The organism is Sphingomonas arvum, from assembly GCF_026013565.1.
GTDB classification, from domain to species: Bacteria; Pseudomonadota; Alphaproteobacteria; order Sphingomonadales; family Sphingomonadaceae; genus Sphingomicrobium; species Sphingomicrobium arvum.
Map to the genome: position 1 here is coordinate 1,136,574 of NZ_JAPDOB010000001.1, position 55,037 is coordinate 1,191,610.

The window sequence follows — 55,037 nt, forward strand, 5'->3', positions numbered from 1 at the left end:
CATGGAATCGATCAAGGCCTGGATGCGGGCTCAGCCCGATGGCGGCCGCTCGTTGATGCGCGAGAATCCCAGCTACATCTTCTTCAAGGAGCTGACCGGACCGGGGCCGCTCGGCGCGCTCAATGTCGCGGTGACACCACGGACGACCGTCGCTGCCGACCCTGCCTTCACGCCGCTTGGGGCGCCCGTGTGGCTGGACGTCGACCGGCCGGAAGCAGACGGCCTTTGGGTGGCGCAGGACACCGGAGGCGCGATCAAGGGCGCCAACCGCTTTGATACGTTCTGGGGCGCCGGCGATTACGCCCAGGTGACGGCGGGCGGCATGGCGGCAAAGGGTGACGCGCTGCTGTTGCTGCCCAGGGGTACGGTCGAGCGGGCGCGGGCTGCCCAGGCTGCCGCGACGCTGGCGGCGAATGCGCAAGCTCAACCCTGACGAGGAGATGCTGTGGGCGCGGGTGACCGCAACCATTCGCCCGCTCAGCCGTAATCCGCTGCCGCACCCGGTTTCCGCCCACCCCGAACCTCTCCCGGACAAGGCGCAGCCCATTGTTCTCGTGCCCAGTGCACCGAAGGGCAGGGTGCCGCCCGGGCGATCAGCGCCAAGCCTGGCCAAGCCGCGTCCGACCATTCACGGGAGCCTCGACAGCCACTGGGATCGCCGCCTGCGCAGTGGCACCATCGCGGTTGACCGCACGCTCGACCTCCACGGCCACAGCCTGGAACGGGCCTGGGAAGCGCTCGACCGGGCGCTGGAACAAGCGGTCGCGGCCGGGGATCGCGTGCTGCTCCTGGTCACCGGCCACCACCGGCCTGGCGAGCCGCCGGTGCAGCGCGGCAAGATCCGCGCGGCGGTGCACGACTGGCTGGCCGTGTCCCGGCATGCCGACCGGATCGCCGCCGTCCGCAGCGCTCACAAGCGCCATGGCGGCGGCGGGAGCCTGTACCTGATCCTGCGCCGCTGACGGGAAAATCCGTGGCAAGCCTCACTTTTTCTTAACGCTGCCGCTCTAGCCCATGTGCTGGAGCACCATGCAAGACGGCACCGCACAGAAACTGAGCAACGTCCTCCTGTCGGCAGCGGCAGGCGTCGCCTCGTTCGTGTTCAGCATGGCCGCTTTCCTGACGCTGTCGCACCTCAACGACCAGATCGTGGCCAGCCTCGTCGCCGGCGCCTTCTGCCTACTGGTCAGCTACATTGCGGCCGAGCGCCCCAACAGCGAAAGCGCGCGAGCCCTTGGTGCATTGCGCGACCGCCTGCTGGCGGTGGAGGACGGCGACCTGACCAGTGCGGCGCCGCCGATCGTCGGCCGTGTCCATCCCAAGCTTGCCGCTGCGGTAGATCGCCTGTTTGCCGAGGTCCGCTCATCCATCGAGAACGCCCATGCGCTCGGCATGTACGATCCGGTGACCTCGCTGCCGAACCGGCTGAACTTCCGCAACGACGCCGAACGGATGCTCGGCTCATCCGCTGCGGGTCAGCTCGGCGCGTTGCTGTTCGTTGACCTCGACCGGTTCAAGACCGTCAACGACAGTCTGGGCCACGCCCGCGGCGACCAGCTGCTGGTCATGGTGGCCAATCGCCTCCGGGTGGTGGTCAACACCGAAGCCATTGCAGACGCCGAGCGGCCGCTCGTAGCCCGGCTGGCTGGCGACGAATTTACCCTGCTTTTCCCCGATGTCGGCGGGATCGAGAAGGCGCAGCACCTTGCGCGCCGCGTCGTGCTGGCGATCGGCGAACCATTCGAGCTTCATGGCCACAGCCTCGACATCGGCGCGTCGGTCGGCGTCGCCCTGACACCCGCGCACGGCACCAGCATCGAGGCGCTGATGCGCGCGGCCGACATCGCCATGTACCGGGCCAAGAACCGGGGCGGGGGCCAGCACTGCCTGTTCAGCGAAGAACTTGCGCTGGAGTATAGCCGCAAGGTCGAAACTGAGACGGCGCTTACGGATGCCGTTCAGCGCGGCGAGTTCCTGCTCGCTCTGCAGCCGCAACTGAGCCTGCTGACGGGCGAGATCACCGGCGCCGAGGCGCTTATCCGGTGGAATCATCCTCGCGACGGCGTGCGCGCCCCCGCCACCTTCATCCCGATCGCCGAGCAGACCGGCATCATCGGCGACATCGGCGACTGGGTGATGGCGGAAGTGGCGGCCCTGATCGCCTCGTGGAACGAAACCGGCAAGCGCCGCAAGCGGCTGGCCTTCAACGTCAGCCCGCGCCAGCTCGACCGCGCCGACTTCTTCGGCCGGCTGCGGCAATGCTTCGGCGCCGCTGGGGTGCCGCTCAGCCAGATCGAGCTGGAATTCACTGAGAGTGCCGCCATGGAATGCTCGGCTGCGACGCTGGCGGAGATTGCCGCGCTGCGGGCGGATGGCGCCACCATCGCGCTGGATGACTTCGGCACCGGCTACTCGAACATCGCCCGGCTGCGCACCCTGCCGATCGACCGGGTGAAGCTCGACCCGTCGTTGATCAAGGACATCGAGAGCTGCGACAAGGCGCGGGTGATCGTGCAGGCCGTCATCCACCTCGTGAAGGGCGTCGGCTGCGAAGTGGTGGCCGAGGCCGTCGAGACGGTCTCCCAAGCGGACATCCTGCGCGCCATGGGCTGCGACACCGTGCAGGGTTTCGTCTTCGCACAGCCGATGTTCGAAACCGAATTCGTCGCTTGGACCAACGGCGCCGATCGCGGGCTGAAGGGCGCGGCCTAACCTACGACCTTGTCGACGATCCGCCGGTAAATTCGAGCAAGGGCGCGAATGTCCTCCACGCCGGCGCTCTCGTCGAGCTTGTGCATGGTCGCATTAGGCAGACCGAAATCCACAACCGGGCAGAGCTGAACCAGGAAGCGGCCGTCGGACGTGCCCCCGCTGGTCGATAATGCGGGAGCCTCGCCGGTCTCCTCGCGAATGGCACCCACGACCAGGTCGTAGAGCTCCCCTGGCGGCGTCAGGAAGGCCTCGCCGGAGATGCGCGCCCGCACGTTGGCGCGCGAGTCGATCGCCTGTGCGATGGCGGTGACCCGCTCGACCAATTCGGACCCGCGCTGGAGATTGTTGAAGCGGATATTCAGCTGGGCGGTCGCCTCGCCCGGGATGACGTTGCTCGCGTGGGTTGGCGTCCCAAGCCCGGTGAACTCAAGGTTCGATGGGGGGAACACGTCCGTGCCGTCGTCAAGGTGCAGCGCGTCAAGTTCGGCGATGATGCGGGCAAGGGCGCCCACCGGATTGTCTGCCTTGTGCGGATAGGCGACATGACCCTGCGTGCCCGGCACGGACAGCCACATGTTGACCGATCCGCGCCGGCCGATCTTCACCGTGTCGCCCAGCCGAAGTTCGCTGGTCGGCTCGCCGATCAGGATCATGTCCGGCCGAATGCCGCGTTCGTTCAGCCAGTCGATGATTCGCGGCGTCCCGTAGGTTGCATAGCCTTCCTCATCACCGGTGATCAGGAAGGAAAGGGTACCCCGCCGCTGCTCGATGGAGGCCACGGCCGCCACCATGGATGCGATGGCGCTCTTCATGTCGTTGGCGCCGCGTCCGATCAGCCGTCCGTCCTCGATGCGCGCGCTGAACGGGTCGCCGCTCCAGCCCTCGCCCGCCGGGACCACGTCGAGGTGTCCCGCGAAGCCGAAATGCGGCCCAGGTCCAGCCTCGCGAATGGCGACCATGTTCTCCGTCGGCCCGTCCGGCGCCGCGCCAAGGGTGAAGCGATGAACGGTGAAGCCCAGCGCTGACAATGCCTCGTCCACTACGTCGAACACGGCTCCCCTCGCGGGGGTTACGGAGGGCACGGAAATCAGCTTGGTGGCGAGGTCGACCGGGTCGATGATAGACATGGGCGCGGAGCTAGCACGGGAGGCGTGGATGCCGAAACTGGACCTGGGAGCAATCGAGCCGACCAACGCGACCGGCTATCCAGAACCGCATGACAAGGCGGTGGCTGGACGCTGGTACCGGAGGCTCGCGCCAGTTGCAGGCCTCACCGACTTCGGGGCGAGCCATGTCGTGCTGAAGCCCGGCGCATGGTCCAGCCAGCGGCACTGGCACGACGGCGAGGACGAGTTCCTGGTGATGATCGCGGGCGAGGCGACGCTGGTCGAGGACGATGGGCCGACCACCCTGCGCGCCGGCGACTGCGCGGCGTTCCCCAAGGGTGTCCGCAACGGCCACCATCTTCGCAACGACAGCGCCGAAGATTGTGTGTTCCTGGTGGTCGGCGGCGGCGAGCGCACTGGTGGAGGCTACAGCGACATCGACATGCTGTTCACCGCGGACAATCGCTATACTCGCAAGGACGGAACGCCGTACGGCAGCGACCGGGTCTAGGCGCCGGAAATCATGTTCAGCAGGCCGATGGTCGTGCCGGGGATTAGGCCGCAATTCGCCGCCGCCTTGCCGACTTCCAGCGGCACGCGGACGTCATGGACCCCGCTAGCGACCCGAATCAGGTCGGTCGGGGTGAGCGCCTGCGGATTTGGATCGTTCTCGCGATAGGTGCGCGCCAGTCCTGCCAACTCCTGCAGCTGCCCGACCGACAGGCGAGACTGGAGCCGGTCGCCGACGCATCGCGCCTGTTGCGGCGCCAGGCCATAGCCTTCCAGCGCATCGGTGATCCGGTCGGACGGGGTTGCGCAAGCCGCGAGGCTGAGCAGCGGGGTAAGATAAAGCAAGCGCATCAGGCGCTTAACGGACACACCCGAAGCTTAGTTGCAGTGGTGGCTCAGCTATTTGCCGGCTGCTCGTACTGCTCGATCACCCACGGTTCGTCCTGTGCCTGCCCGATCCACTCGGCCACGTGCGGGTGCTCCAGCACGGTTTCCATGTAGCGGCCCGCGAAGGGTGGGACGGGCACGGAGTAGGTGACAAACCGGGTCACGACGGGCGCGAACATCATGTCGGCCGCGCACCACCCGCCGAACAGGAAGTCGCCGGTGCCGCCGTGCCGTGCCCGGGCCTGCGCCCATAAAGTCAGGATGCGGTTGATCTCCGCCTTCACGGCATCGGCAAGCGGCCGCGGGCCAAGGTGGCGGCGGACGTTCATCGGCAGGTCGCGGCGCAGGTTGGCGAAGCTGGAATGCATTTCCGCGGCCATTGATCGAGCCATGCCGCGGGCGCTGTCGTCCTCCGGCCAATATCGGTCGCGGCTGGTGAGGTCGGCGCAATATTCGATGATGGCCAGGCTATCCCATACCACGGTGTCGTCGTGCCACAGCAGCGGCACCTTGCCCGACGAAGGCGCGAATTCGCCACCGTCGCGCCGCTGGTTCCAGGCCTCGTCATAGAGCGGCACGACCAGTTCCTCGAACTCAAGCCCGGACGCCTTGAGGGCGAGCCAGCCACGCATGGACCAGCTCGAATACGCCCGGTTGCCGATGATGAGCTTCAACCGTGCCTCTCCCGTTCAGGCCAGCGCGGCCGCCAGCATCGCCGTCCTCAACTCCGGAATGCCACGGCCCGTTTCACTGCTGGTCGCGATCAAGCCCGGGTGCGCTGCCGGGCGCTTCATCGCCTCCTCAAGCGTCGCCGCGACCGTCGCATCAAGGGCACTGGCCTTGATCTTGTCGATCTTGGTCAGAACCAGCTGATAGCTGACCGCCGCTCCGTCGAGCATGTCCATGATCTCGCGATCGACCGGCTTGATGCCATGCCGGCTGTCAATCAGCACGATTGCCCGCTTCAGCACCTGCCGCCCGCGCAGGTAATCGTTCACCAGGAAGCGCCAGCGCTTGACCATGTCCTTGGGTGCCTCGGCGAAGCCGTAGCCGGGCATGTCGCACAGTCGGACGGCGAGTGGTTCACCCACGTCGAAGAAGTTGAGTTCCTGCGTCCGTCCCGGCGTGTTGGACGTCCGGGCCAACGCCTTGCGGTTGGTGACGGCGTTGATCAGCGACGACTTGCCCACGTTAGACCGGCCGGCCAGCGCGATCTCCGGCACCGTCGGACCGGGCAGGAACTGGAGGCCTGGCGCAGACTTGAGGAAGTCGACGCGGCCGGCGAACAGCTTGCGGGCCTGTTCGGCTATCTCGGCATCTTCATCCATCAGCCCGACGCCGCCGCCTTCGCCACCAGCCGCTCGGTATCGTACTTGCGATACAGATACTTCTGCTGCGCGATGCCGAGCAGGTTGGAGAAGATCCAGTAGAGCTGCAGACCGGTGGCGAACGGCGCCATCACGAACATCATGACCCACGGCATGAAGCCGAACACCTGCTTCTGCACCGGGTCCATCGGCGCTGGATTCAAGCGGAACTGCAGCCACATGGTGATGCCCAGGATGATCGGCAGCACGCCCAGGTGCAGCAGGCCCGGCGGGTCGAACGGCAGCAGGCCGAACAGGTTGACCGGCGTCAGCGGGTCCGGCGCGGACAGGTCCTTGATCCAGCCGAAGAACGGCTGGTGCCGCATCTCCACGCTGACCGTCAGCACCTTGTAGAGCGCATAGAACACGGGGATCTGCAGGAACATCGGCAGGCAGCCGGCGGCGGGATTGATCTTCTCCCGCTTGTACAGGTCCATCGTCTCCTGCTGCAGGCGCAGGCGGTCGTCCTTGTGCCGCTCCTGCAGCTCCTTCATCAGCGGCTGCAACCGGCGCATGGAGGCCATGGAGCGGAACTGCTTGTCGAACACCGGGTACATCAGCCCGCGGACGATCAGCACCAGGGCGATGATCGCCAGGCCGAAGTTGCCCAGCGTGTGGAATAGCCACAGCAGCAGGCTGAAGAGCGGCCGCATGAACCATTCGAACCAGCCCCAGTCGATCGACTTGGAAAGCTTCGGCACGCCCGCCGCCTCGTAGCGGTCGAGCATCTCCTTTTCCTTGGCACCGGCGAACAGGCGAGTGTCGGTCCCGAGCGCCTGGCCGGGCTGCACCACCTGCTGCGGGTGGGCGAAGTCGGTCTGGTAGGCGCCGGTCGGAGCCTTGCGGAAGCTGGCGGCGAACGAGCCGTTGCCGGGCACCAGCGCCGTCAGCCAGTATTTGTCGGTGAAGCCCACCCAGCCGGCGTTCGAGTTGAACGTCTCGCCCTTGGCCCCGGCCTCGTCCAGGTCCTTGTAGTTGATTCCGTAATTGGCCGCGCCGTTCAGCACACCCATTGGACCGACATGGTGCGTCCAGGCATCCGGATCGGGCGACTTCTCCGCCCGGCTGATCAGGCCGTAGGGCCGCACGGCGATCGGTGCGGACCCCCCATTTGCGACGCGCTGCCGGACGGTGAACAGGTAGCCGTCGTCCACCGCGATCACCTGCTCGAACCGTTGTCCGGTCGGGTTGGTCCAGCTCAGAGTCACGGGCTTGCCGGGGGTCAGTACCGGCGCGCTCGCCTGCCATACGGTGTTAGCGTCCGGCAGCTGCACGCCCTGGCCCGCCCAGCCGAAGCTGGCGAAGTAAGCGCCCCGCGCGCCGGCGGGGGAGAGCAGGCGGGTCGCCTCCGCATCGCGGGTCTGGAGGCCGGAGTGGCGCACCATCTTAAGGTCGTCGATCCGCGCACCGGCCAGATTGATCGAGCCCTGCAGCGACGGCGTGTCGATCCGCAGTCGCGGGCCGTTGCGCAGCGCCTGGGCCGCGGACACCACCGGAGCGGCGGCTGCCGTGGAGGTCGCCGGTGCCTGCGCCACGGGCTTGCGTGCCGTCTGCGTCGCGGCCGGCTTGGGCGCCGGGAAGAACCGGTCGCTGAGCACGGTCCAGCCGATCAGCACCAGCGCCGACAGCGCCAGCGCGAGGATCATGTTCTTGGTTTCGGTCACTTGTCGGTCGATCCTCTACTCACGGCACCGGGTCGTGGCCCTGGCCACCCCAGGGATGGCAGCGGAAGATGCGCTTCAATGCCAGCCAGCTGCCCTTGCCGGCGCCATAGCGCGTCCAGGCGGTGATCGCATAGGCCGAGCAACTGGGCTGGAAGCGGCAGGATGGCGGCAGGATGGCGGACGGGCCCTTCTGCCACCCGCGCGCAATCAGGATGAGGGCGCGAACGATCACCGCGAAACCTTCTTCAGCGCGCGGGTGAGGTCGTCGCGAAGCTCGGCAAATGGCCGCTCGATCCCGCTCGGCCGGCCGATCAGCACGTGATCGGAACCAGGAAGCCCACCGTCGACCAGCAGCTCGCGGGCGAGCGCGCGGAAGCGGCGCTTCATGCGGTTGCGCACCACGGCGCCGCCGACCTTCTTGCTAACTGTATAGCCGACCCGCTTGCCGGGCGTGCCGTCACGGCGATCGCGGACCAGCAGAACGAAGCCAGGCATCGCCGCGCGCCGTCCGGCGTTCGCAGCGAGGAAGTCCGACCGCTTGCGAAGCTGGACTAGGCGCTCAGCTTCTTGCGACCGCGGGCGCGACGGGCCGCCAGCACCTTGCGGCCGCCGACAGTCGCCGACCGGGTCCGGAAACCGTGACGCCGCTTGCGAACCAGGTTGCTCGGCTGAAAGGTGCGCTTCATCGCTCATTGCCTCTGAACTGAAATGAAAAGGGCTGCCGTCAGGGGCAGCCGCTTGCTCGAGCGGGCCGTTACGGGAGTGACCGGTCAAAGTCAACGCCTGAGCGGCGCGATTGCGGGGCTGGCAGGCGCCACTTCGGCGGGCGTCGGGTCGATCGGCGCCACCTCCATGCCAGCCGATGCAAGCACGTCATCAGTCCGCTCAACGCAATGCGCGGGCGGCGCCTCCTGCCGCTCGCGATCCTTGCGCAGCGCTTCCCGACGCTGGTGCGAGCCCCGGCGCAGCCCCCAGTCGGCCCAGCGCCCGGCGCGCGGCTGCCAGCGTTTGAAATGAACGTAGCGGCGCTTGGCCCAGTCGCTGTTCCGCAGCGCCAGCGCAAGTCCTGCCGCGAAGACGAAGATGCCACCGGGACCCGGCAGGATGGCGACCGCCGGGGTGGCGATCATCAGCAGCAGCCCGAGGGCGAACAGGATGAGGCGCACCGGCCGCAGCGCAAAGAAGACGCGAACTTTGTTACGGGTTAGCATGGCGCAGGTGATGTGGGGAAGTAAGACAGTGCCCGCAAGAGGAGGCTTGAGCCTGCCGTTGCGGCAGCGTAATCGTGGGGAGCCGAGCTAGGGGGAGCGTTGCGTTTCAAGTATTTGGGCCGGGGAGGCCGCGGCTGATGGTCGCGGTGGTATCCACGGTCGCTTACCTCGGGCTGGAGGCGCGCGCCGTCGAGGTGCAGGTCCAGCTTTCCACCAACGTGCCGGCATTCGTCATTGTCGGCTTGCCGGACAAGGCGGTGGCGGAAAGCCGTGAGCGGGTGCGGGCGGCGCTGTCCGCCATCGGCCTCGCGCTTCCGCCCAAGCGGATCACGGTGAACCTGTCGCCGGCCGACCTGCCCAAGGAAGGCAGCCACTTCGACCTGCCGATCGCGCTCGGCCTGCTGGCGGCGATCGGCGCTACCGACGCGGAAAGCCTGTCGCACTATGTCGCAGTGGGTGAGCTCGGGCTCGACGGCCGGATCGCCGCGAGCCCCGGCGTGCTCTTGGCTGCCCTTCATGCGAGCGAACAGGGGAAGGGCCTGATCTGCCCAGCGGTGCAAGGCGCGGAAGCCGCCTGGGCGGGGCAGGTGGAGGTGCTGGCGGCGCCCGACCTGCTGGCATTGCTGGCGCACCTCAAGGGCACGACCCTGCTGCCCACGCCCGTGCCGGGCGAAGCCGCGGTAACCGCGCGCGGTCCAGACCTCAAGCAGGTCAAGGGTCAGGAGACCGCCAAGCGCGCGCTGGAGATCGCGGCGGCGGGCGGCCACAACCTGTTGATGAGCGGACCACCGGGCGCCGGCAAGTCGCTGCTCGCCGCCTGCCTGCCGGGCATCCTGCCATCGCTCACCCCGACGGAGGCGCTGGAAGTGTCGATGGTCCAGTCGGTCGCGGGTGAACTGGACGGCGGGCGGATGACCCGCTCGCGCCCATTCCGAGCCCCTCACCATAGCGCCTCCATGCCCGCGCTGGTCGGCGGCGGGCTGAAGGTGCGCCCGGGGGAGATCAGCCTCGCGCACCTCGGCGTGCTGTTCTTGGACGAACTTCCCGAGTTCCAGCGCGCGGTGCTCGACAGTCTCCGTCAGCCGCTCGAAACCGGCAACGTCAGCGTGGCGCGCGCCAACACCCACGTCACGTTTCCGGCGCGCGTGCAGCTGGTCGCGGCGATGAACCCGTGCCGCTGCGGGCATTTGGGCGACGCGTCGCTGGCCTGCGCCCGCGCGCCGCGCTGCGCCGCGGACTACCAGGCCCGTGTCTCTGGGCCGCTGCTCGACCGCATCGACCTCCATGTCGAGGTGCAGGCGGTCAGCGCCGCCGACCTGACCCTGCCTCCGCCATGCGAAGGCAGCGCGGAGGTGGCGGAACGCGTGGCGCGCGCGCGCGCGGCGCAAACGGTACGCTTCAATGGCCACGGCCCACGCACCAACGCGGAGGCTGATGGCGAGTTGCTGGACGAGGTAGCGACACCGGACGAGCCTGGCCGCAAGCTGCTGGCCGATGCGGCGGCCGCGATGCGGCTGTCTGCCCGTGGGTACCACCGGGTCCTGCGGGTCGCGCGCACCATCGCCGACCTCGCCGGTGCGGATACGGTGGGTCGCATCCACATCGCCGAGGCGCTCAGCTACCGCCGCCGTGCGCCCGTGAACTGACGGTTGCGCCGTTTCGGCGTTTAGATAGGCTGTGAAGCCGAAGTAAACGGGGGAGAGATTATGACGCCTATGGATTACGCGCTGGCTCCGCTGCGCCGTTATGCGCAGTTCAGCGGCCGAGCCCGTCGGGCGGAGTATTGGTGGTACACGCTCGCACTAGTGATTGCGTCCGTGGTGACTTCGGTCCTCGACAATCTGTTGGGGTGGGGCGGGGTCGTTGGTGGGGCTTACGGGCCGCTGACTGGGCTATTGGTTTTGAGCACGCTCATTCCCTCTCTCGCCGTGTCGGTCAGGCGTCTTCACGACACGAATAGAAGTGGGTTCTGGTTGCTTCTGTTTATGGCGCCGTACCTTGTCATGGCTGTAATGGCGGGCATGGCCTTGGCGCAGGGCAACGCTGCGGGTGCGCTCGCGTCAGTGGGCCTCCTTGGTCTCGTGGTCCTGATCTTAGGTGTGGTCATCTTTGTGTTCCTGGTTCTTGACGGTACCAAGGGAGACAACCGCTTCGGCCCGGACCCGAAGGCTGCTGAGCGCACTGGCGCTTATCACGCATAGCACGCTTGTCCCCAGGGGTCCGGAGCGCTAGCAAGCGGCCGGGCCCCCGTGGCGGAATGGTAGACGCGATCGACTCAAAATCGATTGCCGAGAGGCGTGTCCGTTCGAGTCGGACCGGGGGCACCATTTCCAGATAGAAAGATGTCCCCGGCGCCGCAGAACGTTCAGAAACTGTTCAGTTTCGGGACGAAGCGAGCTTGTGGCGCGATCGGACGCTTCTTGTCGACTGCGCAAGCGCGTCGGCTAAGCTATTGATGCCCGGTGACTTTTAACCAAGACAATGAGCTTGCACGAATTCGCGGACGAGGACGTGCGCTGCCGGCCGTGTTCATCGCATCGCTACTGCTTTGGGCGGCGCTGCTGACGCTGCTCAGCCAAGCCTATGGGGCGTTACACGTGGCGAACTGACCGCCGGCTCGTCCCTGCGATCCCGCCCGCCTGCATTCCGCGTTCGCCCCGCCAGGCCGTTCCATAGGAGCAGCGGCGCAAGCGCAAGGGCCGGCAATAGCCAGATCAGCAAGGCAATCCACCAATAGCTCATGATCGCGCCTTCCTGTTCGCGGAACAGTGCGCCCTTTGGCAGGCCCGGCCTGACGTTGCGCGGAACAGCATGTTCACGGCAGCTTCACGGGCGGCGCTCACGCCGACCTTAGAACTTCGGTTGAGTTGTCTGCCGCTAATTGATTCTAAACCTACCGGGACCTAGCCTCGGCGCTCCAGGACAGGGGAGCAGGTCCATGCGTTTCTTCGAGTCGGTGTCGCACACCATTCGCAACTATGTTGAATTCTCGGGACGCGCCTCGCGTTCGGAGTTCTGGAACTTCTTCTTCTTCGTCCTGGTGGCGCAGTTCGTGGCGCGCTTCGTGGACGCCATGCTGTTTCGCTGGAGCCCGTTTGCCGGTCCGGTGGCGGGGCTGGTCTCGTTGCTACTGTTCGTGCCGCAGATCGCGGTTGCGGTGCGCCGTCTGCACGACGTGAACCGCAGCGGGCGTGAGTTGCTGGCGCCATGCGTCCTGTTGTTGGCGACCCCGCTGGTGATCGGCTTCGGACGCGGCTTCCTGCCCAGGATCGTTGCGCTTGGCTTGGCAGGCGTCACGCTGCTGATGTTCGCCAACCTGCTGCTGCAGCTGACCCGCAAGGGCAGCACCGTGCCTAACCGCTACGGGGCCAGCCCGGCCGCCTTTTCCTTTGCCCGGCAGGGCTGAGGTGCCGCTGGCGGGCGCGCCGCGCTTGTTCTAACCATCTGCGCATGGATGTCCCTGCGCCCGCCGTCGAGCCCGTCGAACCCCCGCCGCGGCCAGCTCCGACAGTCTCTCGGGACCCCGATCCAGTAGAATTCGTCGAGGGCATGACGATCAAGCGCGACCGGCTGCTCGCGTCGCTGACCCTGATCGCCGGCATCGGCCTGCTCGTGGCCCTGCCGTTCGCGCTGCGCGCCGGCGCCGAGTTCTTCCTTCCCGTCACCGCCGCGCTGGTGATCGCCATTGCCCTGGTTCCCCTGCTGGAGTGGTTCGAGCGGCGCGGCGTGCCGTCCCCGGCCGCGTCGCTGCTGTGCGTGCTGATCTTTCTAGCGGTGATGGCTTTCGCAATCCTGTCGATCGTCATCCCCGCGATCGACTGGGTGGCGCTGGTGCCGGAGCGGATGCCCAAGGTCCGGGAGGCGCTGGAACCGGTGCTCAACCTCTACAAGAGCCTCGACCGGTTCATGGACCGCATCTTTAACCAGCTGCCCTCGGCCACGCCGCAGGGCGGGGGGCGGGTGGTGCGGCTGGAAACGCCCAACAGCATGTTCGACCTGTTGACCCAGTCGGCGCCGCACGTGCTGATCCAGCTCTTCTTCTCGCTGCTGGTCATCTACTTCTTCCTCGCCGGCTGGACCGGCATGCGCAAGCAGACCATCACCGGCCGATCGAGCTTCGAAGGCGCGCTGACCACCGCCCGCGTGATCCAGCAGGTGGTTGACGCCACCTCGACCTACATCGGCACCATTACCCTCATCAACGTGACCTTGGGCGCTCTCACCGCCTCGGTGCTGTGGTGGCTGGGTATGGACTCGCCGCTGATGTGGGGCGGCATCGTCGCGGTACTGAATTACATCCCCTACCTGGGCCCGATCGCCGCGGCGCTGCTGCTTGGCTTCGGCGGCCTGATGACCTTTTCCGACCCGTGGACGGCCGTGCTGCCGCCCGCCATCTTCATCGGCTTCCACCTGGTGGAGGCCAATGCGGTCACCCCACTGATCGTCGGCAAGCGGGTGAAGATCAATCCGCTGCTGATCCTCATTTCCCTGTCGTTCTGGGCCTGGGTGTGGGGCACCACCGGCGCCCTTCTGGCGATCCCGCTGCTGATCATCATCAAGACGATCTTCTCTTCCGCGGGAACGCCGGACATCGCCGGCTTCCTATTCGAACAAGGCACGCTGACCCATGCCGGCGAAGAGGACGAGGAAGAACGCGACTAGCGGTGCGGAAGGCGGTTGACGGGCGCTGACCGCTCCCCTAGTTGCCCGCCCACGCAAGCGATTGCGGGTGTAGCTCAGTTGGTTAGAGCGCCGGCCTGTCACGCCGGAGGTCGCGGGTTCGAGCCCCGTCACTCGCGCCACTTCTCCGCATGAGAAGGGCGCGACGCAGCTCGCTGGACAGGTGCCCGGCCTTACCAGTCAAGTTTGAAATGCAACGTCCGCTCGTAGGCGGACGCGCGCGCTACTCTTCGCCGCCGGCGGAGGTCACGGGCGCGCCCACCTTCGCCGATGGCGGGATCGCCGCAGCCTTCGCAGGTGGCGCAACGGGCTTGCCAAGGGGCTTGGGCGCGGTGCCCTCGACTTGGCCGCTCATGCTCCACTGCGAACTGGCCGAGCCCATAGTGGGCGGCGTGGCCGCGATTACCGGCTGCCCCGGCTTGCCCGCCGGCAGGCGCATGGTCAGCCGCGCGTCGCCGCCGAGCGTCGTCTCCGCCGCGACCAGCTTGGCAAGCTCCGGCGGCAACTCGCGCTTCGCTTCGACCACCGCCTCGGGCACGTCTTCAGAATCGATGGCAGCGGTCGCGCTCACCGCCTGCTCGCGCGCCTCGGCGGCGAGCGCCAGCGAGCGGAGGGCGTATGGGTCGGCCTCATGCTTACTGTAGCGCTGCGAGAAAGCGTTCGGCTGGCCCCAGCCACCTTTCCAGCGATAGAAGATGTGGGCCCCGACTACCGCGTTCTTGGTCAGCGTCGGTGCCCAATAAGGCACAACGTAATTGGCATGGTAATGGGTCGCGTTGCCGACCGGGGCATAGACATAGCCCTGCAGTGCCTCATGGGCGAGCTTGCGGGCACGGTCCCAATAGCTGCGCATCGGCTGGCTGTAGAGCGAGCCGTCGCAAGTGAAGCTGAACTGGCAGCCGGTCGGCCGCTCGGACCCTTGGAACACCACACCGCAAACCGAGCTCGGGAAGGCCGGATGGCGCACGCGGTTCAGGATCACCTGAGCGACGGCGCGCTGCCCTTCTTCGGACTCGCGGGCGGCTTCGTAGTAGATCCCCTGCGTCAGGCAGGTCAGTGCCCGCAGATAGGCCGTGCTCTTTACCGAACTGGCGACGAACGGCAGCGCGGCGGGGTTCGGTCCGCTTGCGACCGGCACAGCGGCGTTCAATGCCACCGCCTTATCGGGCGCCACATCACGGACCTGAAACGGAGTGAACGTCTGCGCCTGCTTCGCGACCGTTGCCACAGCCGCCGGCTCCGCAGGCGCCGACGCCCTGGGAAGCTCGCTCGGGCTGTTGTTTGCAATCAGGCTGAAGCCGGCGAGGACGGCGGTCGCCACGCCCAAGCCGCCGGCCGCCTCGCGACGGTGCCGCTGGAACCAGGCGTGCATGCGGACGAACGCCGGATGAGCCGCAACCGGCTGAAGAGTAAGAGCGAGACTGGTCATGAGATGTGTGTTATTTAAGCAACTCACTGACTTAATTCAAGGCCGGCGCCGTTCGCCCCGCCACCGCCCGGTCTCGCTCCAACGCATTACTGGCTTCAGTGGCAGCACCCAGACGAACCCAGCGATCACGTAGAACAGCGCCTGCGCGATGCCTGGCCAGCGCCCGACAACCGGTGACAGGCTGGCCACGATCAGCGCCCAAACAGCGATCACCCCGAGGACCATGAAGATGCCGACGGTTGGCCGGGGCCGGGGCTCTAGTTCCTGATTCAACGGGCAAACTCCTGAAGGCCATCGGGTGAAGCAAAGCCGTCCAGCGGTACGTCCCACGGGTCGGGCGCAAGTTGTTCGGTCACCAGCTGGAAGGGCCAGCCCACCCCCACCAGCCGGGCTCCCGCCCCGCGCAGCCCAGGCAGGGTGCGGTCATAGTGCCCCTTGCCCATGCCGATGCGGTTTCCGCTTATGTCGATGACGATCAACGGGATCAGCAGCAGGTCGGGCGACACGATTGCCGCTGCGGCATCGGGCTGCAGGATGCCCCACGGCCCGGGATCGACCGGCTCCCCGGCCCGGAACGTCATTCGGCTATCGCGGTCGGCGAAGAAGGGCAGGGCGGTCGTCTTCCCCATCGCCCGCGCGCGCTCCAGTGCGGGGAGGCAGCTCACCTCGTCCTTCATGGGAAAGTAAGCGGCCACCCTGGTGCAGGCGAACAGCAGCGGATCGAGCGCTTCGGCCAGCTGTGCCTCAAGGCGCTTGCGCGTTTCGGGGGTGAGGCTCGCGGCGTAGTCGCGCCGCCGCCGCCGCATGGCGTCGCGCAACGCGCCCTTGTCAAGAACGGGAGGTGACGGGACCGCCATGAGGTCGTTACTCAGAAATCCACTGACGCCTGTAACGTCAGGTGGGGACCATATACGTCGGACCAGGGTCCGGGCAGGGACAGCCCCCATGGATCGGGAATAGCCTCAGGGATGTCGAAGAGCTCGTGCCTGGCAGTACCCGTCATATCCTGATCTAGGGTGCGGCGGCCGTTTTCTCAAGGCTTCCCGCAAGCCTTTCCAGCCGTTCGGCCAGTGCATCGACCCGGCGCACCACCTGGGGGTCGGGTGGCATCAGCGGCTGCGGTGCCTGCACGCCCACCTTGTCGATCAGCTGGTCGGCGATCAGCAGGGAGGCGAACAGCAGCTGGCGGGCCTCGCTCAGCGCACCCATGCCGGCCAGCGCCTCGCGGCTCTTGGCGTCCACGATGGCAACCGCGGCGCGTAGGTTGTCCTCCTCGCCGTCTCGGCATGCCACACGGTAGCGGCGTCCAGCGATGTCAACGTCGAGTTCCGCCATCGCTCAGGCCTCCGCCCGCTGGATCAACTGGTCCAGCTCCGCGATGGCCTCGCGGACACGTTCGCGCAATTGCTCTTCCTTGTAGCCCCGGCGCGACAGGGCGTCCGCGGCACGCTCGGCGCGGGCGAGCGCTCGCTCGGCGCGCGTCAGCGCCAGTTCCAGTGCCTGTTCGGTCATGGAACGGAGCTAGGCTCAAGCATCCCGGGGGGCAAGGTTGACGCATCACCGCTCACCGCCCAAAGGAGCCGGGCTATCGGCCCCACCGAGTCCGGCCCGGGGCACGCCCGTGTTCAGACCTGGAGATACCATGCAGCCGACGCAGCGCCGTCTCGCCAATGCCATCCGGGCACTGGCCATGGACGCGGTCGAGACCGCCAACTCCGGTCATCCTGGGATGCCGATGGGCATGGCCGACGCAGCTACCGCCTTGTTCACACGGGCTCTGAAGTTCGACCCGCAAGATCCGCGCTGGCCTGACCGCGACCGCTTCGTGCTGTCGGCCGGACACGGCTCCATGCTGATCTACGCCTTGCTTTACCTTACTGGCTATGAGCGGCCGACGATGGACGACATCCGTCGCTTCCGTAAGCTTGGGTCTCCGTGCGCAGGGCACCCGGAGAACTTTGAGCTGCCCGGCGTCGAGACCACCACCGGCCCGCTCGGTCAGGGCCTCGCGACGGCCGTCGGCATGGCTGTCGCCGAGCGCCACCTCAACGCCGTCTACGGCGACGAGCTGGTCGACCACCGCACCTACGTCATTGCGGGCGACGGCTGCTTGATGGAAGGGATCAACCACGAAGCGGTGGGCCTCGCCGGCAACCTGAAGCTCGGCCGGCTGATCGTTCTATGGGACGACAATCGCATCACCATCGATGGCTCTACGGACCTCAGCCGCAACGAAGACGTGATCGCCCGCCACGAGGCGTGCGGCTGGCACACGGTCGAGTGCGACGGCATGGACGCCGGCAAGGTCGCCGCCGCCATTGAGAAAGCCAAGGCCGATCCGCGCCCAAGCCTGATCCGCTGCAAGACGATCATCGGCTATGGGGCTCCTAACAAGCAGGGCACCGCGGCGACCCACGGCGCCGCGCTGGGCAAGGACGAAGTCGAGGCCGCCCGCGCCGAGCTTGGCCTCGAACCGGCCGAGTTCACGATCCCCGACGACGTGCTCGCTGCCTGGCGCAAGGCCGGCGAACGCGGCGCGACCGAGCGCCAGGCGTGGGAAGAGCGGCTCGCCGCAAGCGGCAAGGCCGACGACTTCCGCGCTGCCATGGCTGGCCAGGTCGGAACCGAGTGGCTGGCTCCCTATCTCGATACGCTCCTCGCCAGCCCGCCCAAGGTCGCTACGCGCAAGGCGTCGGAGTTGGCGCTGGAGGCGATCAACGCCGCCACCCCGCTCACCATCGGCGGCTCGGCCGACCTGACGGGCTCCAACAACACCAAGACCAAGGCGCAGGCGCCGCTCACCGCGGACGATTACTCGGGCCGCTACATCTACTACGGCATCCGTGAGTTCGGCATGGCGGCGGCGATGAACGGCATGGCGCTGCACGGCGGCGTGGTGCCGTACGGCGGCACCTTCGCGGTCTTCTCCGACTATTGCCGCCCCGCCATCCGCCTGTCGGCCCTGCAACGGGCGCGGGTCGTCTACGTGATGACCCATGACTCCATCGGCCTGGGCGAGGACGGACCGACCCACCAGCCGATCGAGCACCTCCAGTCGCTGCGCTGCATGCCCGGCCTGCACGTCTACCGCCCGGCCGACGCGGTCGAGACCGCGGAATGCTGGGCGCTCGCGCTCGAGGACGACGGGCCGTCGCTGCTCGCGCTTTCCCGCCAGAACCTCGCGCCCGTCCGCACCGAAGCGGCAGGAGAGAACCTTTCGGCTCGTGGAGCGTATCGCCTCCGTAACGCTTCGGGCGCGCGCAAGGTGATCCTGCTCGCTACCGGTTCGGAAGTGGAGATCGCGTTGGGGGTGGCGGACAAGCTGGAAGGGCAGGGGATCGGCGCGGACGTCGTGTCGATGCCCTCGACCACCCGGTTTGACGCGCAGGACGCGGCCTACCGCGAGGACATCTTGCCGGACGTGTCCAACCGCCAAATCCTGCGTGTCTCGATCGAGGCCGGCAGCACGATCGGGTGGGAGCGCTACACGGGCCTGCACGGCCTGCGCATCGGTATCGACGGGTTTGGCGCCTCCGCGCCGGCCCCTGACTTGTACGCCCACTTCGGGCTCACGCCGGACGCGATCACCACGCGCATCATCGGCTATCTCGACCAAAGGGAGATGAAATGACCAAAGTTGCCATCAACGGGTTCGGCCGCATCGGCCGCCTGGTCGCGCGCGCCATTCTAGAGCGCCCCGATTGCGGGCTGGAGCTGGTCGCGATCAATGACCTGGCCGATGCCAAGTCGAACGCCATGCTGTTCAAGCGCGACAGCGTGCACGGCGCCTTTCCGGGTGAGGTGAGCGCCGAAGGCAACGACATCATCATCAACGGCAAGCGCATCGCCGTCACGGCCGAGCGCGACCCGGCCAACCTGCCGCACCGCGAGCACGGCGTCGAACTGGCGCTGGAGTGCACCGGCTTCTTCACCAGCAAGGAAGGCGGGCAGAAGCATATCGAGGCTGGCGCCAAGCGCGTGCTTATCTCCGCTCCGGCCAAGGGTGCGGACCTCACGGTCGTCTACGGCGTCAATCACGACAAGCTGACCGCGGAGCACACCATCGTCTCCAACGCCAGCTGCACCACCAACTGCCTCGCGCCGGTCGCCAAGGTGATGAACGACGTCATCGGCATCGAGCGCGGCCTGATGACCACCATCCACGCCTACACCAATGACCAGAAGATCCTGGACCAGATCCACAGCGACATGCGCCGGGCCCGTGCGGCCGGCATGAGCATCATTCCGACCACCACCGGCGCCGCCCGCGCGGTCGGTGAGGTGCTGCCGGAGCTGAAGGGCAAGCTCGACGGCTCGGCCGTGCGCGTGCCGACGCCCAACGTCAGCCTCGTCGACCTGACCTTCACGCCCAAGCGCGACACCACGCTGGAAGAGGTTAACGGCGCGCTCAAGGCAGCCAGCGAGAACGGCCCGCTCAAGGGTATCCTCGCCTACACCGACGAGCCACTGGTCTCGATCGACCTCAACCACAATCCAGCGAGCTCGACCGTGGACAGCCTGGAAACGGCCGTGCTGGAAGGCAAGCTGGTCCGCGTAGTCAGCTGGTACGACAACGAATGGGGCTTCTCCAACCGCATGGTCGACACGGCGTGCGCGATGGCGAAGCTCGGCTGAGCATGGCGTTCCGGACCCTCGACGACCTTCCCGCCGACCTGACCGGCAAGCGGGTCCTCGTCCGCGTCGACCTCAACGTGCCGATGCAGGACGGGGCCGTATCGGACGCCACCCGCCTGCAAGCGGCGCTGCCCACGGTGCTGGAGCTGTCTGACCGCGGCGCGATCGTGCTGCTGCTCAGCCACTTCGGCCGGCCCAAGGGCCAGAACCGCCCGGACATGAGCACCGCCTTGCTGGTGAAGCCGCTGACCGACCTCACGGGCCGCTCCGTGCGCTTCATCGAGGATTGCGCGGGCTCGCAGGCGGAGCGGGCGGTCAGCACCATGACGCCGGGCGCGATTGGGGTGCTGGAGAACACCCGCTTCCACGCCGAGGAGGAAGCGAACGACCCGGCCTTCAGCCAGGCCATGGCGGCGCTCGGCGACTATTACGTCAACGACGCCTTCTCTGCCGCGCACCGGGCCCACAGCTCCACGGAAGGGGTGGCGCACTTGCTGCCATCCTTCGCCGGCCGGGCGATGGAAGCCGAACTGAAGGCCCTGGAAAAGGCCCTCGGCAATCCGGAGCGGCCGGTGGCGGCGGTGGTCGGCGGCGCCAAGGTGTCGAGCAAGCTTGCGGTGCTCGGCCACCTGGTCGGCAAGGTCGATCACCTGATCATCGGCGGCGGCATGGCCAATACGTTCCTTGCCGCACGCGGCGTGAACGTCGGCAAGTCATTGTGCGAGCATGACCTGACCGGCGAAGCGGAAAGCATCCTCGCCCGTGCCGACGAGGCCGGCTGCACCGTACACCTGCCTTACGACGTGGTGGTCGCCAAGGAGTTCGCGGCCAATCCGCCGAGCCTGCGTACCTGCAACGTCCACGAGGTCGCGGCCGACGAGATGATCCTCGACGTCGGCCCGGCCGCGGTCGAGGCGCTGGCCGACGCGCTCAAGACCTGCCGGACGCTGGTCTGGAACGGTCCGCTGGGCGCGTTCGAAACCCCGCCGTTCGACGCGGCCACGGTTACGCTGGCCCGCACGGCCGCCGCGCTGACCCAGGATGGCAGCATCGTCTCCGTCGCTGGCGGCGGGGACACCGTTGCGGCCTTGAACCATGCTGGCGTCGCGGCCGACTTCACGTTCGTCTCGACGGCGGGCGGAGCATTTCTCGAGTGGATGGAAGGGCGCACGCTTCCCGGCGTCGCCGCCCTCCAGCAGCAATAAGGACGACAGAACGATGAACACGCAGGACATGCGGCAGAAGATCAAGGCCGGGCAGGGCTTCATCGCGGCGCTCGATCAGTCGGGCGGCTCTACGCCCAAGGCGTTGGCCGGCTATGGCGTCGACGAGGGCGCCTGGTCGACCGAGGACGAAATGTACGGCCTGATCCACGATATGCGCTCGCGGATCATCACTGCGCCCAGCTTCGGCAGTGGCAAGGTGATCGGCGCCATCCTGTTCGAACGCACCATGGACGGCCAGGTTGAAGGCAAGCCGACTCCGCAGGCGCTGATCGAGCGCGGCGTCGTGCCGTTCATCAAGATCGACAAGGGTCTGGAGGAAGAGCGCAACGGCGTGCAGCTGATGAAGCCCATGCCAGAGCTCGACGCTCTGCTGACCCGCGCCAAGGCCCTTGGCGTGTACGGCACCAAGGAGCGTTCGGTCATCAACCAGGCGAACGAGGCCGGTATTGCCGAGATCGTCGGCCAGCAGTTCGAGGTCGCCACCCATGTGCTGCGTCACGGCTTGGTGCCGATGATCGAGCCGGAAGTGAACATCAAGAGCGCCGACCGTGCCGCTTCCGATCGCCTCCTGCGCGACGAGATCCTCCGCCACCTCGACCGCCTGCCGGAAGGCAGCGAGGTCATGCTGAAGCTGTCCATCCCCGCGGAGGCCGGGCTGTTCCAGCCGCTGGTCGAGCACCCGCGCGTACTCCGCGTCGTGGCGCTGTCCGGCGGCTTCAGCCGCCAGGACGCCTGCAGTGAGCTGGCCAAGAACCCCGGCATGATCGCCAGCTTCAGCCGCGCGCTGCTGTCCGACCTCCGGCACCAGCAGAGCGACCAGGAGTTCGACCAGACCCTCGGCCAGGCGATCGACGACATCCACTGCGCCAGCACGGAAAAGGTCGCCGCGTAAGCGCCTCTCTGATGGACGACGACGATCTCCCTGACCTGACCGGGTTTGCCGAGCGCTTCGAAGCCGAAGCGCGCGGCCCCGCGCACCTGTACCTGATCAGCCCGCAGGAGGTCGGCGGCAGCTTCCCCGACCGGCTGAGGGCGGCGCTGAACGGCGGGGAGGTAACCGCGTTCCAGCTGCGGGTGAAAGGAGTTGATCAGCACCAGCTGGTGCGCCTCGCCGAGCCGCTGCAGGCGATCTGCGCCGAACGCGAGGTCGCCTTCATCGTCAACGACGACATGAGCCTGGCCAAGCGGATTGGCGCCGACGGGGTCCACCTCGGCCAGGAGGACGGCGATCCGCGCGAGGCGCGACAACTGCTCGGCCCGGGCGCGCAGATCGGAGTCACCTGCCACGACAGCCGCCACCTGGCGATGGAAGCCGGTGAAGCTGGCGCGGACTATGTGGCCTTCGGCGCCTTCTTCCCGACCACCACCAAGCAGGTGAAGCACCGAGCCGAGCCCTCGATCCTTGGCTGGTGGTCGACCCTGTTCGAAGTGCCCTGCGTCGCCATCGGCGGCATCACGCCGCAGAACGGGGCCGAACTGGTCAGGGCAGGCGCAGACTTCCTCGCGGTCAGCGGCGCCGTATGGAACGCCGACGACCCGGCGACCGCCGTTGCGGCGTTTGGCGAGGCTTTGCGTCGCTAGGCGGAACGGGGACACCCAACAGCGAGTTCGCTTCCGGATAGCACAGGAGCTCGATGATGGTTGACGGCAAGCAGCCGATGCAGGCGGATGGTTCGGGCACCCGCCCGAAGATGACGGATGAGAATGGGGAGTTGGCTTCCCGCCGTGATGATCAGATGGCTGGCGGTCTTCCGAACACCGGCGAGTCGGGCGGCGGAGCGTACCCCAACCCGCATGCGGGCAAAGGCGACAATCCGGACGGACCTGACAAGTTCGGGGGTCATGGTGGTCAGACGGACATCGCCTACCATGGCGGCGGTCAGCTTGGTGAGGAGCAACAGGCTCCGAATCCGAACTCGGTCACCAAGGAAGACTAGACGGCTTCTTCGATCTGGCTGAGCGGGCTTGCGTCAAAGCGCGCCAGGAGTTCGGTTACGTCATCGAAGATGGCAATGGCGCCGCTCAGCTGATCGTCCCGGAAGCCTCCGGAGCGCACCGCGATGGTGCGGATGCCGGCGTCGCTCGCTGCCTCGATGTCGTACGGCGTGTCGCCGATCACCAGCGCCTCCTCCGGTGACACGTCGGCTTTCTGCGCGGCAGTGACGAAGATGTCAGGGCACGGCTTGGAACAGCCCACGTCATCCGCACTGGTGAACTCATCCACCAGGTCGCGGACGCCGAGCACGTCGTCGAGGTGGTGCTTCAATTCCTCACCGCTCGCAGAGGACGCCAGCACAACCGTATAGCCCGCGTCCCGGCACCGTTGCAGCAAGTCCCGGGCTCCGGGGAACGGCTTCAAGCGGTTGAAATAATGCTGCTTGAACAGCTCGCCATGTGCCTTCTTGAGCCGCTCGGCTTCTTCCTCGCCGATACCGGGCAAGAGGGCAGGGATCAGGTTGTCTCCGCCCTTGCCGACCTGCTCGTGGATCTCGGCAAGGCGGAACTCGTGGCCCGCCTGCTTGAACGCCTCGGCCCAGGCGAGAATGTGAAAATCGTTGCTGTCGACGAGCGTGCCGTCGATGTCGAACAGGATGGCTTTGAGCATGGCGGGGCTAACGAGCGTGGCCTCCCAGGGTTGCCAGCGCGCGCTTTAGCTCGCGCGCATCCTCCAACGCATGGCCGTGGATGTCATTGTTGAAGTAGGCCCAGCAGGAACGCTCCAACCCCTGTTGCTCGTCCAGCCACGCCGCCCACTCAGCCATTGCCTCGGCCGAGTAGCGGCCCCAATATTTGCCGCCCGTGCCATGGAACCGGACGTAGGCCGTTCGCCCGCTCGCCCAACGCGGCGAGACCAGTCCAGCCAGGTCGTGCGCCACAAAGCCGGCGCCATACCTGTCGAGCAGCGCCAGCACGCCCTCATCGTACCAGCTGGCGTGCCGAAACTCGACCACATGCTCCATGTCAGGCGGAAGCAGCGCCAGATAGTTGGCCAGCCGCTCGTCGTTGCGGTGCAGGCTTGGCGGCAGCTGGTGCAGTAGCGGCCCCATTGTCGGTCCCAGGCGCCGTGCCAGGGCACAGAACTCGGCCACCGGTTCAGCCACACCCAGCAGCTTCTTGCTATGTGTGATGAACCGGTTGACCTTGACCGCATAGCGAAACCCGTCCGGGGCCTTGGCCTGCCAACCGTCGAACGTCGCGGGCAGGGGCAGGCGGTAGAAGCTTGCGTTGATCTCGACGGTGTCGAACTCGGTCGAATAATGCTCGAACCACCGCTTTTGCGGCAATCCCGCGGGATAATAGACCTCGCGCCAGTGGCGATAGACCCAGCCTGAGCAGCCAACGTGAACCAGGGAAACCTCGCTCGCCTCCGGTTGTTACGACCTCAACACATCGTTTCGCTGGAGAGTTTCGTGCTGAGAACCCGCATCGCCCCCATCGGCCTGGGCCTGTCGCTTGCCGCCACCCTGGCGCTGGTCGCCTCGCGCGCCCCGGCCCAGAATACGGCCGCGCCGGTCAAGAACACGGCTACGCCTGCCAAGACCACGGGTGCCGCCAAGCCCTGGGTAGCGCCGGGCACGCCTGGCTCCCCAATCGACGGCACGGTCTTCCATGCCCAGGTCCTGCTCGACCTCGCCGGTTTCCCGACTGGGGTGATTGATGGCAAGAAGGGCATGGTTTTCCAACAAGCGCTCCGCGGGTTTCAGCAGGCGCGCGGGCTGCAGGCCACGGGCGAACTCGACGGTCCGACCCGCGCCGCCCTGCGTCAGGACCAGCGGCCCTCGACCCGCAACTTCCGCCTGACCGAGCGCGATATCGGTGGACCGTTCCTCTACCCCTTTCCCAAAGCGCCCGAAGACCAGGCCAAGGCACCCGGCCTTTATTACCGCAACATGCTGGAGAAGCTCGCCGAGCGCTTCCACACTACCCCGGACACGATCGTGGCACTGAATGGCCCCGACAAGATGATTGGCGCCGGGCAGGTGCTCCGCCTGCCCAACATCCTGCCCCGCTCGCGCGATTACGGGCAGGTCGACGCCAAGCAGGGGGACCTGCTGAACCTCTACCAGGTCGATGCGCAACAGCCGCAAGGCACCTTCATCGTGGTCGACAAGTCGGAAGGGGTGCTCAAGGTATACGAAGGGCAGGTGCCAGAGGGCGCCTACAGCACCGAGAAGAACCGCGGCACGCCGCCCAAGCTGGGCGAAAACCCGGGCAAGCTGCTTGCCCAGTTCCCGGTGACCATGGGCTCGACCCATGATCCCCTGCCGCTCGGCAAGTGGAAAGCAACGACGTACGCCTTCATGCCGCCGTTTCATTATCAGCCCGACTTGTTCTGGGACGCCAAGGACAAGACGGCGGACGACAAGATGCTTCCCCCCGGACCCAACGGACCGGTCGGAGTCGCATGGCTCGACCTCACCAAGGAGCATTACGGCATCCACGGCACTGCTGCGCCCGAGACCATCGGACGCGCCGAGAGCCACGGCTGCATCCGCATGTCGAATTGGGACGTGACCCGCCTGGCGCGGATCATGAAGCCCGGTTTCACCGCCATCTTCCAGGCTTGAGGACGTAAGCCGGCGTGGCGGTCAGCAAGCTCAGCCTGGTCGGCAATACGCTGGTCTTGGTGATCGTGGTTGGCGGCGGATGGTTGGTCTGGAACAACGCCAGCAAGTCTCCCGACCAACCGCCGCCCGCCGTTGGCGCCCTCAGCGACGCGGCCCAGAAGATCGGCTACGACCCCGCCCGCAACGCGCCTCGGTCGGCCGCCCTGCGGACCGGCGCCCTGGCCATTTCGCCCGCCGGGCTTGCGCTTCCGGTCGACGGGATCCAGCCCTCGGACCTCACCGACACCTACACGCAGAGCCGTGCCGGCGGGGCCCGGGTCCACAACGCCATCGACATCATGGCCCCGCGCGGCCGCCCCGTGATCTCGGCCACCCCGGGCACGGTCGAGAAACTGTTCTATTCCAAGGGCGGCGGCGGGATCACCGCCTATGTCCGCTCGCCCGACCGCCAGTGGCTCTACTACTACGCCCACCTCGACGCCTACGCGCCGGGCCTGCGTGAAGGCCAGCAGGTCACACGCGGCACGCCGATCGGCACCGTGGGCTTCACCGGCAACGCCAACCCGTCCGGCCCGCACCTCCACTTTGCGGTCTACCGCATGGGCCCCAACGAGAAGTGGTACCAGGGCCAGCCCATCAACCCGTACCCGCTGCTTGCCGGAAAGCGCGCCGGCGGCTAGAGGCCCGCCCGGCTCTTTCCACTCGTTCAAGCAGGCAGGCGGTCCATGAAGATCAGCGGCGTCGACATTCGTCCGGGCAACATCATTGAATATGAAGGCGGCATCTGGCGCGCCGTGAAGATTCAGCACACGCAGCCGGGCAAGGGCGGCGCCTACATGCAGGTCGAGATGAAGAACCTCATCGACGGCCGCAAGACCAACGTCCGCTTCCGCTCGGCCGAGACCGTGGAGCGCGTCCGCCTGGACACCAAGGACTTCCAGTTCCTGTTTGCCGACGGCGACATGCTGACGTTCATGGACAAGGAAACCTATGAGCAGATCAGCCTGCCCAAGGACCTGCTGGGCGACGCCGCGGCCTTCCTGCAGGACGGCATGGACGTGGTGATGGAGCTCCACGAGGAGCGCCCCATCTCCGTCCAGCTGCCCGACCAGATCGAAGCCACGATCGTCGAGGCCGACGCGGTGGTGAAGGGACAGACCGCCTCGTCCAGCTACAAGCCCGCGATCCTCGACAATGGCGTGCGCGTCATGGTCCCGCCGCACATCAGCTCGGGAACCCGCATCGTGGTCGACGTGTACAACCAGGAATATGTCCGCCGCGCGGACTGATCTCTCGCCCAAAGGATAGAAATTGGTCAGCCACTCCGGCCTCGTCACCGTCATGCAGAAGGCCGTCCGCAAGGCGGCCCCACGCCTGCGCCGCGACTTCGGCGAGGTCGAGCAGCTGCAGGTCAGCAAAAAAGGCCCCGGCGATTTCGTCACCATGGCCGACAAGCAGGCCGAGCAGACGATCGTCGAGGAACTGCGCCAGGCGCGGCCGGACTGGGGCATGCTGCTCGAGGAATTCGGCGAGGTCGAGGGCAGCCCGACCAAGCCGCGCTGGATCGTCGATCCCCTGGATGGCACCAGCAACTTCCTCCACGGAATCCCGCACTTCGCCAGTTCGATCGCCGTGCAGGAACGCAAGCCCGACGGCTCGTGGGGCGATATCAGCCACGGCATGGTCTACCAGCCGCTGACCGACGAAAGCTTCTGGGCCGAAAAGGGCCGGGGCGCCTGGCTCCACGACCGCCGCCTGCGCGTGTCGGCCCGCCGCTATCTCGACGAGTCGGTGATCGGCACCGGCATTCCGCACGTCGGCCGCTCCGATCCCGCTCGATGGAGCCGCATATATAACGCGCTTGCACCCGAGGTGGCGGGCATCCGCCGGTTCGGGGCGGCCACGCTCGATTTCGCCTGGGTCGCGGCTGGCCGGCTGGACGCGTTCTGGGAGGACGATCTCGACCCGTGGGACAGCGCTGCGGGCATGCTGCTGGTGCGCGAGGCGGGCGGTTTCGTCAGCGACTATCGCGGGCAGGACCGGATGCTGGACCGGCGCGAGTACATCGCCGGCAACGGCGACCTCCACAGCAAGCTTCACAAGTTCGTCGCCCGGGCGCTGCGCGACTGATTTCTCGCATCCCCGCGACTTGCGATCGGCGCGTCAGCACCCACCTCCTGGAACGGACCTGATGGCCTTCCAGCCAGTTGTCTCCGACGGTGCCCTGCTCTAGAGCGCCGCCCAAGCATAATCCTTGGAGTTTGCCGCGTGGCTGCTGTTGCCGCCAATTACCTGCCCATCCTGCTGTTTTTGGCGGTGGCGTTGGGCCTGTCGACGGCCTTTGTGGTCCTGCCGATGATTGCGTCGCGCTTCACCGGCGCCGATCGGCCGTACGCAGAGAAGCTGACGGAATATGAATGCGGCTTCCCCGCCTTCGAGGACTCGCGCAGCCAGTTCGACGTCCGCTTCTACCTGGTCGCCATTCTGTTCATCGTGTTCGACTTGGAGGCCGCCTTCCTGTTTCCGTGGGCGGTGACCCTGAAGTTCACCGGCTGGAGCGGCTGGATCGCGATGATGGTGTTTCTCGCCGAACTTGCGCTCGGCCTTGCCTACGCTTGGAAGAAGGGAGCGCTGGAATGGGAGTGATCCTCGACCCTCGCGCCAATCCGTACCCGACGGAAGAGGAGCTGGCGCGTGCCGCCGGCCTCGTCCCCGGCTCGCCCCAGCACCAGGGGCTGGAGCAGATGCGTGCCGACTTGGATGAAAAGGGCTTCATCGTCACGGCGACGGAGGACCTGTTCAACTGGGCGCGTACCGGCTCGCTGTGGTGGATGACCTTCGGTTTGGCTTGCTGCGCGGTGGAGATGATCCACGTTAACATGCCGCGCTACGACCTCGAGCGGTTCGGCGTCGCCCCGCGCGCGTCGCCCCGCCAGTCGGACGTGATGATCGTCGCCGGTACGCTGTGCAACAAAATGGCGCCGGCATTGCGCCGGGTCTACGATCAGATGGCCGAGCCGCGCTACGTCATCTCGATGGGCTCATGCGCCAACGGCGGCGGCTATTACCACTACAGCTATTCGGTGGTCCGCGGTTGCGATCGGATCGTGCCGGTGGACATCTACGTTCCCGGCTGCCCGCCGACAGCCGAGGCCCTGCTGTACGGGATCATGCAGCTTCAGCGGAAGATCCGCCGCGAAGGGACGATCGACCGGTAAGATGGCCTACTCCGCTCCCAAGACCGCGTCCAACTCTGGCGTGATCGAATCCGCGCAGGCGGTGCTCGGCGACCTGATCGTCGAGACCAAGGACCAGGCCGACGAGATCACTTTGACCGTACGTCGCGAGGGTGTGGCGGACGCATGCCGCATCCTTCGGGACACTCCGGGCCTTGAGTATCATATGCTCGTGGAGATCGCGGGCGTGGACTATCCCGAGCGGCCCGAGCGGTTCGAGGTCAACTACCATCTGCTATCAATGACCATGAACCGGCGTATCCGCATCAAGGTCATGACAGACGAGCGCACTCCGGTGCCGACCGTGACGACCCTGTGGCCGGTCGCCAACTGGCTCGAGCGCGAAGTGTTCGACCTTTATGGCGTGACCTTTGCCGGCAATTCGGACCTGCGCCGCATCCTCACCGATTACGGCTTTGAGGGCCATCCGCTGCGCAAGGACTTCCCGCTGACCGGCTTCACCGAGATGCGCTACTCGGAAACTGAGAAGCGTGTGGTCTACGAGCCGGTGGAGCTCGCTCAGGACTTCCGTGCGTTCGACTTCCTGACGCCATGGAATGGGCCGGAATACCGGCTGCCGGGTGACGAGAAGGCCGAGCCGCAAGCTGCTGGCGCCCCGTCGTCCGCACCTGCCAAGGCCGAGGCGCCCAAGGTAACGCCGGCCACTGGCGCTGGCGAGCGCAAGGACGATAAGCCTTACACAACCGATCACGAGGACCGGAAGACGGCCGGCGTCCGGGAGGCCCAGGCCGAGGCTCGCAAGCCGAACGAGGACAAGGCGGCGCAACATGGCGGCGTGAAGACCGACATCGACGAACCCGTGCCCGACAGCCCCAACGTCACCCGTGACAGCGGAGAGGCCCAGTAATGGCCACCACCCACGACGAGATCGACCCGATGGTCGCAGACCGGCAGCGCGGCACTCGCCGCGTAGAAGTCAGCGTGATGCCCGAAGCCGGCGACGAGAACGCCGGCGACGAGACGATCCGCAACTACACGATCAACTTCGGTCCGCAGCATCCGGCGGCGCACGGCGTGCTCCGCCTGATCATGGAGCTCGATGGCGAGATCGTTGAGCGTGTGGACCCGCACGTCGGCCTGCTCCACCGGGGCACCGAAAAGCTGATCGAGTACAAGACCTACGCCCAGGCGATTCCGTACTTCGATCGCCTCGATTACTGCTCCCCGATGTGCATGGAGCACAGCTTCGTGCTCGCCATCGAAAAGCTGATGGGCCTCGAGATCCCGATCCGCGCCCAGTACATCCGGGTGCTGATGGCGGAACTCACCCGCATCAAGAACCACATGCTGAATCTTGGCTCCCACATCATGGACGTGGGGGCGATGACGCCGAACCTGTGGCTGTTCGAGCTGCGTGAAGACCTCATGCAGATCTACGAGATGGTCTCCGGCGCGCGGATGCATGCCAACTATTTCCGCGTCGGCGGCGTCCACCAGGACATTTCTCCCAAGGTCCTCAACCACATCGGCGAGTTCCTGGACAACCGGCTGAAGCTGTTCGAGGACGCGATCAGCCTGGTCGCCGACAACCGGATCTTCAAGCAACGCAACGTCGACATTGGTATCGTGTCCCGCGAGGACGCGATCGCGTGGGGTTTCTCCGGCCCGATGATCCGCGCCACCGGCATCCCATGGGATATCCGCAAGGCGCAGCCGTACGAGGTTTACGACCGCATGGACTTCGACGTGCCGGTCGGCACCAACAGCGACTGCTACGATCGCTTCATGGTGCGAGTCGAGGAAGTGCGGCAGAGCTGGCGCATTGCCCGGCAGTGCCTGCAGGAGATGCCCGAAGGCCCGATCGGGACCGCCGACCGCAAGGTGTTCCCGCCCAAGCGCGCTGAGATGAAGCAGTCGATGGAAGCCCTGATCCATCACTTCAAGCTATACACCGAAGGCTTTCACGTGCCGGCGGGCGAAGTTTATGTCGCGACCGAAAGCCCCAAGGGCGAGTTCGGCGTCTATCTGGTCAGCGATGGCACCAACAAGCCGTACCGCTGCAAGATACGGCCGACCGCTTTCAGCCATCTCCAGGCGATGGACTTCATGATGAAGGGCCACATGCTGGCCGACACCACCGCCGTTCTCGGCGCGATGGACATCGTGTTCGGGGAGTGTGACCGCTAATGGCCGAGCGTCATTTCGCCCCCGACGTCCCCGAGCTGCGCGAACGCTGGGGCGGGTTCACCTGGGATGCCAAGCACCGCGTCCGCGCGGAAGAAATCCTCGCCCGCTATCCGGACGGCCGCAAGCAGTCTGCGGTGATGCCGCTGCTCGATCTCGCTCAGCGCCAAGTCGGCGAAGAGACCGGCACGCAAGGCTGGCTGCCGATCCCGGTGATCGAGTTCGTGGCCGCCGAATGCGCCATGCCGCCGATGCGCGCAATGGAGGTCGCCAGCTTCTACACGATGTACAATCTGGTGCCGGTCGGGAAGTACCACGTCCAGCTATGCGGGACGACGCCGTGCATGCTGCGCGGCTCCGACGACGTGCTTGCCGCGTGCGAGAAGCGCGGGATCAAGAAGGGCTACACCACGCCCGACGGCCTGTTCACTTTGACCGAGGTCGAGTGCCTCGGCGCCTGCGCCAACGCGCCAATGGTCCAGATTAACGACGACAACTTCGAGGACCTCACGGAGGAAAGCATGGGCGCCGTGCTGGACGCGCTTGCCGCAGGGCAGCCGGTCAAGCCGGGCCCGCAGGTCGATCGGCAGACCAGCTGTCCGCAAGGCGGCCCGACCAGCCTCAAGAAAATGGCCGAGCGCAACTACGACTATCGCCCGCAGTGGCATTCGGCCGAGCCGGCGCCAGCGGGAGAGGGTGCCTAGGATGGTGCTCGCGCTTATCGTTGCGGCGATCCTTGCTTTCTTGGCGTTCCGTTTCATTGCGGGCGCCTTGAAGTTCGGCGTGATCGCTTTGATCGTATTGATCCTAGTTCTGGTTTTCTTCGGAGGTGTCCACTGATGGGCTATACCGGGCCCCTCGCGGACAAGGACCGCATCTTCACCAACGTCTACGGCTTCCAGTCGCCTGACCTCAAGGCGGCGCAGGCGCGTGGCGACTGGGACAACACCAAGGCGCTGATGGCGCTTGGGCAAGACAAGATCATTGACGAGATCAAGGCGTCGGGCCTGCGCGGCCGCGGCGGCGCCGGTTTCCCGACCGGCATGAAGTGGAGCTTCATGCCCAAGGAGCCCAAGCCCGGTAAGCCGAACTTCCTGGTCATCAACGCCGACGAGTCCGAGCCGGGCAGCTGCAAGGACCGCGAGATCCTGCGCCACGACCCGCACAAGCTGGTCGAAGGCGCGCTGATCGCCGGCTTCGCGATGCGCGCGCGGGCCGCCTACGTCTACGTCCGCGGCGAGTTCATCGAGGAAGCCGCCGCTCTCGAGCGCGCGGTCAAGGAAGCCTACGGCGCCGGCCTGCTCGGCAAGAACGCGGCCGGCTCCGGCTACGACTACGACCTGTTCGTCCATCGCGGCGCGGGCGCCTACATCTGCGGCGAGGAAACCGCGATGCTGGAGAGCCTGGAAGGCAAGATGGGCCGGCCGCGCCTGAAGCCGCCGTTCCCGGCCGGCGCGGGCCTCTATGGCTGCCCGACGACGGTCAACAACGTTGAATCAATCGCCGTCGTCCCGACCATCCTTCGCCGTGGCGCCAGCTGGTTCGCCGGCTTTGGCAACCCGAAAAACGAAGGGACCAAGCTGTTCCAGATCTCAGGGCATGTGAACACGCCCTGCGTGGTTGAGGAAACCATGTCGATCAGCTTCCGCGAGCTGATCGAGCGTCATGCTGGAGGCATTCGCGGTGGCTGGGACAATCTCCTGGCGGTGATTCCTGGTGGCTCGTCTGTGCCGTTGGTCCCGGCGGCCGAGATCATGGACGCACCGATGGACTTCGACGGGCTCAAGGCGCTCGGTTCCGGCCTTGGCACCGCCGCGATCATCGTCATGGACAAGTCCACCGACATCGTCCGCGCGATCAGCCGCATCAGCTATTTCTACAAGCACGAGAGTTGCGGCCAGTGCACCCCGTGCCGTGAAGGCACCGGCTGGATGTGGCGCATCATGGAGCGCCTGCGCGAGGGCGAGGCGAGCGTCGACATGATCGACCGCCTGCACGACGTTACCAAGCAGGTTGAAGGCCACACCATCTGCGCCCTGGGCGACGCCGCCGCCTGGCCGATCCAGGGCCTCATCCGCCACTTCCGCCCCGAACTGGAGCGCCGCATCGCCGAACGGAACGGCGGCGGCATGCTTGAGGCTGCCGAGTAATGCCCAAAGTCACTGTCGACGGACAGGAAATCGAGGTTCCCGCGGGCGCGACCGTGCTGCAGGCGTGCGAGCTTGCCGGCAAGGAGATCCCCCGCTTCTGCTACCATGAGCGGCTGAGCATCGCCGGCAACTGCCGCATGTGCCTAGTTGAGGTCGCGCCGGGCCCGCCCAAGCCGCAGGCGAGCTGCGCTCTGCCTGCGGCCGACAACCAGGTGATCCGCACCGACACCGCCATGGTCAAGAAGGCGCGCGAAGGGGTGATGGAGTTCCTCCTCATCAATCACCCGCTCGACTGTCCGATCTGCGATCAGGGCGGCGAGTGCGACCTGCAGGACCAGGCCATGGCATACGGCCGCAGCATGTCGCGCTTCGACGAGAACAAGCGCTCGGTCGACGACAAGTACATGGGACCGATCATCAAGACGGCCATGACCCGCTGCATCCAGTGCACCCGCTGCGTGCGCTTCGCCGAAGAAGTGGCGGGCACTCCTGAGGTTGGTTTGCTGTATCGCGGCGAGGACCTGCAGATCACTGCGTACTTGGAACGCGCGCTGACCAGCGAGCTGTCCGGCAACCTCGCCGACCTTTGCCCGGTCGGCGCGCTGCTCCAGGCGCCGCAGAGCTTTGAAGTGCGGCCGTGGGAGCTGCGCAAGGTGCCCGGCATCGACGTCATGGACGCGGTCGGCTCCAACATCCGCTTCGACCTGCGCGGTCCGCAGGTGATGCGCATCCTGCCGCGCATCAACGAGGACGTGAACGAGGAGTGGATCAGCGACAAGACCCGGCACCACGCCGACGCGCTGGTCCGCAACCGGCTGGACCGCCCGTGGGTGCGGGTTGAGGGCAAGCTCCAGCCCACTGATTGGGCCGAGGCGCTGCAAATTCTGGCCGATCGGCTCGAGGACGCGGGCGAGAAGGTGGCAGCCATCGCGGGCGACCTGCTCGATGCCGAAACCATGTTCGCCGCGAAGAAGCTGCTGGAAGGGCAGGGGTCGAACCTGCTCGAAGGCCGCCAGGGCGGGATGGACTATGACGTCTCGTCGCTGTCTGCGGTGGCGTTCAATTCCACGATCGCGGGCATCGAAACCGCCGACGTCATTCTGCTGGTCGGCTCCAATCCGCGTTGGGAAGCGCCGCTCGTCAACACGCGCATTCGTAAAGCCGTGAACCGGGGCGGTGCCCAGGTCTTCGCAATCGGCCCGATGGCCGACCTTGCTTATCCGGCAACCAACATTGGCGACGATCTGAGCCTCCTTGGGTCCTTGCCTCAGCACGTGCTCAACGCCTTCGCCTCGGCCGAACGCCCGGCGGTGATCGTCGGCCCCGGCGCGCTCGCGGCCGGAGCGCTCGGCGCCAGCCTAGGGCTGGCGAACAGCTTGAACTTGATCCGTGAGGGCTGGAACGGCTTCAACGTCATCCACACCGCCGCCAGCCGCATGGCTGGCCTGCTGCTCGGCTTTGCCCAGCCCGGCGGGCTAGCCGACGTCGAGGCTGCCGCGCCCAAGCTGGTGCTGCTGCTCGGTGCCGACGAGGTCGCTCCGACTCGGCTTCCCGGTGCCTACAAGGTCTACATCGGCCACCACGGCGACGCCGGTGCCCGCCATGCCGATCTGGTCCTGCCCGCTGCGGCCTACACCGAGAAGCACGGCACCTGGGTCAACATGGAGGGCCGGGTCCAACGCGGCGAGAAGGCGAGCTTCCCGCCCGGTGAAGCGCGCGAGGACTGGACTATCTTCCGGGCGGTCTCCGACCTGCTCGGCCGGCCGCTGCCGTTCGACCGCTTCGACCAGCTGCGGGCCGCCATGATTGCCGAAGTGCCGGCGCTTGGGGCTGACGGCCTCATGGACCTGCCCTGGTCGCCGCCGTCGCTGCCCGTTACCCCCGGCGGCCCGGTCACCCTGCCGATCAAGGACTTCTACCTGACCAACTCCATCTGCCGGGCGAGTCCGACCATGCACCGCTGCAGCGAGGAACTGATCCACGGCCGCACCTTCGCGGAGGCCGCTGAGTGACTGCGTTCTTCCAATCCCATGGCGCCAGCTACGAATGGGCGTGGTTCTTCTCCATGCTCATCGGCATCCTGGCCATTGCCCTTCCGTTGATGCTGGCAGTGGCGATGATCATCTATGCCGAGCGCAAGATCTGGGCCGCTATGGCGCTCCGCCGCGGGCCTAACGTGGTCGGCCCGTTCGGCCTGCTGCAGAGCTTCGCTGACGGGCTGAAGGTCTTTCTCAAGGAAACCATCGTCCCGACCAGCGCGAACAAAGGCCTGTTCCTGCTGGCGCCGATCATCAGCTTCACCGTGGCGCTGATTGTCTGGGCCGTGGTGCCGTTCCAGACCGGCGTGGTGCTAGCCAACATCAATGTCGGCCTGCTCTACATCCTCGCGGCAAGTTCGCTCGGCGTATACGGCGTGATCATCGCCGGTTGGGCATCCAACTCCAAATATCCGTTCTACTCGGCCCTCCGCGCCGCAGCGCAGATGGTCAGCTACGAGGTGTCGATCGGCTTCGTCCTGATTTGCGTGGTACTCTACGCCGGCACGTTCAACATGACCGGCATCGTCGAGGCGCAGCGCGGCAACATCTTCGGCGTCCTCAACGGCTTCGGCTTCAACCCGCTGCTGTTCCCGATGGCCGTGGTGTTCCTGATCTCGTCCATGGCCGAGACCTTCCGCACCCCCTTCGACCTGACCGAGGCGGAGAGCGAACTCGTCGCCGGCTTCCAGACCGAGTACAGCTCAATGAGCTTCGCGCTGTTCTGGCTCGGCGAATACGGCAACGTGATCCTGATGACGGCACTCAACGCCATCCTGTTCTGGGGTGGATTCCTGCCGCCGGTGAACTGGGCGCCGCTTTATGTCATTCCCGGCATCATCTGGCTGCTCATCAAGATGATGCTGTTCTTCTTCATCTTCGGCTGGGTTCGTGCCACGGTGCCGCGCTATCGCTACGACCAGCTGATGCGCCTCGGTTGGAAGATCTTCCTGCCGCTCAGCCTCACCTTCGTTGTCCTTATTTCGGGCTGGCTGATGCTCACCCGCTACGGAGCTCTTCCGGCATGAACGCGGTCACTCACTTCGTTAAGTCGTTCACCCTATGGGAGCTGGTGAAAGGTCACGCCCTCACCTTGAAGTACTTCTTCAAGCCCAAGGCGACGATCAACTACCCGTACGAGAAGCTGCCCATGTCGCCGCGCTTCCGCGGTGAGCATGCGCTGCGGCGTTATCCCAACGGGGAAGAGCGCTGCATCGCGTGCAAGCTGTGCGAGGCAGTATGCCCGGCGCTGGCGATCACCATCGAGGCCGAACCGCGCGAGGACGGCAGCCGCCGGACCACCCGCTACGACATCGACATGGTGAAGTGCATCTACTGCGGCCTGTGCCAGGAGGCCTGCCCGGTGGACGCAATCGTCGAGGGTCCCAATCTCGAATTCTCTACGGAGACGCGCGAGGAGCTGCTGTACGACAAGGCCAAGCTGCTTGCGAACGGGGACGTCTGGGAACAGGCGATCGCCGCCAACCTTGCCGCCGATGCGGCCTACCGTTAAGCGGCGCGCCAACTCCTCATGATCGCACTTCTTGCCTTTTACCTGTTCGCCACGCTGACCATCGCGTCCGCCGTGCTGGTGATCTTCGCCCGCAATCCGGTGCACAGCGTGCTGTGGCTGATCCTCGGCTTCTTCAACGCGGCCGGGCTGATGCTCCTGACCGGGGCCGAGTTCATCGCCATGCTGCTGGTGATCGTCTACGTCGGTGCGGTGGCCGTGTTGTTCCTGTTCGTGGTCATGATGCTCGACATCGACTTCTCGCAGCTGCGCTCCGGCTTCAACCGCAACCTGCCGTTCGGCCTGCTGATCGCGCTTGTCCTGCTTTCGGAAATCGTGATTGCGATCTCGGCCTACAGCGCTGGCCCGGCCTTCGCCCATGCCAGCGGTGCGCCACCCGCCAATGCGCTGCCGAACATCGAGGCGCTCGGAGCGATGCTCTACGGCCAGTATCTGTTGCCGTTCGAGCTCGCCGGCCTGATCCTGCTGGTGGCGATGATCGGCGCGATTGTCCTCACTCATCGCAGCCGCGGCGACGCGCGTCCGCAGAAGGTCGCGCGCCAGATCCGCCGTCGCCCCGAAGATGCGGTGAAGATGGCCAAGCCTGCGGTCGGCGAGGGAGTGTCGCTGTGATCGGTCTTGCGCACTACCTCACCGTCGCCGCCATCCTGTTCGTGATCGGCGTGCTCGGGATCTTCCTCAACCGCCGCAACGTCATTCTGATGCTGATGTGCATTGAATTGCTGCTGCTGGCCGTGAACATCAACCTGGTTGCGTTCAGCGCCTACCTCGGCGACCTCAAGGGCCAAGTGTTCGCCATGTTCGTCCTGACCGTCGCCGCCGCCGAGGCCGCGATCGGGCTCGCGATCATGGTGATCTTCTTCCGCCGTCGCGGCACTATCGCCATCGACGCCGCCGACCAGATGCGCGGATAACTCATGCACCCGATCGTTCCCCTTGTTTTCCTGCCGCTGCTGGCTGCCATCGTCGCGGGCCTTGGCGGGCGGCTGATCGGCAACACGCCGGCGAAGGTGGTCACCACCGGCGCGCTGTTCATCTCGGCCGCGCTTGCGTGGCCGATCTTCATCTCGTTCCTGAGCGGCAGTGCCGAGGCGCAGGTCGTGCCGGTGCTGGAGTGGATCAACTCCGGCAACCTGCAGGTGGCCTGGTCGCTCCGGGTCGACGCGCTGACGGCGGTGATGCTGGTGGTGATCACCACCGTGTCCAGCCTCGTGCACCTGTACAGCTGGGGCTACATGGCCGAGGACCCCAGCCAGCCGCGCTTCTTCGCCTATCTGTCGCTGTTCACCTTCGCCATGCTGATGCTGGTGACGGCCGACAGCCTCATCCAGATGTTCTTCGGCTGGGAAGGGGTCGGCCTCGCGTCCTACCTGCTGATTGGCTTCTGGTACTACAAGCCGTCGGCCAACGCCGCGGCGATCAAGGCGTTTGTAGTCAACCGCGTCGGGGACTTCGGGTTCAGCCTTGGCATTTTCGGCACCTTCCTGGTGTTCGGTACCGTGTCCATCCCGGCGATCCTCGCCGCCGCGCCTTCAATGGCCGGCGCGACTCTTGGCTTTGCCGGCTTGCGCGTCGACACCATGACGTTGCTCTGCCTGCTGCTGTTCATCGGAGCGATGGGCAAGTCGGCCCAACTCGGGCTCCACACCTGGTTGCCGGACGCGATGGAAGGGCCGACCCCCGTCAGTGCACTGATCCACGCCGCGACCATGGTCACCGCGGGCGTGTTCATGGTCTGCCGCCTGTCGCCGATGTTCGAGGTGAGCCCGACGGCGCTCACCGTCGTCACATATGTCGGCGCGGCCACCGCCATCTTCGCGGCAACGGTCGGCGTCGTGCAGAACGACATCAAGCGGGTGATCGCCTATTCGACCTGCAGCCAGCTCGGCTACATGTTCTTCGCGGCCGGCGTCGGCGCCTATTCGGCCGCCATGTTCCACCTGTTCACCCACGCCTTCTTCAAGGCGCTGCTGTTCCTCGGTGCCGGCTCGGTGATCCACGCCATGCATCACGAACAGGACATGCGTTACTACGGCGCGCTTCGGAAGGAGATTCCGTTCACCTTCTGGGCCATGCTGCTCGGTACGCTGGCGATCACCGGCGTCGGCATCATCCAGATCGGCGGCTTCCCCGGCTTCGGCTTCGCGGGCTTCTTTTCGAAGGACGCGATCCTGGAGAGCGCGTTCGCGAACGGCAGCGTCCATGGCAACATCGCGTTCTTCATCGGCGCCTTCGCCGCCCTGCTGACCAGCTTCTACAGCTGGCGGCTCATTTTCCTGACCTTCTTCGGCAAGGCGCGCTGGGCGGGCAGCGAGCATATCCAGCACGCGGTCCACGGCGACCACCACGACCATCCGGACGAGGAGCATGGCGACAGCAGCCACAGCGTCGCGCATCCGACGGTCGGAACCGCGGGCTACCACCCGCACGAGAGCCCGTGGACCATGCTGGTGCCCCTGGCCGTGCTGAGCCTGGGTGCGGTGTTCGCCGGCATCGGCTTCGAACACTGGTTCATCAATCCGGAAGGCGCTCCGGAGTTCTGGCACGGAAGCCTCTTCTTTAACGAGCACCTGGCGCACGCTGCGCACGAGGTACCGCTGTGGGTGAAGCTCACCCCGGGCGCGGTGATGGTCCTCGGCTTCCTGATTGCCTGGAACAACTACATTCGGGATCCGTCGGCACCTGGCCGGGTGGTTGCCGCCACCGGCGCGCTCCATACCTTCCTGGTGAAGAAGTGGTATTTCGACGAGCTGTACGACGTGATCTTCGTTCGTCCGGCGCTCTGGTTTGGCCGCCTGTTCTGGCATCGCGGCGACGAGCAGACGATCGATCGCTTCGGTCCGCATGGCGCCGCCTATGCGGTCGGCGTCGGCAACCGCATCACCGCCCGCATTCAGTCGGGATACCTCAACAGCTACGCCCTTGTGATGCTGCTCGGCCTAGTTGCCGTCGCGACCTGGGCCATCATGCAGGTCGCTAAGTGACCGGATTTCCCATTCTCTCGACGATGATCTTCCTGCCGCTGTTCGCGGCGCTCGCCTGCCTGTTCGTCCGGGCGGAAGCGGCGCGGTGGATTGCGCTTGGCGCGACCCTGGCGCTGTTCGTTCTCGGGCTGGTCCTCTGGGCCGGTTACGATCCGGCGGGCGCGCAGTGGCAATTTGTGGAGCGCGTCTCGGTTGGGGGCCGCTATCTCAACTGGGCGCTAGGCATCGACGGCATCGCCCTCATGTTGATCATGCTCAGCGTGTTTCTGATGCCGATCTGCATCGGAGCGAGCTGGCGCGCAATCGAGCGCCGTGTGCCGGAGTACATGGCGGCTTTCCTGCTGATGGAAGCGCTGATGATCGGCGTCTTCGCGGCCCAGGACCTGCTGCTGTTCTACATCTTTTTCGAAGGCGGCCTCATCCCGATGTACCTGATCATCGGCATCTGGGGCGGTGTCGAGCGGATCAAGGCCAGCTACAAGTTCTTCCTCTACACCCTGCTCGGCTCGGTGCTGATGCTGGTTGCGATGCTGGTGATGATCGCCACTTCGGGCACTGGCGACATTCCGACGCTTATGGCCTACGACTTCGCGCCGGGGCTGCAATATTGGCTGTGGCTGGCCTTCTTCGCCAGCTTCGCGGTCAAGATGCCGATGTGGCCAGTTCACACCTGGCTGCCCGACGCGCACGTGCAGGCGCCCACCGCCGGCTCGGTGATCCTCGCCGGCGTGCTGCTGAAGATGGGCGGCTACGGCTTCATCCGCTTCTCGCTGCCGATGTTCCCGGAAGCGAGCGCTCAGCTCTGGCCATTGGTCTTCATCCTCAGCTCGATCGCGATCGTCTACACCAGCCTGGTCGCGCTGGTGCAGGCCGACATGAAGAAGCTCATTGCTTATTCGTCGGTCGCGCACATGGCGTTCGTCACCTTCGGCCTGTTTGCCTTCAACAGGCAGGGGATCGAGGGTGCGTTGATCGTCATGCTCAGCCACGGCCTAGTCTCGGGCGCGCTCTTCCTGTGCGTGGGCGTCATCTATGACCGCATGCACACGCGGGAGATCGCGAAGTACGGCGGCCTCGCCAACAACATGCCGGGCTATGCAGTGCTGTTCCTGCTGTTCACCATGGCCGCCGTGGGATTGCCGGGTACCAGCGGTTTCGTGGGTGAGTTCCTCGCCATGATGGGCACCTATGCCCTGTCCACCTGGGGCGCGATCTTTGCCACCACCGGCATCATCCTGGGCGCCGCCTACATGCTCTATCTCTACTGGCGCATCAGCTACGGCGAGGCCCGCACGGCCGACGCGAAGGCGATGACAGACCTTACCAGCCGCGAGTGGCTGCTGCTGGCACCGATCGCCGCCGTCGTGCTGTGGATGGGCATTTATCCCGAAAGCTTCATGGCGCCGATGCGCGCCGACGTGGGCCGTGTGCTGGCGCGGGTCGAGCGCACCGCGCCCGCGGGCGACAGCCGGCCGACGCGCGGCAATCCGGCGTTGGCCACGGCCGCCGCAACAGAACATGGCGGCGGGGAGGCCGCGCACTGATGGGCAACCTCGCGCCGATCCTGCCTGAGGTAATCCTCGGCATTGCGGCCATCTTCCTGATGCTGTTCGCTGCCTTTGCGCGTCGCGGCTCCTCGGCGACGCACTGGCTGGCGGTGCTTGCGCTGCTCGGCGCATGCGTGGCGCTTGCGGGAGCCCCGCAGGAGAGCGGCCGCATCTTTGGAGGCATGTTCGCTGCCGACGGCTTCGCCGCGTTCGGAAAGCTCATCATTTTCCTGTCGGCGGCCGTCGCCGTGATCATGGCCCACGGCTGGTTCGATCGTGAATTCGAACATAGCGGCGAATATCCGGTGCTGATCCTGCTCTCCGCCATCGGTGCCAGCGTGATGGTCTCGGCCACCGACCTGATGATGCTCTACATCGGGCTCGAGCTGCAGAGCCTGTCGGCCTACGTCCTCGCCTCCTACCGCCGCCACGACGCGCGCTCGGCCGAGGCCGGGCTCAAGTACTTCGTGCTGGGCGGCCTCGCCTCAGGCATCCTGCTCTATGGCATTTCGCTGCTCTACGGCTTCACGGGCGCGACCAGCTTTACGGGCATCTCCGCCGCCTTCGCTGGTGGCAGCATCGGGTTCGGCTTGATCGCTGGCCTGGCCTTCACCCTTGCGGGCATTGCGTTCAAGATTGCCGCCGTGCCGTTCCATATGTGGACGCCGGACGTTTACGAAGGCGCGCCGACGCCGGTCACCGCCTTCTTTGCTTCGGGTCCCAAGATCGCCGCCGTCCTGCTCGGCACCCGCGTCTGCCTGGACGCGCTGGGGCCAGCAACGGACCAATGGCGCCAGATCGTCATCTTCGCCGCGCTCGCCTCAATCGTGCTTGGCGCGGTTGCGGCCTACGGCCAGACCAACATCAAGCGCCTGCTCGCCTATTCCTCCATCAACAATGTCGGTTTCGCGCTCGTTGGTCTAGCCGCGGGCGGGCAGGGCGGTGCTCAGGCGGTGCTGTTCTACTCGGCCGTCTATGTCGTGATGACACTCGGTGCCTTCCTGTGCGTGCTGCGGATGCGCGATGCTGACGGCCGCCCGATGGAGAGCTTGTCCAGCCTGTCGGGCCTCTCGCAGACGCAGCCGCTGCTGGCGTTGGCGCTAGCCATGTTCATGTTCAGCCTGGCCGGCATACCGCCGCTATTCGGCTTCTGGCCGAAGCTGATGGTCTTCAACGCGGCAGTCGACGCCGGCCTGCTACCGTTGGCGATCGCCGCGGCGGTGCTGACGGTGGTCGGTGCCTATTACTACCTCAAGATCGTCAAGATCATGTACTTCGACGAACCGACCGGCGCCTTCCAGCGGGTGCGCGAACCGGTGCAGACTGCGCTCATCGTCGCCTGCGCCCTGTTCGTCAGCCCGCTTGGCTACCTGCTGATCAACCCCATCGGCCGCCTGGCCGCCAACGCGGCGAGCATCTTCTGAGCCGGCTTCGGTTCGTCGAGCGGACCGGGTCCACGAACAGCGATCTGGCTGCCAGCGATCAAGCGAGCGAAGGCGACTGGCTGGTCGCGGCCGCGCAAGAGCAGGGCCGCGGCCGACAGGGGCGGGAATGGCGCAGCCCCGGTGGCAACTTCCACGGCTCGACGATCGTGCAGCTGCGGCCGACCGACCCGGCAGCGTCCAGCCTGGCGCTGGTCGCCGGCGTCGCCCTGATCCGCGCGGTCGAGCTTGCAGCACCAGCGACCGGCCTCCTGTTGAAGTGGCCCAACGATCTCCTGCTCGGCCCCGGCAAGCTCGCCGGCATCCTGCTGGAGCGCAGCGCCAACAAGATAGTAGCGGGCTTCGGCGTCAATCTCGCCGCCGCGCCAGACCTTCCGGACCGACCCACGGCGGCGCTCGCCCCCATCACCCTCGTCAGCCCGCAGGCGTTCGCCCCACTGCTCGCCGCCGCCTTCGCGCGTGAGCTCCAGCGCTGGCGCGACGACCTGCCGGCAACCATCGGCTTGTGGCTGGAGAGCGCGCACCCGATCGGGACGGCGCTCACCGTCGACGGCGGCAATGGCGAGCTGGTCCGGGGTGAGTTCGGCGGACTCGAACCCGACGGTGCGCTTAAGCTCCGCTTGGGTTCCGGCGAGGTCCGTGTCATCCGTGCGGCCGACGTTTCGCTGGGCTGACGAACCATGCTGCTCGCCATCGATGCCGGGAACACCAATCTGGTTTTCGCCCTCGTCGACGAGGACGGTGCGATCCGCGCGCGCTGGCGGATTGCCACGGACCCGCGGCGGACCGCCGACGAATATGCCGTCTGGCTGCACCAGTTGCTGGCGCTGGAGGGCTTCAGCCGGGCTGACGTGAGCGGCGTGATCATCGGCACGGTGGTTCCGCGCGCGCTCCACAACCTGCAGGTGCTCAGCCAGAAGTACTTTCACCAGGAGCCGATGGTCGCTGGCCAGGGCTGCGCCGCTTGGCCTATCCCGCTGGACGTCGACGAACCGCATAACGTTGGCGCCGACCGAGCGCTCAACGCCATCGCCGCGCACGCCAAGCATTCCGGCGACCTTGTCGTGATCGATTTTGGCACCGCCACCACCTTCGACGTCGTCGACTTTACGGGCGCCTACAAGGGCGGGATCATCGCGCCCGGGATCAACCTTAGCCTGGACGCGCTGGTCGCTGCCGCTGCCAAGCTGCCGCGCATTGCCATCGAGACGCCGGAAACCAACTCGGTGATTGGCCGCACTACCCAGAGCCAGATGCTGACCGGTATCTACTGGGGCTATGTGGCGATGATCGAAGGCCTGCTGGCCCGGGTGAAGGCGGAGATCGGGCGACCCGTCACCACCATCGCTACCGGCGGTCTTGCGACGTTGTTCCAGCGACATACCTTGGTGTTCGACGCGATCGAGCCGGATCTCACAATCCAGGGTCTTGCGTTGTTGTGGCAGCGGAGCGTTTCCGCCGCCTGATCGTCATTGCGAGCGCCGCGAAGCAATCCAGTGCCTTCGCGAGCGTGCTTGAACGGCACTGGATTGCTTAGTCGTTGCGCCTGCGTGCGGCGACGCTGAATCGGATATAGAATGACACCAGGCGACGAACTGCTTTTCCTCGCGCTCGGCGGGTCCGGCGAGATCGGGATGAACGTCAATCTCTATGGCTGCCAGGGCAAGTGGCTGATGGTGGATTGCGGCCTCAGCTTTGGCGAGCCCGAACTGCCCGGCATCGAGCTGACACTGCCAGACCTCGAGTTCATCGAGGAGCGCAAGCGCGACCTAGTTGGCCTAGTCATCACCCATGGTCACGAGGACCATATCGGCGCCATCCCCTACCTGGCTGCCGATCTTAAGGTGCCGATCTACGCTACCCCCTTCACCGCCGGCCTGATCGCCGGCAAGCTGGAGGAGGAAGGGCTGACCGGTCAGGTCAAGCTTCGGATCGTCGAGCGTGGCGGTGAGCTGGACCTGGCGCCCTTCCGCGTCCGCTTCGTGCCCGTCGCCCACTCGATCCCGGAAGGCAACGGCCTGCTGATCGAGACCCCGCACGGCCGCGTGTTCCACACCGGCGACTGGAAGATCGACCGCACTCCGGTGCTCGGCAACCCGACGAGCGACGAGGTCCTGCGTGGCGTCGGCGACCAGGGCATTTTGGCGCTCGTCTGCGACTCGACCAACGCGTTCAGCGACGAGGTTTCCGGCTCCGAGGCCGACGTGGTTGCCGGCCTTACCGAGACGGTCTGCTCGGCACCCGGGCGGGTGCTCATCACCACATTCGCGTCCAATGTCGCTCGCCTAGACACTATTGGCCGCGTGGCGGAGGCGACCGGGCGCCGGGTGGCGCTTGCCGGTCGCTCCGTGGAACGCAACATCAAGGTGGCCAAGGCGACCGGCTATCTTCGCGACTTCCCGGAACCGGTGCGATACGACGAGGCCATGCGGCTGCCGCGCCGCGAGCTGCTGATCCTCGCGACCGGGGGGCAGGGCGAGCCGCGCGCGGCGCTCGGCCGGATCGCCTCGGGCGAGCACCAGTTAAAGCTGGGCGAAGGCGACAGCGTCATCTTCTCGTCGCGCCAGATCCCTGGCAACGAAGTCGCGGTTGGCCGGATCATGAACCAGCTCAGTGACCTGGGTGTCGTGACGGTCACCGACCGCCAAGCACACGTGCACGTATCCGGCCACCCCGGACGTCCAGAACTAGCGGAGATGTACGGCTGGATCCGCCCGCAGCTGCTGGTGCCGGTCCATGGCGAGGCGCGCCACCTCCGCGCCCAGGCGCGGTTCGGGCTGGAGTGCGGCATCCCCAAGGCGCTCTTCCAGAAGGACGGCGACATCGTCCGGCTCGCGCCGGGCGACCCGAAGAAGCTGGGAGAAACCCGCATCGGCAAGCTAGTGCTGGATGGCGACGTGATCCTGCCCGCTGGCGGGGCAACCATGAACGAACGGCGCAAGCTGGCTCACCAGGGCCTTGTCGCTGTCAGCCTGGCGGTCGGCAAGGACGGCCGCCTGTTTGGTGAGCCGGTCGTCCGCCCGGTTGGCCTGCCGGTCGAGTCCGATCGCGACGACTTCATCCGCGATGCCGTGGACACGGCAGCGCGGGCGGCGGAGCCGGGCATGCAGCCGGACAAGCTGCGCGAGAACGTTCGTCTGGCGGTGCGCCGCTGCGCTACTGCCTGGACCGGCAAGAAGCCGGTGGTTGAGGTGCTGGTGGTCCGCGCATGAGGTGGCAGTCGGCCTTGGCCGTCTACTTCCTGTTCTTCGTCGGCGTCGCTTTCCTCCTGCTGCCATTCGGCGTCCGGACGAGCGAGGAGGTCGGCGAAGAGCGGGTGCCCGGCCAGGCTGACAGTGCGCCGCACCGCTTCGACCTGAAGCGGCACTTGGCGATCAGCGCCGCAGCATCGGCGCTGGTTTTCGCACTCTATTACGTCAATTACGTCGGCGGCTGGATCACCGCCGCCGACCTCGACTTCTACAATCCCGGCTAGGCCCTAGCCGTTAGCGGCGGCCTCCGACGATCGCGGCGAGGGCGGTGTAGAGCTTGCCCATGTCGCTGCTCATCAAAGTGACTGCCAGCGGCCCGCCGTCCCGCTCACCAAGAACTCGGCGGAGCATCGCCTCGAAGTCCGCAACGTAGCGATCTGCCGCGCCGTGGAACTCCCGGTCGCTGTCGTAGTGGGCGCCAAGGGCTCGCTGGTCGGCGGGGCCGAGCAGCCGCACCGCCCGGCGGGTGAACACCCCGCGGTCGCCCTTGAGGTATTCCTGCCAGCTGCGATCATCGACCTCAGTAGAGAGTATTTTACCGACGTCGATCGATGCGGAGTGCAAGGAATCGATCAGCATGGCCGTGCGGCGGGCGAAGGCCTCGCTGTCTGCCGCCCGGGTCGCCTCCTGGCTCTGCTCGATATGTTGTTCAAGGGCACTGGCTGTCTGGCCGATGGTCAGCATCTGCGCCGTCAGCCGGTCGGACGCGATCCGCGCGGCTTCGACGGCACGTACGGCGACCTGCTCCACCTCCGCCAATTGATTGCGGATGCTGTCCTGGATGGCTCGTTCCAGCGCCGCGCGGGTCTCGTCCGACAGCCGCTGGGCGCCCTCGGGTATCACATTGCCGATCGCCTCACGCGCGCGCTCGGCCGCATGGCCCGCGGCCTCGCGCACCTGGACCATCGCCTGCACCAGCGCCGGGGCCGTCTCCGCCTGCAGCCGGGAAGCTTCGTCGCCGGCCTGAACCATCGCGTCCCGCAAGGCGCCCAGCCGCTGCTCGGCCCCACCGACGCCCTCGTCGACGCTGGCCAGAAGCGCAGCCAATCGGTCCTGCTGTGCCGCTAGTCCCTCGGCGCCGCCAGCCAGCCGCTCGGACGCTTCCGTCGCCGCTTCGCGCATCCACTCGATCTCGGGCCGGGCTGCCTGGGCCGCGGCCAGCAACCGTTCCGCGCCGCCTTCCGCGCGCTCGAGCGAGTCGGACAGCCTTTCCCCGATCTCGTCATGCAACCCGGTCACCGCCGCTCGCAGCGCCTCCGTCCGCTGCGTCAGTGTTTCCAACGAACCGTCGCTCGACGCGGACTGCAGCGCCAAGCCGTCCAACTCGCTGCGCACCCGGGCGATGGCGGTTGCAATACCGGCGGCGCGCAGATCGCCCTCCGCCGCGAGGTCCACGAAGCGCTGATCGAGCTCGGCGAGGCTACGCTCGATCTGGGCGATCACCGACTGGCTCGCCCGCTCCTGAGCCGCAATCCGCGAAGACAAGGCATCCACGGCGGCCGACGCACCGGTCACCCGCGATTCCAGCGCTTCGGCGGCGTCCACGCCCGCGCGGCCGAGCCCGGCCGCACTCTGCGCCAGCAACGCGTGCACGGCCGCGGCTTGCGTATCGATCCCGGCCCTGATCTCCGTCAGCGCCGCACCGGCGCGCTCCAGGAGTGCATCGACCTGCTGCCCGGCCGCGGTCCCGGCCTCGCCCACGCGCGCCGCCGCCGCGGCCCCCGCACTTTCGATCTGGGTCAGGTGAGCGACCAGCCGCTGCGACGCACCGCCAGCGGCCTCATCGGCCTCGCGCGCCCGTGCGGTGACCGCCGCCAATTGCGCCTCGAGCCCGGCGGCGTGAGCGCTGGCCTCGTGACCCGTCCCGCGCAACTCCGCCGCCATCGTTCGCGCGCTTTGCTCGGCCCGCGGAAGGTCGTCCAGCAGTACGCCCAGGTCGATCCGAGCGCTCTCGGCCGCCCGGTCCAGCGCCGCGCCATGCCGCGCCAAGTTCTCCGCGCCTGCGTCAAGGTCGCGGGTTACTTGGCCGAGCCGATGCCCAGCCTCGTCGCCCAGCCTCATCAGGCGCTCCGCCACCATGCCAAGCGCTGCTTGTTCTTCGTCGATCCGCTGGCGCAGCACGCCAAGCAGCGCTTCCATGCTGCGGGCCTCCGTGCGCATCTGCCGGACCGACTGGGTGAAGCGCTCCGCTTCACGCCGCCGGGTGCGTCCGAACATCAGCCACCCCAGGCCGAGCAGCGCCAGTGGCCCGGCAGCCGTGGCCACCCACTGCGCGATAGCTGGAGCACCAAGCGGCTGCACGCCGAGCGCTCGACCCGCGCCCCACGCAACAAAGCCGACCCACAACAACGCCAGCGCGGTCAGCGCCCAGCCGAGAACCCGCCTGCCGCCAGCGCTTTCGTCGGCCGTGGGCGACAGGAACTCGGGCATTGCCGGCTCGGTGAAAACGCCCTCGGCCGGCCCTGTCGAGCCCACCTCCGGGATGCTGTCGGTCAGTTCAAGCGGCTCGTGCCTGAACGCGGCGCGTTGCGGATGCCCCATCATGACCACGGACTTTACCAGCTTTGCCCGGCAGAGGAAGCGTGCAAGAGAGCAGGGCGGGGAGGGTCACCGCTCATGGCGCTTGGCGCGCTCATCGGTGCTTATCAGGAAGACGATTCGGGTCGGTTGTGCGCGCTTCAACCGCTCGCCGGCCGGACTCTGATCGAATATCAGGCACGCTGCGCGGCGGCGGCCGGCTGCGCGCCGATCGTGGTGCTGGTTGAGATGGTTCCGGTGGCGCTCGCCGCGGCCTTGGAGCGGCTGCGAGTCGAGGGTGTTCCCGTGGTCGCGGTCAGCGATCCGCAGGAGGCCGCCGCCCGGTTCGAACCGCACGCCCGACTGCTCCAGGTGGCAGACGGTGTTGCGCCCGCCATGCCGATGGTCGAGCGCGTCGCCGCGCTGGAGGAGCGCGCCGTGCTGACCGTGCCCGACGACGAGCGGCACCGCGACTTCGAGCGGATCGACAATGACCAACGCTGGGCCGGCCTAGCGATGGTGGACGGGCAGACCCTCGCCTCCACCGCCGCAATGCTCGGTGATTGGGACCTGCTCTCGACCCTGCTGCGCCGGACTATCCAGGCAGGCGCGCTGCACATTCCCACCGGTGAGGGCCTCACACCCTACCATGCGCGCGCCGGCGGCGGGCCGGGCGAGTTCGACCGTAGCCTGCTGCTCGCATCGCGCCGCGCCAGACCGGACTGGGTAGCACGTTACATTCTTCCCCCCGTGGAGGAATTCGCGACCGAGCAGTTGATGCCCACAAAGGTCCGCCCGGCCTGGCTGGTGACCGCGGCACTGGTTCTCACCTTGCTCGCCGCCCTGGCGATCAGCCGCGGCTATTTGTGGCCCGCGCTGGGCTTGCTGCTGGCGGGCATGCCGCTCGACATTGTCGGAGAGCGGCTTGGCCAGCTTCGCCTTCAGCCGGTCCCGGCACAGTCGCCGACCCGGCGGCTGCTGTGGCCCGCGAGTGGTCTGGCCCTGCTCGCCCTGGGATGGTTCCAGACCAACCACGGCGGAGGTTGGGGCGCGCTTGCGACAACCGTGGCCGGCCTCGCCTTCATCGAAGCCCTGCGAATCGAGCGTAGCGGGCGAGAACTGCCGTTCGGCCACTGGCTGTTCGACCGACGTCCGGCCATCGTCGTGACTGCAGTGGTTGCGATCGGTGGGTGGTGGAACATCGCGCTGGTGCTTCTGGCGCTCTATGCCGCGGCCAGTTTCTTTCTGGTGCAGAACTGGGTCCACCGCGGCCAGCGCGATTGAGGACGCGTTAACCCAGCTGCGCTAAAGAACAACCATGGTCGAGGCACAGCCGACAGCGGTCCTGGAATGGAGCCGCCGGGCAGCCCGCGCGCATGCCGCCGGGATGAACGGCCGGCTTGCGACCGCAATGACCGACTTCCTGCTGGATCCGGCCGAGCGGCTGTCCGAGCAGGAGCGGGCGCTGATGACCAGCATGCTGGCGGCGCTGATCGGTGGTCTGGCGGAGGAGCTCGCCCTGCGCCTGGGTCCGAACGCGGCCGCTCACGTCGATGCCGACGTACTGATGGACCGCCTGCGTGCCGCTGGCCTCCTCGGCCGTCCCCGGCTGATCGCTCTCCTGCTCCGGCGTTCGTGGCTCATTCGCTCGCGCGATCTCCCAGGGGAGGGCGGCACCGCGTTGCTCCAGGGGTTCGCCGGCGACCGTGACCCGGCCGTCGCTTCGGCTGCAATGGCAGTCGTGCTCGCCAGGGCGTCCAACCGCGATCGCTTCGGTCGGCCCGGCCTGTCCTTGAGCGACTGCGATGCCGAAACGGCCGTTGATCTCACCTACGCTGTTGCCGCGGCGTTCGACACGGACGGTGAAGAAGCATTGGTCGCAGCCGCCGTGGATCTGCTCGCCCGGCATGACGAAGGTGAGCGGCTCGAGGCGCTCGAGGCTCGGCTGGTGCTGGCGATCGATCAGGCCGGCCGCCTCGACGCTGCTGGGCTGCTCGCCATGGCGGCGCGAGGTGAGGTCGGCCTGCTCGCCGAGGCGCTGGCGCGGATCGCCCGCATCCCGGCCGAAGCCGCCTGGTCGATGCTGATGCGGCGGGACGAACCGGCGCTGGGCCAGCTGCTCCGCCTGGCGGAGCAGCCGCGCACGGTCGCTGCCGGGCTGATCGCGGCCTTGACCAACAGGCTGGCGCTGGCCGACCCAGCCTCGGCGATCGCGGGGTTTGACGCCATGACCCCGTCCGAGGCGACGGCCGTTCGGAGCCGCCTGCGACTGCCATCATTGTTCAAGGCCGCGCGGGCGGTGCTGCAGGGCGATGGCCAGCACCGCGCCTGACCCGATCCGCGGCTCGGTCGACGAGCATGGCCGCCTGGTCCGTGCCGACCCGCCGCTGGCGCGCTTGCAGGAAGCGGCCGGCAGTCGCCTCGGCGCCGTCCTCGCCGTTCCGCAATTGTCCGACATCGCCCGGCTGGCGCGGCAACTCGGCGTCACTTTGTCGCGCCCGGCACTCGCCGCCACCGACAGCGCAGACCTCGACCTGTGGGTCCGGGCCGAGCCGCTCGCAGATCGCGTCGAACTGGCGATCGAGAGCTGGATCGAGCGGCCGGCCCGGGGTGCCCGCTGGCCACTTGCCGACCTCGCCGATCCTCCGTCCACCAGCGCCACGCCAGCATTTACCACCGATGCCGAGCTGCGCCTTCTCACGCTAACGCCGGCGGCCGCCACGCTCCTTGCCGCCACGGCTGCGGAGGCGCTCGGACAGCCGTTGACCGGGTTGCTGGATCTCCGGCCAGACCCGGACGGCAGCCTGCCGCTGCTGACGGCCGTGGCCCTGCGTCGTGAATTCACCGGTCAACGGGCGGCAATCCGCAGCAGCGGCGCGGAACTGCTCGTCGCCGGGGAGCCGCGCCTGTCCCCTGATGGCGGCTTTGCCGGCCTGCAATGCCAGCTGTCCTCCCGGGACTCGCCGCCCGTCGAGACCGCAACCGCCAGTTTCGATGCGTTGCTGCGGGAACCGCTGGACGTCATCGTGGACGAAGCCGAGCGGATCGCCGACAAGGCGGAGGGCCCATTGCGCAGCGACTACGCCGCGTACGCAACCGATATCGCGGGCGCTGCCCGGCACCTGCTCGAAGTGCTTCAGGCCATGGGCCAGGAAGCCGCCACTAGCGGGCGACCGGAGCGGATCGACCTGGCCGAATTGGCGCTGGAAGCGGCTGGATTGGTGCAGGCGCAGGCGAGCGAGGCGGGGGTGACGCTGGACATCGACGGCGTGCCGACACTGTCCACGCTGGGCCAGCCGCGCCAGGTGACGCAGATCCTCGTCAACCTGATCGGCAATGCGATCCGCCACTCGCCTGCCTCCGGCGTCGTGCGGATCACGTCAGAGGCGGGCGCGATGGCCAGCGTCACCGTGGCCGATCAGGGCCCGGGCGTCGCGCCCGCCGATGCCGAACGCATTTTCGAGCGGTTCGAACAGGTGGAGCCGCAGGGGGTAGGCGCTGGTCTGGGCCTCGCCATTTCCCGACGCCTCGCTCAACAGATGGGCGGCAACATCAGCCTGGAAAGTAAAGCGGGCGAGGGCGCCCGCTTCACCTTGAGCCTGCCGCTCGCCTGACTGTTCAGCGCTGCCCGACGGGCACGTAATCGCGCTGCGTCGGCCCGGTATAGAGCTGGCGCGGACGGCCGATCTTCTGCTCGGGATCGGAGATCATCTCGTTCCATTGTGCAACCCAGCCCACAGTGCGGGCGAGGGCGAACAGCGCGGTGAACATCTCGGTCGGGAACCCGATCGCGTTCAGGATCACGCCCGAATAGAAATCCACGTTCGGGTAAAGCTTCTTCTCGATGAAGTAAGGATCATTGAGCGCGATCTGCTCGAGTTCCTTGGCGACGTCGAGCACCGGATCGGAGATGTTGAGCTCCGCCAACACCTCGTCGGCGGTCTGCTTCATCACCTTCGCCCGCGGGTCGAAGTTCTTGTACACGCGGTGGCCAAAGCCCATCAGGCGGAACGGATCGTCCTTGTCCTTGGCGCGTGCGATATATTCCGGGATGCGCTTCACGTCCCCGATCTCGCGCAGCATGTTCAGCGCGGCCTCGTTGGCGCCGCCGTGCGCCGGACCCCACAGGCAGGCGATGCCCGCGGCCATGCAGGCAAACGGGTTGGCGCCCGACGAACCGGCCAGGCGAACAGTGGACGTTGACGCATTCTGCTCATGGTCGGCATGGAGGATGAAGATTCGGTCCATCGCCCGCTCGATCACCGGCGAGACGATATATTCCTCGGCCGGCACCCCGAAGGTCATCCGCAGGAAGTTGCCGGTGTAGCTGAGGCTGTTGTCCGGATACAGGAACGGCTGCCCGATGCTGTACTTGTGCGCCATCGCGGCGATGGTCGGCATCTTGGCGATCAGCCGGTGCGACGCGATCTCGCGCTGCTTGGGATCGGTGATGTCCGTGCTGTCGTGATAGAAGGACGACAGGGCGCCGACCACGCCGCACATGATCGCCATCGGGTGCGCATCCCGCCGGAACCCCCGGTAGAAGGTCGCGAGCTGCTCGTGCACCATGGTGTGGCGGCTGATGGTGTAGCTGAAATTGTCCAGCGCATCCTTGGCCGGCAGTTCGCCGTGCAGCAGCAGGTAGGCGACTTCCATGAAGGTCGACTGCTCGGCCAGCTGGTCGATCGGATAGCCGCGGTGCAGCAGCACGCCCGCTTCGCCGTCGATGTAGGTGATGGCGCTGCTGCAGCTGCCGGTCGAGGTGAAGCCCGGGTCGTAGGTGAACACGCCCGCCTGGCCGTAGAGCTTTCGGATGTCGACCACGTCTGGCCCGACGGTGCCGCTCAGCACGGGCATCGTCAGCTCCTTGTCCCCGAGCTTCAGCGTGGCGTTTGTTTCCGACATCAATTGCGCTCCATCTGATCTTCGATCCTGGCCAGGCTTTCGCCCTGCCCCAACAGCACCAGCACGTCAAAGATGCCGGGGCTAGTCGTCCGGCCGGTCAGCGCTGCACGCAGCGGCTGGGCCACCTTGCCGAGCTTCAGTCCAGCCTCCTCGGCTACCGCCTTTATAGCGGCCTCGGTCGCATCGTGGTTCCACTCTACGACCTCCGTCAGTGCCGCATGCACCCGCGCCAGCAGCGCGCGCGCTTCGCCGGTCAGCAGCTCCGCCGCCTTGTCCTCAACCGGCAACGGCCGCCGTGCGAACAGGAAGTCTGCGCCGTTCGCCAGTTCGTTCAGGTCCTTGGCCCGGGCCTTGAGCTCCGGCATCGCGCGTTCCAGCAGCGCCAGGTCCGCCGCTTCCATGCCACCGCGCCGCGCGGCGACCAGTACTGCCAGCCGGGCATCGTCCGCCGCCCGGATGTAGTAGCCGTTGAGGTTCTCGAGCTTCTTGGTATCGAACCGTGACGGCGACTTGCCGACGTGGTCCAGCCCGAACCACTCGGTCGCCTGTTCGCGGCTGATGATCTCGTCGTCGCCATGACCCCAGCCAAGGCGCAGCAGATAGTTGAACAACGCTTCCGGCAGGATGCCGAGCTCGTCACGGTAGGCATCGACGCCCAGCGCCCCGTGCCGCTTGCTCAGCTTGGCGCCATCCGCGCCGTGGATCAGCGGCACATGCGCATAGACCGGCTCCGGCCAGTCCATCGCCCGGATGATCGCCAGCTGCCGGAAGGCATTGTTGAGGTGGTCATCGCCGCGGATCACGTGGGTCACGCCCATGTCGTGGTCGTCCACCACCACCGCCAGCATATAGGTCGGCGTGCCGTCGGACCGCAGCAGCACGAAGTCGTCGATCTCGCTGTTCTGCACCGTGACCCGGCCCTGCACCTGGTCGTCGATTACCGTCTCGCCCTCGCGCGGCGCCTTTAGGCGAACCACGAACGGCTTGCCCGCCTGCTCCTCCGCGACGTCACGCCACTGGCTCTGGATGCGGAACGGCCGCCGCTCGGCCTGCGCGGCCTCACGCTGGGCCTGCAGCTCTTCCTGGGTCAGGTAGCAGCGGTAGGCCTGCCCCTTGGCCAGCAGCTCGTGTGCCACTTCCGCATGTCGCGCCCAGAATTGCGACTGGTAGTATTCGTGGCCGTCCCAATCGAGGTCGAGCCAGCGCATTCCGTCCAGGATCGCCGCGATCGCCGGCTCGGTCGAGCGCGCCTTGTCCGTGTCCTCGATGCGCAGCAGGAACTTGCCGCCGTGTGCACGTGCGAACAACCAATTGAACAGCGCTGTCCGCGCCCCGCCGATGTGCAGGTAGCCCGTGGGGGAGGGCGCGAAGCGGGTGACGACGGTGCTTGCGCTCACGCAGGCTTTCCTCTTTGATGTGCCTGCCGGATCGCCTTCATCAAGAGGGTGAGGCCTTGCGCGCGCAAGTCGCCACCATGTTCCGGCGCCGTCCGGCGGTTGCCAAGTGGCCGTTACGCGCGCTCTTCGCAAGTGCGGAATCGTTCCTGGAGCGCGAACGTGAGGCGCTGCCCTTGTGGTGGGTGGTCGCGTTCGGCGTTGGCGTCGCCTTGTGGCTGGTGCTGCCCGGGCCCGACAGCTGGCGCGCGGTCCTGCTGGTGTCGGCCGGAACCGCGGTCGCATCGCGGCTGCTGCACGGACGAGTGGCGCACGTTCTGCTCAGCGCCAGCCTCGCGGTGGCGCTCGGTCTCGGCCTGGTATGGCTCCGATCGGGAATGGTGGAGGCGCCTCGGATCGCCCGG

Annotated in this window: 58 protein-coding genes, 2 tRNA genes and 2 pseudogenes (2 of these 62 cut by a window edge); 43 read left to right on the plus strand and 19 right to left on the minus strand. The window is 66.8% G+C overall.

All coding sequences use genetic code 11. From position 1 onward, the window contains the following. The 3 genes from mltA to OMW55_RS05630 all read left to right on the plus strand — a co-directional run. Positions 1–433: the final stretch of a murein transglycosylase A gene (gene mltA / locus OMW55_RS05620; protein WP_264881470.1), read on the plus strand. Its footprint begins 782 nt before the window's first position; 433 of the gene's 1,215 nt are visible here — the last part of the coding sequence; its start codon lies beyond the left edge, outside the window; its stop codon occupies positions 431–433. Beyond that, positions 414–962: a Smr/MutS family protein gene (locus OMW55_RS05625; protein WP_264881472.1), complete on the plus strand. Its 549-nt coding sequence runs from the start codon at positions 414–416 to the stop codon at positions 960–962. Before mltA ends, OMW55_RS05625 begins: the two co-directional genes overlap by 20 nt. Before the next feature lie 67 nt (positions 963–1,029). After that, positions 1,030–2,712 carry a putative bifunctional diguanylate cyclase/phosphodiesterase gene (locus OMW55_RS05630; RefSeq protein ID WP_264881474.1) on the plus strand — a complete coding sequence of 561 codons (1,683 nt, stop codon included), beginning with the start codon at positions 1,030–1,032 and terminating at the stop codon, positions 2,710–2,712. Here OMW55_RS05630 and dapE read toward each other — a convergent pair. Then, on the minus strand, positions 2,709–3,839 hold the full coding sequence (gene dapE / locus OMW55_RS05635) for a succinyl-diaminopimelate desuccinylase (protein ID WP_264881476.1): 1,131 nt from the start codon (positions 3,837–3,839) through the stop codon (positions 2,709–2,711). The two genes, OMW55_RS05630 and dapE, sit on opposite strands and share 4 nt — an antisense overlap. A 28-nt stretch (positions 3,840–3,867) precedes the next feature. Here dapE and OMW55_RS05640 point away from each other — a divergent pair, with 28 nt between their 5' ends. Further along, the gene (locus tag OMW55_RS05640) at positions 3,868–4,329 is read left to right on the plus strand and encodes a cupin domain-containing protein (protein WP_264881477.1); all 462 of its coding nucleotides are present in this window, start codon (positions 3,868–3,870) and stop codon (positions 4,327–4,329) included. On the opposite strand, the gene OMW55_RS05645 is transcribed toward OMW55_RS05640, so the two are convergent. The 8 genes and pseudogenes from OMW55_RS05645 to OMW55_RS05680 form a co-directional block, all read right to left on the minus strand. Next, positions 4,326–4,679, minus strand: coding sequence for a hypothetical protein (locus OMW55_RS05645; protein WP_264881479.1), 354 nt, complete (start codon positions 4,677–4,679; stop codon positions 4,326–4,328). The genes OMW55_RS05640 and OMW55_RS05645 overlap by 4 nt on opposite strands. A 44-nt stretch (positions 4,680–4,723) precedes the next feature. Then, the gene (locus tag OMW55_RS05650) at positions 4,724–5,389 is read right to left on the minus strand and encodes a glutathione S-transferase family protein (RefSeq protein ID WP_264881481.1); all 666 of its coding nucleotides are present in this window, start codon (positions 5,387–5,389) and stop codon (positions 4,724–4,726) included. Between the two features lie 15 nt (positions 5,390–5,404). Next, complete coding sequence (gene yihA, locus OMW55_RS05655) at positions 5,405–6,043, minus strand: ribosome biogenesis GTP-binding protein YihA/YsxC (RefSeq protein ID WP_264881483.1); 639 nt, start codon at positions 6,041–6,043, stop codon at positions 5,405–5,407. Next, a complete protein-coding gene (gene yidC / locus OMW55_RS05660) occupies positions 6,043–7,746 on the minus strand; it encodes a membrane protein insertase YidC (protein ID WP_264881485.1) in 1,704 nt (567 codons plus the stop codon). Before yidC ends, yihA begins: the two co-directional genes overlap by 1 nt. A 19-nt stretch (positions 7,747–7,765) precedes the next feature. After that, positions 7,766–7,978: a membrane protein insertion efficiency factor YidD gene (gene yidD / locus OMW55_RS05665; RefSeq protein ID WP_264881487.1), complete on the minus strand. Its 213-nt coding sequence runs from the start codon at positions 7,976–7,978 to the stop codon at positions 7,766–7,768. After that, positions 7,975–8,286: pseudogene (gene rnpA, locus OMW55_RS05670) on the minus strand (ribonuclease P protein component); the annotation flags it as partial. The gene yidD and the pseudogene rnpA, both read right to left, overlap by 4 nt. Positions 8,287–8,297: 11 nt before the next feature. Then, entirely contained in the window at positions 8,298–8,432 is a 135-nt protein-coding gene (gene rpmH / locus OMW55_RS05675) for a 50S ribosomal protein L34 (RefSeq protein WP_085219331.1), read from the minus strand. A 90-nt stretch (positions 8,433–8,522) separates the two neighbouring features. Beyond that, positions 8,523–8,957 (minus strand): hypothetical protein, encoded by a 435-nt coding sequence (locus OMW55_RS05680; protein WP_264881488.1) that lies wholly within the window; start codon positions 8,955–8,957, stop codon positions 8,523–8,525. 137 nt (positions 8,958–9,094) lie between these two features. Between OMW55_RS05680 and OMW55_RS05685 the strand changes: the two genes are divergently transcribed. From OMW55_RS05685 to OMW55_RS05710, 6 genes are all read left to right on the plus strand, one after another. Further along, a complete protein-coding gene (locus OMW55_RS05685) occupies positions 9,095–10,603 on the plus strand; it encodes a YifB family Mg chelatase-like AAA ATPase (RefSeq protein ID WP_264881489.1) in 1,509 nt (502 codons plus the stop codon). A 69-nt stretch (positions 10,604–10,672) separates the two neighbouring features. After that, on the plus strand, positions 10,673–11,158 hold the full coding sequence (locus OMW55_RS05690) for a DUF805 domain-containing protein (protein WP_264881491.1): 486 nt from the start codon (positions 10,673–10,675) through the stop codon (positions 11,156–11,158). Positions 11,159–11,200: 42 nt separating this feature from the next. Further along, positions 11,201–11,284 (plus strand) — tRNA-Leu (locus OMW55_RS05695). Between the two features lie 611 nt (positions 11,285–11,895). After that, positions 11,896–12,363 carry a DUF805 domain-containing protein gene (locus tag OMW55_RS05700; protein ID WP_264881493.1) on the plus strand — a complete coding sequence of 156 codons (468 nt, stop codon included), beginning with the start codon at positions 11,896–11,898 and terminating at the stop codon, positions 12,361–12,363. 143 nt (positions 12,364–12,506) lie between these two features. After that, positions 12,507–13,619: an AI-2E family transporter gene (locus OMW55_RS05705; RefSeq protein ID WP_264881494.1), complete on the plus strand. Its 1,113-nt coding sequence runs from the start codon at positions 12,507–12,509 to the stop codon at positions 13,617–13,619. Positions 13,620–13,682: 63 nt separating this feature from the next. After that, a tRNA-Asp gene (locus tag OMW55_RS05710) sits at positions 13,683–13,759 on the plus strand. A gap of 101 nt (positions 13,760–13,860) precedes the next feature. On the opposite strand, the gene OMW55_RS05715 is transcribed toward OMW55_RS05710, so the two are convergent. The 5 genes from OMW55_RS05715 to OMW55_RS05735 form a co-directional block, all read right to left on the minus strand. Next, positions 13,861–15,066, minus strand: a complete 1,206-nt coding sequence (locus tag OMW55_RS05715) for a cell wall hydrolase (protein WP_264881495.1) — start codon at positions 15,064–15,066, stop codon at positions 13,861–13,863. A gap of 36 nt (positions 15,067–15,102) precedes the next feature. After that, positions 15,103–15,339, minus strand: a complete 237-nt coding sequence (locus OMW55_RS05720; RefSeq protein ID WP_264881497.1) for a DUF2842 domain-containing protein — start codon at positions 15,337–15,339, stop codon at positions 15,103–15,105. Beyond that, positions 15,336–15,923, minus strand: a complete 588-nt coding sequence (locus OMW55_RS05725; RefSeq protein ID WP_264881499.1) for a 5-formyltetrahydrofolate cyclo-ligase — start codon at positions 15,921–15,923, stop codon at positions 15,336–15,338. Before OMW55_RS05725 ends, OMW55_RS05720 begins: the two co-directional genes overlap by 4 nt. Positions 15,924–16,077: 154 nt before the next feature. Further along, positions 16,078–16,401: a cell division protein ZapA gene (locus OMW55_RS05730; protein WP_264881500.1), complete on the minus strand. Its 324-nt coding sequence runs from the start codon at positions 16,399–16,401 to the stop codon at positions 16,078–16,080. Positions 16,402–16,404: 3 nt separating this feature from the next. Further along, on the minus strand, positions 16,405–16,578 hold the full coding sequence (locus OMW55_RS05735) for a hypothetical protein (RefSeq protein ID WP_264881502.1): 174 nt from the start codon (positions 16,576–16,578) through the stop codon (positions 16,405–16,407). A gap of 130 nt (positions 16,579–16,708) precedes the next feature. Here OMW55_RS05735 and tkt point away from each other — a divergent pair, with 130 nt between their 5' ends. Genes tkt through OMW55_RS05765 form a run of 6 tightly spaced genes read left to right on the plus strand, consistent with a single transcriptional unit; the run spans position 16,709 to position 22,864 of the window. Next, positions 16,709–18,697: a transketolase gene (gene tkt, locus OMW55_RS05740; RefSeq protein WP_264881503.1), complete on the plus strand. Its 1,989-nt coding sequence runs from the start codon at positions 16,709–16,711 to the stop codon at positions 18,695–18,697. Continuing rightward, on the plus strand, positions 18,694–19,701 hold the full coding sequence (gene gap, locus OMW55_RS05745; protein WP_264881504.1) for a type I glyceraldehyde-3-phosphate dehydrogenase: 1,008 nt from the start codon (positions 18,694–18,696) through the stop codon (positions 19,699–19,701). Before tkt ends, gap begins: the two co-directional genes overlap by 4 nt. 2 nt (positions 19,702–19,703) lie before the next feature. Further along, positions 19,704–20,906 (plus strand): phosphoglycerate kinase, encoded by a 1,203-nt coding sequence (locus OMW55_RS05750; RefSeq protein WP_264881505.1) that lies wholly within the window; start codon positions 19,704–19,706, stop codon positions 20,904–20,906. 13 nt (positions 20,907–20,919) lie between these two features. Next, complete coding sequence (locus OMW55_RS05755; RefSeq protein ID WP_264881506.1) at positions 20,920–21,819, plus strand: fructose bisphosphate aldolase; 900 nt, start codon at positions 20,920–20,922, stop codon at positions 21,817–21,819. An 11-nt stretch (positions 21,820–21,830) separates the two neighbouring features. Further along, positions 21,831–22,508 (plus strand): thiamine phosphate synthase, encoded by a 678-nt coding sequence (gene thiE, locus OMW55_RS05760; RefSeq protein WP_264881508.1) that lies wholly within the window; start codon positions 21,831–21,833, stop codon positions 22,506–22,508. A gap of 53 nt (positions 22,509–22,561) precedes the next feature. Beyond that, positions 22,562–22,864, plus strand: a complete 303-nt coding sequence (locus OMW55_RS05765) for a hypothetical protein (RefSeq protein ID WP_264881509.1) — start codon at positions 22,562–22,564, stop codon at positions 22,862–22,864. Here the strand turns inward: OMW55_RS05765 and OMW55_RS05770 are convergent. Both OMW55_RS05770 and OMW55_RS05775 read right to left on the minus strand, forming a co-directional pair. Further along, the gene (locus OMW55_RS05770; RefSeq protein ID WP_264881511.1) at positions 22,861–23,532 is read right to left on the minus strand and encodes an HAD family hydrolase; all 672 of its coding nucleotides are present in this window, start codon (positions 23,530–23,532) and stop codon (positions 22,861–22,863) included. The two genes, OMW55_RS05765 and OMW55_RS05770, sit on opposite strands and share 4 nt — an antisense overlap. Positions 23,533–23,539: 7 nt before the next feature. Continuing rightward, positions 23,540–24,211, minus strand: coding sequence for a DUF72 domain-containing protein (locus OMW55_RS05775; RefSeq protein ID WP_264881512.1), 672 nt, complete (start codon positions 24,209–24,211; stop codon positions 23,540–23,542). Between the two features lie 126 nt (positions 24,212–24,337). Between OMW55_RS05775 and OMW55_RS05780 the strand changes: the two genes are divergently transcribed. The 23 genes and pseudogenes from OMW55_RS05780 (at position 24,338) to OMW55_RS05890 (ending at position 46,041) form a co-directional block, all read left to right on the plus strand. Further along, a complete protein-coding gene (locus tag OMW55_RS05780) occupies positions 24,338–25,495 on the plus strand; it encodes a L,D-transpeptidase family protein (protein ID WP_264881513.1) in 1,158 nt (385 codons plus the stop codon). Between the two features lie 14 nt (positions 25,496–25,509). Next, positions 25,510–26,175 (plus strand): M23 family metallopeptidase, encoded by a 666-nt coding sequence (locus OMW55_RS05785; protein ID WP_264881515.1) that lies wholly within the window; start codon positions 25,510–25,512, stop codon positions 26,173–26,175. 45 nt (positions 26,176–26,220) lie between these two features. After that, entirely contained in the window at positions 26,221–26,784 is a 564-nt protein-coding gene (gene efp, locus OMW55_RS05790; RefSeq protein WP_264881516.1) for an elongation factor P, read from the plus strand. Positions 26,785–26,806: 22 nt separating this feature from the next. Further along, positions 26,807–27,625, plus strand: coding sequence for an inositol monophosphatase family protein (locus tag OMW55_RS05795; RefSeq protein WP_264881517.1), 819 nt, complete (start codon positions 26,807–26,809; stop codon positions 27,623–27,625). A 138-nt stretch (positions 27,626–27,763) separates the two neighbouring features. Beyond that, positions 27,764–28,141: an NADH-quinone oxidoreductase subunit A gene (gene ndhC, locus OMW55_RS05800; RefSeq protein WP_264881518.1), complete on the plus strand. Its 378-nt coding sequence runs from the start codon at positions 27,764–27,766 to the stop codon at positions 28,139–28,141. Positions 28,142–28,251: 110 nt separating this feature from the next. After that, a pseudogene (locus tag OMW55_RS05805) lies at positions 28,252–28,713 on the plus strand (NuoB/complex I 20 kDa subunit family protein); the annotation flags it as partial. Between the two features lies 1 nt (position 28,714). Beyond that, positions 28,715–29,599, plus strand: a complete 885-nt coding sequence (locus OMW55_RS05810) for an NADH-quinone oxidoreductase subunit C (protein WP_264881521.1) — start codon at positions 28,715–28,717, stop codon at positions 29,597–29,599. A gap of 77 nt (positions 29,600–29,676) precedes the next feature. Further along, positions 29,677–30,879 (plus strand): NADH-quinone oxidoreductase subunit D, encoded by a 1,203-nt coding sequence (locus tag OMW55_RS05815; protein WP_264882018.1) that lies wholly within the window; start codon positions 29,677–29,679, stop codon positions 30,877–30,879. Beyond that, positions 30,879–31,580: a complex I 24 kDa subunit family protein gene (locus OMW55_RS05820; RefSeq protein WP_264881523.1), complete on the plus strand. Its 702-nt coding sequence runs from the start codon at positions 30,879–30,881 to the stop codon at positions 31,578–31,580. Before OMW55_RS05815 ends, OMW55_RS05820 begins: the two co-directional genes overlap by 1 nt. A gap of 1 nt (position 31,581) precedes the next feature. Continuing rightward, on the plus strand, positions 31,582–31,716 hold the full coding sequence (locus OMW55_RS05825) for a hypothetical protein (protein WP_264881525.1): 135 nt from the start codon (positions 31,582–31,584) through the stop codon (positions 31,714–31,716). Beyond that, complete coding sequence (nuoF, locus tag OMW55_RS05830; RefSeq protein ID WP_264881526.1) at positions 31,716–33,026, plus strand: NADH-quinone oxidoreductase subunit NuoF; 1,311 nt, start codon at positions 31,716–31,718, stop codon at positions 33,024–33,026. Before OMW55_RS05825 ends, nuoF begins: the two co-directional genes overlap by 1 nt. Beyond that, a complete protein-coding gene (gene nuoG / locus OMW55_RS05835; RefSeq protein WP_264881528.1) occupies positions 33,026–35,038 on the plus strand; it encodes an NADH-quinone oxidoreductase subunit NuoG in 2,013 nt (670 codons plus the stop codon). The genes nuoF and nuoG overlap by 1 nt, the downstream gene beginning before the upstream one ends. After that, on the plus strand, positions 35,035–36,090 hold the full coding sequence (gene nuoH, locus OMW55_RS05840) for an NADH-quinone oxidoreductase subunit NuoH (RefSeq protein ID WP_264881529.1): 1,056 nt from the start codon (positions 35,035–35,037) through the stop codon (positions 36,088–36,090). The genes nuoG and nuoH overlap by 4 nt, the downstream gene beginning before the upstream one ends. After that, the gene (nuoI, locus tag OMW55_RS05845) at positions 36,087–36,575 is read left to right on the plus strand and encodes an NADH-quinone oxidoreductase subunit NuoI (RefSeq protein ID WP_264881531.1); all 489 of its coding nucleotides are present in this window, start codon (positions 36,087–36,089) and stop codon (positions 36,573–36,575) included. The genes nuoH and nuoI overlap by 4 nt, the downstream gene beginning before the upstream one ends. 18 nt (positions 36,576–36,593) lie before the next feature. Beyond that, entirely contained in the window at positions 36,594–37,205 is a 612-nt protein-coding gene (locus OMW55_RS05850) for an NADH-quinone oxidoreductase subunit J (protein ID WP_264881532.1), read from the plus strand. After that, positions 37,202–37,507: an NADH-quinone oxidoreductase subunit NuoK gene (gene nuoK / locus OMW55_RS05855; RefSeq protein WP_264881534.1), complete on the plus strand. Its 306-nt coding sequence runs from the start codon at positions 37,202–37,204 to the stop codon at positions 37,505–37,507. The genes OMW55_RS05850 and nuoK overlap by 4 nt, the downstream gene beginning before the upstream one ends. 3 nt (positions 37,508–37,510) lie before the next feature. Next, positions 37,511–39,577 carry an NADH-quinone oxidoreductase subunit L gene (gene nuoL / locus OMW55_RS05860; protein ID WP_264881535.1) on the plus strand — a complete coding sequence of 689 codons (2,067 nt, stop codon included), beginning with the start codon at positions 37,511–37,513 and terminating at the stop codon, positions 39,575–39,577. Beyond that, positions 39,574–41,121 carry an NADH-quinone oxidoreductase subunit M gene (locus tag OMW55_RS05865; protein ID WP_264881536.1) on the plus strand — a complete coding sequence of 516 codons (1,548 nt, stop codon included), beginning with the start codon at positions 39,574–39,576 and terminating at the stop codon, positions 41,119–41,121. The genes nuoL and OMW55_RS05865 overlap by 4 nt, the downstream gene beginning before the upstream one ends. Then, complete coding sequence (gene nuoN, locus OMW55_RS05870) at positions 41,121–42,548, plus strand: NADH-quinone oxidoreductase subunit NuoN (RefSeq protein WP_264881538.1); 1,428 nt, start codon at positions 41,121–41,123, stop codon at positions 42,546–42,548. Before OMW55_RS05865 ends, nuoN begins: the two co-directional genes overlap by 1 nt. Further along, the gene (locus tag OMW55_RS05875; RefSeq protein ID WP_264882020.1) at positions 42,545–43,240 is read left to right on the plus strand and encodes a biotin--[acetyl-CoA-carboxylase] ligase; all 696 of its coding nucleotides are present in this window, start codon (positions 42,545–42,547) and stop codon (positions 43,238–43,240) included. The genes nuoN and OMW55_RS05875 overlap by 4 nt, the downstream gene beginning before the upstream one ends. Before the next feature lie 6 nt (positions 43,241–43,246). Continuing rightward, positions 43,247–44,032 carry a type III pantothenate kinase gene (locus OMW55_RS05880; RefSeq protein WP_264881541.1) on the plus strand — a complete coding sequence of 262 codons (786 nt, stop codon included), beginning with the start codon at positions 43,247–43,249 and terminating at the stop codon, positions 44,030–44,032. Positions 44,033–44,143: 111 nt separating this feature from the next. After that, positions 44,144–45,778 (plus strand): ribonuclease J, encoded by a 1,635-nt coding sequence (locus OMW55_RS05885; protein ID WP_264881542.1) that lies wholly within the window; start codon positions 44,144–44,146, stop codon positions 45,776–45,778. Continuing rightward, positions 45,775–46,041: a DUF1467 family protein gene (locus OMW55_RS05890; protein WP_264881544.1), complete on the plus strand. Its 267-nt coding sequence runs from the start codon at positions 45,775–45,777 to the stop codon at positions 46,039–46,041. Before OMW55_RS05885 ends, OMW55_RS05890 begins: the two co-directional genes overlap by 4 nt. A 10-nt stretch (positions 46,042–46,051) precedes the next feature. Here the strand turns inward: OMW55_RS05890 and OMW55_RS05895 are convergent, their stop codons facing one another. Further along, positions 46,052–48,361 (minus strand): coiled-coil domain-containing protein, encoded by a 2,310-nt coding sequence (locus OMW55_RS05895; protein ID WP_264881545.1) that lies wholly within the window; start codon positions 48,359–48,361, stop codon positions 46,052–46,054. A gap of 72 nt (positions 48,362–48,433) precedes the next feature. Here OMW55_RS05895 and OMW55_RS05900 point away from each other — a divergent pair, with 72 nt between their 5' ends. The 3 genes from OMW55_RS05900 to OMW55_RS05910 are packed head-to-tail and all read left to right on the plus strand — an operon-like array spanning position 48,434 to position 51,948. Then, the gene (locus OMW55_RS05900; RefSeq protein WP_264881546.1) at positions 48,434–49,618 is read left to right on the plus strand and encodes a hypothetical protein; all 1,185 of its coding nucleotides are present in this window, start codon (positions 48,434–48,436) and stop codon (positions 49,616–49,618) included. A gap of 34 nt (positions 49,619–49,652) precedes the next feature. Beyond that, positions 49,653–50,666, plus strand: a complete 1,014-nt coding sequence (locus tag OMW55_RS05905) for a DUF2336 domain-containing protein (RefSeq protein WP_264881549.1) — start codon at positions 49,653–49,655, stop codon at positions 50,664–50,666. Continuing rightward, positions 50,647–51,948 carry a sensor histidine kinase gene (locus tag OMW55_RS05910; protein ID WP_264881550.1) on the plus strand — a complete coding sequence of 434 codons (1,302 nt, stop codon included), beginning with the start codon at positions 50,647–50,649 and terminating at the stop codon, positions 51,946–51,948. The genes OMW55_RS05905 and OMW55_RS05910 overlap by 20 nt, the downstream gene beginning before the upstream one ends. A gap of 4 nt (positions 51,949–51,952) precedes the next feature. On the opposite strand, the gene OMW55_RS05915 is transcribed toward OMW55_RS05910, so the two are convergent. Beyond that, positions 51,953–53,239, minus strand: a complete 1,287-nt coding sequence (locus OMW55_RS05915; protein WP_264881551.1) for a citrate synthase — start codon at positions 53,237–53,239, stop codon at positions 51,953–51,955. Next, positions 53,239–54,636 carry a glutamate--tRNA ligase gene (gene gltX / locus OMW55_RS05920; RefSeq protein WP_264881552.1) on the minus strand — a complete coding sequence of 466 codons (1,398 nt, stop codon included), beginning with the start codon at positions 54,634–54,636 and terminating at the stop codon, positions 53,239–53,241. Before gltX ends, OMW55_RS05915 begins: the two co-directional genes overlap by 1 nt. Positions 54,637–54,692: 56 nt before the next feature. Here gltX and OMW55_RS05925 point away from each other — a divergent pair, with 56 nt between their 5' ends. Further along, positions 54,693–55,037, plus strand: partial view of a ComEC/Rec2 family competence protein gene (locus OMW55_RS05925; RefSeq protein ID WP_264881553.1) — the beginning only. 1,776 nt of this gene lie beyond the right edge of the window; only the first 345 of its 2,121 coding nucleotides appear in the window; its start codon is at positions 54,693–54,695; its stop codon lies beyond the right edge, outside the window.

Bases quoted from the DNA above. Each gene is read 5' to 3' on its own strand.
- OMW55_RS05625 (WP_264881472.1), top strand. From the start codon at position 414: ATGCGCAAGCTCAACCCTGACGAGGAGATGCTGTGGGCGCGGGTGACC.
- OMW55_RS05630 (WP_264881474.1), top strand. From the start codon at position 1,030: ATGCAAGACGGCACCGCACAGAAACTGAGCAACGTCCTCCTGTCGGCA.
- dapE (WP_264881476.1), bottom strand. From the start codon at position 3,839: ATGTCTATCATCGACCCGGTCGACCTCGCCACCAAGCTGATTTCCGTG.
- OMW55_RS05640 (WP_264881477.1), top strand. From the start codon at position 3,868: ATGCCGAAACTGGACCTGGGAGCAATCGAGCCGACCAACGCGACCGGC.
- OMW55_RS05645 (WP_264881479.1), bottom strand. From the start codon at position 4,679: ATGCGCTTGCTTTATCTTACCCCGCTGCTCAGCCTCGCGGCTTGCGCA.
- yihA (WP_264881483.1), bottom strand. From the start codon at position 6,043: ATGGATGAAGATGCCGAGATAGCCGAACAGGCCCGCAAGCTGTTCGCC.
- rpmH (WP_085219331.1), bottom strand. From the start codon at position 8,432: ATGAAGCGCACCTTTCAGCCGAGCAACCTGGTTCGCAAGCGGCGTCAC.
- OMW55_RS05680 (WP_264881488.1), bottom strand. From the start codon at position 8,957: ATGCTAACCCGTAACAAAGTTCGCGTCTTCTTTGCGCTGCGGCCGGTG.
- OMW55_RS05685 (WP_264881489.1), top strand. From the start codon at position 9,095: ATGGTCGCGGTGGTATCCACGGTCGCTTACCTCGGGCTGGAGGCGCGC.
- OMW55_RS05690 (WP_264881491.1), top strand. From the start codon at position 10,673: ATGGATTACGCGCTGGCTCCGCTGCGCCGTTATGCGCAGTTCAGCGGC.
- OMW55_RS05700 (WP_264881493.1), top strand. From the start codon at position 11,896: ATGCGTTTCTTCGAGTCGGTGTCGCACACCATTCGCAACTATGTTGAA.
- OMW55_RS05705 (WP_264881494.1), top strand. From the start codon at position 12,507: ATGACGATCAAGCGCGACCGGCTGCTCGCGTCGCTGACCCTGATCGCC.
- OMW55_RS05715 (WP_264881495.1), bottom strand. From the start codon at position 15,066: ATGACCAGTCTCGCTCTTACTCTTCAGCCGGTTGCGGCTCATCCGGCG.
- OMW55_RS05725 (WP_264881499.1), bottom strand. From the start codon at position 15,923: ATGGCGGTCCCGTCACCTCCCGTTCTTGACAAGGGCGCGTTGCGCGAC.
- OMW55_RS05730 (WP_264881500.1), bottom strand. From the start codon at position 16,401: ATGGCGGAACTCGACGTTGACATCGCTGGACGCCGCTACCGTGTGGCA.
- OMW55_RS05735 (WP_264881502.1), bottom strand. From the start codon at position 16,578: ATGACCGAACAGGCACTGGAACTGGCGCTGACGCGCGCCGAGCGAGCG.
- tkt (WP_264881503.1), top strand. From the start codon at position 16,709: ATGCAGCCGACGCAGCGCCGTCTCGCCAATGCCATCCGGGCACTGGCC.
- gap (WP_264881504.1), top strand. From the start codon at position 18,694: ATGACCAAAGTTGCCATCAACGGGTTCGGCCGCATCGGCCGCCTGGTC.
- OMW55_RS05750 (WP_264881505.1), top strand. From the start codon at position 19,704: ATGGCGTTCCGGACCCTCGACGACCTTCCCGCCGACCTGACCGGCAAG.
- OMW55_RS05755 (WP_264881506.1), top strand. From the start codon at position 20,920: ATGAACACGCAGGACATGCGGCAGAAGATCAAGGCCGGGCAGGGCTTC.
- thiE (WP_264881508.1), top strand. From the start codon at position 21,831: ATGGACGACGACGATCTCCCTGACCTGACCGGGTTTGCCGAGCGCTTC.
- OMW55_RS05765 (WP_264881509.1), top strand. From the start codon at position 22,562: ATGATGGTTGACGGCAAGCAGCCGATGCAGGCGGATGGTTCGGGCACC.
- OMW55_RS05770 (WP_264881511.1), bottom strand. From the start codon at position 23,532: ATGCTCAAAGCCATCCTGTTCGACATCGACGGCACGCTCGTCGACAGC.
- efp (WP_264881516.1), top strand. From the start codon at position 26,221: ATGAAGATCAGCGGCGTCGACATTCGTCCGGGCAACATCATTGAATAT.
- OMW55_RS05810 (WP_264881521.1), top strand. From the start codon at position 28,715: ATGGCCTACTCCGCTCCCAAGACCGCGTCCAACTCTGGCGTGATCGAA.
- OMW55_RS05815 (WP_264882018.1), top strand. From the start codon at position 29,677: ATGCCCGAAGCCGGCGACGAGAACGCCGGCGACGAGACGATCCGCAAC.
- OMW55_RS05820 (WP_264881523.1), top strand. From the start codon at position 30,879: ATGGCCGAGCGTCATTTCGCCCCCGACGTCCCCGAGCTGCGCGAACGC.
- OMW55_RS05825 (WP_264881525.1), top strand. From the start codon at position 31,582: ATGGTGCTCGCGCTTATCGTTGCGGCGATCCTTGCTTTCTTGGCGTTC.
- nuoF (WP_264881526.1), top strand. From the start codon at position 31,716: ATGGGCTATACCGGGCCCCTCGCGGACAAGGACCGCATCTTCACCAAC.
- nuoG (WP_264881528.1), top strand. From the start codon at position 33,026: ATGCCCAAAGTCACTGTCGACGGACAGGAAATCGAGGTTCCCGCGGGC.
- nuoI (WP_264881531.1), top strand. From the start codon at position 36,087: ATGAACGCGGTCACTCACTTCGTTAAGTCGTTCACCCTATGGGAGCTG.
- OMW55_RS05850 (WP_264881532.1), top strand. From the start codon at position 36,594: ATGATCGCACTTCTTGCCTTTTACCTGTTCGCCACGCTGACCATCGCG.
- nuoL (WP_264881535.1), top strand. From the start codon at position 37,511: ATGCACCCGATCGTTCCCCTTGTTTTCCTGCCGCTGCTGGCTGCCATC.
- nuoN (WP_264881538.1), top strand. From the start codon at position 41,121: ATGGGCAACCTCGCGCCGATCCTGCCTGAGGTAATCCTCGGCATTGCG.
- OMW55_RS05880 (WP_264881541.1), top strand. From the start codon at position 43,247: ATGCTGCTCGCCATCGATGCCGGGAACACCAATCTGGTTTTCGCCCTC.
- OMW55_RS05885 (WP_264881542.1), top strand. From the start codon at position 44,144: ATGACACCAGGCGACGAACTGCTTTTCCTCGCGCTCGGCGGGTCCGGC.
- OMW55_RS05890 (WP_264881544.1), top strand. From the start codon at position 45,775: ATGAGGTGGCAGTCGGCCTTGGCCGTCTACTTCCTGTTCTTCGTCGGC.
- OMW55_RS05895 (WP_264881545.1), bottom strand. From the start codon at position 48,361: ATGATGGGGCATCCGCAACGCGCCGCGTTCAGGCACGAGCCGCTTGAA.
- OMW55_RS05900 (WP_264881546.1), top strand. From the start codon at position 48,434: ATGGCGCTTGGCGCGCTCATCGGTGCTTATCAGGAAGACGATTCGGGT.
- OMW55_RS05905 (WP_264881549.1), top strand. From the start codon at position 49,653: ATGGTCGAGGCACAGCCGACAGCGGTCCTGGAATGGAGCCGCCGGGCA.
- OMW55_RS05910 (WP_264881550.1), top strand. From the start codon at position 50,647: ATGGCCAGCACCGCGCCTGACCCGATCCGCGGCTCGGTCGACGAGCAT.
- OMW55_RS05915 (WP_264881551.1), bottom strand. From the start codon at position 53,239: ATGTCGGAAACAAACGCCACGCTGAAGCTCGGGGACAAGGAGCTGACG.